We start from the raw sequence: 57671 nt of genomic DNA, 5'->3' as shown, positions 1-57671 counted from the left end.
AGCTTCACGAAGTCCGGCAGCGCGTCCATATACGAACTGGAATAGCGCTTGCTGTATTCGATTTGCTGCCACTGGCGAACCATGCCCAGATAGCGGTTGTTGAGCGACAAGATCTTGATCGGCGTGCGGTATTGCAGGCACGTCGAGAGCTCTTGAATACACATCTGGATCGAGCCTTCGCCAGTAATACAGGCGACTTCGGCATCCGGATGCGCCATCTTCACGCCCATCGCCGCCGGCAGGCCGAAGCCCATCGTGCCCAAACCACCCGAGTTGATCCAGCGGCGCGGCTTGTTGAAGCGGTAATACTGCGCGGCCCACATCTGGTGCTGACCGACGTCCGAGCACACGAAGGCTTCGCCATCGGTGAGCTTCCAGTACGTCTCCACCACATGCTGCGGCTTGATGATTTCGCTCTTGCGATCGAACGCGAGGCAATCGCGCGAACGCCATTCCTCGATCTGCTTCCACCAGTCGGCCAGCGCCGCGGTGTCCGGACCATGCTCGGCCGTTTGCAGGTTTTCGATCATTTCGCGCAACACTTCCTTCACGTCGCCGACGATCGGGATGTCGACCTTCACGCGCTTGGAAATCGACGACGGGTCGATGTCCACGTGAATGATCTTGCGAGCGGTCGAGGAGAAGTGTTCCGGGTTACCGATCACACGGTCGTCGAAGCGCGCACCGATGGCGATGAGCACGTCGCAGTGCTGCATGGCCATGTTGGCTTCGTACGTGCCGTGCATGCCCAGCATGCCGAGGAACTTGGGATCGCTTGCGCGATACCCGCCCAGGCCCATGAGCGTGTTGGTCACCGGATAGCCGAGCAAGTCGCAGAACTGATTCAGTTCCTTCGATGCATCGGCGAGGATGATGCCGCCGCCGGTATAGATATAGGGACGCTTGGCCGAGAGCAGCAGGCTCATCGCCTTGCGGATCTGACCCGAGTGGCCCTTCGTGACCGGGTTGTACGAGCGCAGCGAGACCGACTTCGGATACTCGAAGCGGGCGCGCGCCTTGGACACGTCCTTCGGAATATCGATCAACACCGGGCCGGGACGGCCGGTCTTGGCAATATAGAAGGCTTTCTTGATGGTGGCGGCGAGGTCGCGCACGTCCTTCACGAGGAAGTTGTGTTTGACGCACGGACGGGTAATACCGACCGTGTCGCATTCCTGGAAGGCGTCCAGACCGATGGCGGCCGTGGGCACCTGCCCGGTGATGATCACGAGCGGGATCGAATCCATGTACGCCGTGGCAATACCGGTGACCGCATTGGTCACACCGGGGCCAGACGTCACGAGGCACACGCCGACTTTGTCGGTGGAACGCGAATAAGCGTCGGCCGCATGCACGGCAGCTTGCTCATGGCGAACCAGGATGTGCTGGATCTTGTCCTGCTTGTAGAGTTCGTCGTAGATGTAGAGAACCGAACCGCCGGGATAACCCCACAGATGTTCGACCCCTTCTTCCTGAAGCGAGCGCACGAGAATCTCGGCGCCAATCATGTCTTCGGAAGTGTTTTGATGGCGAGTAGCTTCCGCCTCGGAGAATTCCGCGCTTGGCATGTTCATTGTCGACCTTTCAAAGTTTCGGCAAAAATTTTGATCGGGTGCTCTCCCCGCGAACTTGTGGTTCGGGCTCAAGCTGCGCGTCTGAATGATGGACACACCTTTTAAGCGTGCCGATATTGAGACAATCACAGATATTGCGAACTGGCAACGTTACCGGTTTGCAGCAAAATGGTCAAGCAGGTTTATGCATTTGCAGCATGATTGCGAAGTGCGCTTCGCAAGATTCCCACACCGTGCGCTATAGCGCCCCATGCTGGTGCACAATCTTTACACGATAGGAACCCAAGGCAAACCCGCCTGTGGCAATCGAGCAAACACGGTGAAAAGCGGTTACATGGGCGCGCGTTTTTGGTAGCATCCGCTCCGACTACGCGATCTTTACGTAATCTTTACGCTTACACGGCATTTCAAAGGCGCAGCGGGCAACGCTGCGTGCACCCCACCGGATGGCATCTGACAAGGAACTGGCGGATTTTCTCGCGGGCATCGAACGGCGCGCCTTCAAGCAGGCCGTCTATGCCGTTCGTGACGACGAGGCCGCCCTCGATATCGTTCAGGATGCGATGATCCGTCTCGCCGAGAAATACGGCGACAAGCCGCCGGCCGACCTGCCGCTGCTCTTCACGCGCATTCTCCAAAACACGATTCACGATTATTTCCGGCGTCAAAAGGTGCGTAACACCTGGGTGACGCTATTCTCGAATCTTGGGGGCGCCAGCGACGACGATCGCGACGATTACGATCCGCTCGAAACCTTGCTCTCGCAGGATGGGTCAATCCAGACCGAGAGCAGCGAAGACCAGGTTTCGCGGGCGGAAATCCTTACCATCATTGAGTCAGAGATACAGAAACTACCCGCGCGTCAACGGGAAGCCTTCCTCATGCGTTACTGGGAAGACATGGACGTTGCCGAGACCGCCGCCACGATGGGGTGCTCGGAAGGCAGCGTCAAGACGCACTGCTCACGCGCCACACACGCGCTGGCGGCAGCGTTGAAGGCAAAAGGGATCAGGTTATGAGTCACGATCTGGAAACGAGGGAAATTCGCTTCGCACATCGCGTGCGACTGGCGCTGGACGAAGCAGCGGATACGCCGTCGCCGAATATTGCGGCCCGGCTGGCCGCCGCACGCCAGGAGGCGCTTGCGCGCAAGAAACCGGAACCGGTCGCCGTCGTGCAACCGGCGCTGGTGCTCGCGGGCGTCGGTGCCGTGGGCGGCGCGCCGGACATCGGCGGGTCGCGTCGCGCGTTCGACAAACTGGGGCGTCTGGGGCTGCTCTGGCCGCTCGCTGCCTTGGTGATCGGTCTGGCGGGTATCGCCTACTGGGAACATCAGCAACACATTCAGGACCTTGCGGATATCGACGCCGCAGTGCTCAGCGACGAACTGCCGCTGTCGGCTTATGCCGATCACGGTTTCAACGCCTATCTGAAGCGTGCCCAGTAGTCCCACCCTCCAAGACCGCCCTGTGACGCGACGCAACGTACTTTATCTGGTCGCCGCGCTTATCGTGGCCGCGCTCGCCGGCACGGCAGCGCTGCGCCGCTCGCAAGCCCCCGAGCCCGTCTCCGACGCACCACCGGTGATCGCCGGTGCCAGTGCCGCGGGGGCTTCCGCCACCGCGTCCGGCGCGGCTGCCAGCGCAGCAATCGGCAGCCTCTCGGGCGCCACCGCCAGCGCACCCGCCGCCGCACTGCCGTCGCCCGGCGGTTACTGGGCCAAGCTCACCCCCGCACAACGCGAAGCGCTCTCGCCGCTCGCCCAAGACTGGAATCGCATGAGCGATCGTCAGCGCGAAAAGTGGGTCGAGATCGCCAAGCGCTTCGACACGCTTTCGCCGGAAGGCCGCAAACGCCTGCACGATCGCATGGCCGACTGGGTTCGCCTGACGCCCGAGCAACGCCAACTGGCCCGCGAAAGCTATCAGAACGCCAAGACCCTGCCGCCGGATCGTAAGGCGCAGGTCTGGCAGCAGTACCAGCAACTTACCGACGACCAGAAAAAACGTCTGGCCGCCGACGACAAGAAGCAGTCAAACCGTCCCAACGTGGTAAGCGCGCCGCCCTCGGGCCGCACGGGCGTGAAGAACCCGTACGCGGGGGTCCATCGCAAAGACGCCGCGACGACTGGCAAGAACGGCGCACTGCCAGTGCCGGCGCCCTCGTCGACGCCGGCTGGTGCTTCCACGCCCGCCGCAGCGGCACCTGCCGCAGGTCAGGCCGGTACGGCGCAAGCGGGCGCAGGTAGTGCCGCCGCAGCCAGTGCAGCCGCCGCCAACGGCAGCAATGGCAATGCCGCCAACGACCGTGGCGACGCCGTCTTCAATTCGGACCTGTACCACCACAATTGACGCTTGGCCCTGCCATCGCGTTGCCTGACGGCCGCCTCCGGGCGGCCGTTTTGCATTTGCGCCTGTGACTACGCCAAGCCCTCCTCACGTCAAGCCGCCGCCTCGCCACGCACTTCGGCAGCACCGGCATGCCGTTGCGCCGACTGGCTGGCCCATCGCGGCAATCTTCCGCATAATGGGCGACGCATTGCCAAGTGCAGACGCGCCCCGGCCTCGGCCCAGTGCGTCTGACAATAAGACCTCCGACCACGCTGCGATGACCGACTCCGCCACCACCCGCGATTCCTCGCCTGCCTCCTCCCCCGCTGCCGTAACGCGATCAGGCATGCCCTCGCCCGACGGCAGCTACGCCGTGCCGACATTGCGCCGCCGTCTGCTGTCGATGGTCTACGAATCGCTGCTGCTCTTCGGCGTGCTGTTTCTCGCGGGGTATCTGTTCAGTGCATTGACCCAGCAGCACAGCGGCCTGATGTATCGCCACGCCATGCAAGCCTGGTTGTTCCTCGTACTCGGCGCTTATTTCGTGTGGTTCTGGACGCATGGCGGGCAAACGCTCGCCATGAAGACGTGGAAAATTCGCATCGTCGACGCCCAGGGCCAGCCGCTCGGTGTTGGCCGTGCGATTGCCCGGTACGTGCTTGCGTGGCTGTGGGTACTGCCCGCGATGGCGCTCGACTGGGCACTTGGGCTGACCGGCTGGAACAGCGTTGCGCTTCTCTCCGGATGGATCGTGTTGTGGGCGCTCGCCATGCGCGTCATGCCCGATCATCAATTCGTCCATGACCGGTTAGCTGGCACGCGCCTCGTGAGCGTGCTCGGCAAATGAGCCCGCCGCGCGACGCGCCCCCGTCAGGCCCACTCGGGGCGACCGGGGCCGTGCGTAGCTATCGCGCATCGCGTCCGCATGTCATCTTCGGCGCGGCCGAGGTCCTGCTCTCGCTCGTCGTGGCCGGGGCCACATGGGCGACGTGGCACAGCCCTTGGACGACGCTGCTCTGGACGCTGCTCTGGTTGCCGGTCTCGCATGCCGTCGGCTTAGCGGCAGGTTTCACCATGGCGGCCAACGCCGACCCGACGCCAGAGCGGTGCACGAGCGGCGGCACGAACATCGCGATTTGGGCGTACGAATGTGCCGCGTCGATCCTGCTGCTCGATGTCTATCAACCGTGGCGCAGCACGGCCGCCACCGCGTCACCGACGGGCCCGGCACGACCGGTCGCCGTCCTGCTCCTGCACGGCTACGGCTGCAACCGCGCGTTCTGGCTACGCTTCTCCCGTCATCTGGCTGACGCGGGCTATCACAACGACGCTATCAATCTCGGGCCGATTTTCGGCGACATCGACGATTACGCCGAGACGATCGCCAACGCTGCCCTGGCGCTCGCCGAGCGCACGCGCTTGCCTGTCGTACTCGTGGGGCACAGCATGGGCGGCATCGCCGCGCGTGCGTGCCTGCGCCGGTTCCCGACGTTGCCCGTCATTCACACGATCACGCTCGGCTCGCCGCACTTCGGCACCCTGCACGCGCGCCATGGCATCGGGCAAAACGTGCGGCAGATGGGCCTCGGCAGCGAATGGCTCGTCACGCTTGCGAACGCTGAAAGCGATGCCGAACGCGCGCGCATCACGTCGATCTACACGTATCACGACAACGTCGTGTACCCCGTGCGGACTTCCGTCTTACCGGGCGCGCGCAACATTGCGCTCGACGGGCTCGGACATGTCTCGCTGGGCACCCACCCGCGAGCCCGCGCGCTCGTGTTGGAAACGCTCGAACGCGTCGCGCAAGGCTTGCGTCAGCACACGTGAGTCGTTGCGACTGATTCGGCACGCGAAAGCCTGTCGCATCGCCACCACGGTTCAAGACACATTCAAGACACGTCGATGACTGTCATCGTCCCTTCACGAAGGCACGGCGTAATGCACGCATGTTCAACGCGACGTGCGAGCCGCTATGACGACGACACCCACCTTTGTGCCGCTCTCCCCACCCACGGCTCGCGCCGGTCGCTTCGCCGACGCCCCGCCGGGACGCCCCGCCACCCCGCCCGCTACGCCCCCCGCCGCACCGCCCTCCACGATCGACCTGCCGCCCGATAATCCCGATCCGCTCGATCCGCCGCCTGAAGGCATCACGCGCTACCGCACGATCTGGCTCTCGGATATTCACCTCGGCACGCAAGGCTGTCAGGCGGACTACCTGCTCGACTTCCTGCGTCACCACGAGTCGGACTATCTCTATCTCGTGGGCGACATCATCGACGGGTGGCATCTGCGCAAGGGCTGGCATTGGCCGCAGGCGCACAACGACGTCGTGCAGAAGATGCTGCGCCGAGCGCGCAAGGGCACACAAGTCATCTATGTGCCCGGCAATCACGACGAAGCCGCGCGGCAGTTCTGCGGCCTCGCGTTCGGCGACATCGCGGTGCGCGACGAAGCGTTTCACACCACGCTCACCGGCAAGCGCCTCTGGATCACACACGGCGATTTGTTCGACGGCGTGATTCAGCACGCGAAGTGGCTCGCCTATCTGGGCGACTCGCTCTACACGCTGACGCTGCTCCTCAACCGCTGGTTCAATCGCGTGCGCACGCGCTTCGGCTTCCCGTACTGGTCGCTCTCGCAGTACCTCAAACATCAGGTGAAGAACGCCGTGAATTTCATCTCGGCGTTCGAGAACGTGATGGCGGACGAGGCGCGTCGCCGGGGTTGCGACGGTGTTGTGTGCGGCCACATCCACAAGCCGGAAATCCGTGAGATCGACGGCCTTCTGTACTGCAACGACGGCGACTGGGTCGAGAGTCTCTCGGCGCTGGTCGAGACGACCGAAGGCGAGCTTCGCATCATCTACTGGACGCAAAAGCGCAGTGCCCGTGCCACGGTCAAGAGCACGCCGGTGAGCGCTTGAGTCTGCTTGAGCCTGCTTGAGCCGACATTGCAGGACCCCGTTGTGAAACGCCAGTGCGCGCCCGGCCGAGCATCGCCGGGCGCACGCCCTGACCCCGCGCGCGCCGTCTGCGCGCGTCTTTGACTCGCGCCATGTGCGCGAAGGAGCGCCCGATGAAAATCATGATCGTCACCGACGCCTGGGATCCGCAAATCAACGGTGTGGTCCGCACGCTGAAGAACACGCGCGCTCAACTCGAAGCTGCCGGCCATCGTGTCGAGTTGCTCACGCCGCAGGAATTCCGCACGTTCCCGTGCCCGACCTACCCGGAGATTCGCCTCGCCTTCTTCGTGGGCGGTCAGGTGAAGCGCCGTATCGAGGAATTCGCCCCCGACGCGCTGCATATCGCGACGGAAGGCCCGCTGGGCATGGCCGCACGCAAGTGGGCCACGCGTAACGATTTCCCGTTCACCACGGCGTATCACACGCGCTTTCCTGAGTACGTGCAGGCGCGTTTCGGCCTGCCGCTGAAGACCACCTACCGCTTTTTGCGCTGGTTCCACAAGCCCTCGCGCGCCGTGATGGCACCCACGCCCGTGGTCAAGCGCGACCTCGATGCCAATGGCTTCAACAACGTGGTCTTGTGGACGCGCGGCGTCGATCTCGACATCTTCCGCCCGCAGGAAGCCCATGTGTTAAATTCAGCCCATCCGATCTTTCTCTACGTAGGACGCGTTGCTGTGGAGAAAAATATTGAGGCATTTCTGAAGCTTGACCTGCCGGGCTCGAAATGGGTCGCGGGTGAGGGGCCGCAATTGGCGGAGCTTCGTTCGCGCTATCCGGATGTCAATTATCTCGGCATGCTGTCGCAGCCCGAACTTGCGAAGGTGTACGCGTCGGCCGACGTTTTCGTCTTCCCCAGCCGCACCGACACGTTCGGCCTGGTGCTGCTCGAAGCGATGGCCTGCGGCCTGCCTGTGGCGGCCTACCCGGTGACCGGCCCGATCGATGTGATGCACGGGTGTCCCGAAGGCGATGCTGGCGCGTTGCGTGAAGACCTGCGCGAAGCGTGTCTCGATGCGCTCAAGGTGTCACGCGAAAGTGCCCGAGCATGGGCGGAACGTTTCTCGTGGCAGGCTGCCTCAGAAGAGTTTGTTTCGCACCTGCACCCGCGCTCGCCCGAGTCGTCATCGCTCGCGCCTGCGCTCTGATCCACCTCTTGAGCCCGTTGCGGCGAGGAACCTGACGCTTGTTCATCGACCATCCGCCGCCACGCGACAAACAACCGAATCCGTACAAAGGCAACCGGGGCGTCATGCGCGCATGGCGCGCCCTGAAGTACTCCTTGTCCGGCTTCAAGTTTGCCGTGTTCGAAGAGAGCGCTTTCCGGCAGGAACTGGCGCTCGCCGCCATCTTGCTGCCGGCAGCGATCTTCCTTCCCGTCACCGCCGTCGAGCGCGTCTTGCTCATCGGCTCGATATTGCTCGTGCTGATCATCGAGCTGGTCAATTCGAGCATCGAGGCGGCCATCGATCGTATTTCCCTCGAACGGCACGAGTTGTCCAAACGGGCCAAGGATTTCGGCAGCGCCGCCGTCCTCGTTGCCCTCGGCCTGTGTCTGCTCACGTGGGCGTCGCTGGCCGGCCCTGTCATCGTCGAACTCGTTCGCTCCGCGTTTTTCTGAGATCGCTCACGGCGCACCTTCCCATGCTTGGCAGTGCCCCGCTGCCGGGTATAATCGGCGCCGTACCCAGTGATACTCACTTCATAAACGCAAGCGGAGAACATCCTTCGCCGAGCTTGCCGCTAACCGGGGCCGACAGACATGGAAGCAAAGCAGCCACGCCGAACCCGCGAACGAATTCTTGAGGTGTCGCTTCGACTCTTCAACGAAATCGGCGAACCCAACGTTACGACCACCACGATTGCCGAGGAGATGAAGATCAGCCCCGGCAATTTGTACTACCACTTCCGCAACAAAGACGACATCATCAACAGCATCTTTGCGCAGTTCGAGCAGGAAATCGAACGGCGACTGCGGCTGCCCGAGGATCACAAACCGACGCTCGACGAAGTCTGGACGTATCTGCAATACATGTCCGAGTTCCTCTGGCGTTTCCGCTTCCTGTACCGCGACCTGAACGACCTGCTTGCGCGTAATCGCACGCTCGAGACGCATTTCAAACAGATCGTCGGCCACAAGAAGCGCTTCGCGCGCGAGATGTGCGACATGCTCGTCACTGACGGTGAAATGGAAATCACGTCGGAACAGATTGAAGTGGTCACCACCAACATGGTGGTGCTCTCGACGTACTGGTTGTCGTATCAATTCGTGATGAACCCGCGCAAGTACAACGATCCGGAGGAGATCGGTGCGGGCCTGCATCAGGCGAGCTATCACATCCTCTCGCAAATGGCCCCGTATCTGAAAGGCCGCTCGCGCGAGTTGTACGACAGGATGGCGCATGAATCCTCAGCCAAAGGAGTTCAGTAAGGCATGACCTCGGAAGTGAAATCCATTTGTATTTATTGCGGCGCCGCGACCGGCGTACGCCCGGCCTATGCCGAAGCGGCTCGCGAATTGGGCCGCCGTATGGCTGAAGCCGGTATTCGCCTCGTGTACGGCGGCGGCAAGGTTGGCTTGATGGGCATCATTGCCGATGCCGTGCTCGCGCATGGCGGGCAGGTCGTGGGCATCATTCCGAAAGCGCTGATGGAGAAGGAAGTCGGGCATACCGGCCTGACCGAGCTGCATGTGGTTGAAAACATGCACCAGCGCAAGCAAATGATGGCCGACTTGTCGGACGCCTTCATTGCGATGCCCGGCGGTATCGGCACCTGCGAAGAGCTGTTCGAAGTGTTCACGTGGTTGCAGATCGGCTATCACGCCAAGCCGATTGGCTTGCTCAACGTCGAACAGTATTACGACCCGCTGCTCGTGTTCCTCAAGTCGATGGTCACGGAGCAGTTCCTCAAGGGCGCACAACTCGATCAGTTGCAAGTCGAAGCGTCGCCCGAAACCCTGCTCGACACGATGCGCCGCTTCAAGCCATCGCAAGTCGATCGCTGGGCGAATCAGCGCACACAGATCTAAGGGTGTCACGCCCTGCCGCGCGGCGAAGGTCGCGCGGCTCTCCTATCCGCCTCCACGTCCCCCTGTTTGGCATTGCCCGTCACCGTTGAACTCTTAAGGCCTACGCAACTCAGACATCGGTTGCCCCGCGCCCGCCTGGGTTGGCCCCTTCCTCGACGAGCAACCTGCCCATGATGTTAAAGATGCTTCGCCCAATGCGACTCCTGCGCTCTCGCTGGCTGCGCCCGCATGCCGGCTTGTTGTTGCGTCGCAGTTTGTGGATGGCGACACCGCGCGGTGTGGCGATCGGACTCGCGTGCGGGGTGTTCTTCGGCATCTTGTTCCCGGTTGGGCAGATTCTCGTGGCGTTGCTCGCCGCGGCCTTCTTGCGCGGCAACTTGTTCATCGCCGCACTCGGCACCTTCATTACCAACCCGTTGACGGTGCCGTTCGTGTATTTGGGGGCGCACCGGCTTGGGCGCTGGATGTTGGAGTGGTCGCCCGCGCAAGAGATCGAAGCGACGGTGGCCGCCGCGACGCGCGCCAGCGAGGGGATGTGGGCACAGGTGATGAACTTCGACTTCGGTGCGGCAACGCTGCATCTAATCACCGGGCTTGCGACCAGCGCCTGCGTCAGTGCCGTGCTGGCCTATGGCATCGGTTTCTTTGCCATCCGGTGGCATTTGCAGCGCAAGGCACGCGCGGGCATCCCTGGCTCAAAATGACGAGCCGGGTTCCTTCAGAAACGCAATTTCCTCAGGCGTAGACACACGCCCCAGCGCCGCATTCCGATGCGGATAGCGCCCGAAACGCTCGATGATCACGGCGTGGCGGCGCGCGTAATCCAGGTTGTCGACCATGCCATGCGATTTGGCGAGTTGTTCGTAAAGTTCTAGCGAAGTGTGCTGGCTCTCAAGCGACTCGTCATGTTCGAACGGTAGATAAACGAACACACGATGCTGAGGGGTTGGCAGTCGTTGATCCTCGCCCGCCTCGACCAACCGGCGCGCTGCCGCCAATGCGCGCGCGTCCCCCGCAAACGCGCCTGCCGTCCCTCGGTACATATTGCGAGAGAACTGGTCGAGCATCACGATCAATGCGCATGCGCCGAGCGGCGTGCGCGTCCAGTCGTCGAGTTCGCCCGCGAGTGCCTGCGCGTGCGCCGCGCCGAAGCGCGTGCGAATCTCGTCGTCAAACACATCCGACTTACGAAACCACTCCGGCCGGGCCAGCCCGTAGACCTCGCTATCGGGCGTACCGAACCAAAAATCGAGTACCGCCTGCCATGGCGTGTTATCTGTCGAGTGCGTCGAAAGCGTGGCTGCCGGGGGGGTGATCGACATGCTGCCTCACATCATGGGATTGGAAATCCGCATGATGCCAGACTCAAGCAAACGCGAGCACCACGCGACGCGTGCGTGACGTCTTCTTCTCGATCTTGCTCACCCGCAGTGCACCGATTTCGGCCGTATTCGCCACGTGCGTTCCGCCGCAGGGTTGGAGATCGATGCCCTCGATGCGTACCAGACGCACGCGCCCGAGGCCCATCGGCGGCTTCACGCTCATCGTGCGCACCAGTTCCGGACGCGCCGCCATTTCCTCATCGCTGATGCTGTCGATATTCACCGGTCGTGCTGCCGCCACCAGCGCCGCCAATCCGGCCTCGACGGCTTCGCGCTCGATCGGGTCATTGGTCACGAAATCGAGCCGCGCATATTCCGGCGTGATGCTGCAACCGTCGACCGGATGCGGCAGCACGGCGCACATCAGATGCGAGGCCGTGTGAAAGCGCATATGGCGAAAACGCCGTTCCCAATCGATTTCTGCATGCACGAGATCGCCGACCGATAACCCGGCCAGCGCTTCGGCCTGGCCTTCTGCGGGCACATGCACCGCGTCGTCTGGCGTCGCGCCTTCGAGTTTCGATTTGCGCGTGTCGGCAATGCTCAGGCGCGTACCGTCGGCGAGCAAGAAGGCACCTGCGTCGCCAGCCTGCCCGCCACCGAGCGGGTAGAACACGGTGCGATCGAGCATGATGCCGTTCTCGTCGATATGGGTGATACGCGCCTCGCATTGGCGCAGATAGGCGTCTTGTCGGAACAGCGCTTCGGTTGTCATGGTGTCTCCTTCTGGAATTGGACATGGTCGCGCGGTTTCGGCCGCCATGACAAGGGCCAATCCGACGCTTTCAGACCAGTACGGTACGCGGGGCATTCGCGAGCGCGAGTTCCCGACTTCCGGCCAAAGTCGCGACGAACGAGTCGCGACGCATAAGGAACCGCGCAACGATTCCCAATCGATCTGAAATTCGACGCACAAACCAAAGCATTGTCTTACGGCGACAGCCGCCGAGAGACGTGACTCTTAGGATGATTCCGAGTGCCGCAGCACGTGTGGCACGTCATTGGAAAGGAATCGAGATGAAACCTGAAGCTACCTCCCTCGCAGAAGAACTGAAGGGCAATGCGCATGAGCAGAACGCATTCCGGCACGCCTGCGCGAGATACGACGACGGCGACCACGAAGGCGGGATCAAGCTGCTGAGCGCGATATTGCGTGAGCGTCCCTTGCATTTAGGTGCGCTCAAGCGGTTGGGCTACGCCTTGTACAGCAGGAAAGCCTATGCCCTTGCTGCGAGTCCGCTGGTGAGTGCCGCGATGCTGGATGCGTCAGATCCCGAGCCAGCCTATTTCGCCGCGTGCTGCATGATCCAGTCGGATACCCCTGAGCTGGCGCGCAGTCTGCTTAAAGCTTCCGAGGAAATTGCCGGCCGCTCCCCATTGCAGTCGGCACTCGGTCACCGTGCCCGGCAACTCCTTGCCACCCTTCCCTCATCCCCCTGAGTCACCAAAATGAATCCCACCACTTCCCAGATTCCCCATAGCGCGTCGTTGACCCAGTTAGACAGCATAGAGATCAGCGTGCCCACGCCGCCACAAGTCGGCACGCAGCCGCGGTTGCTGCGCTTGCCCGACGACATTGGTCGGAGCGTCGTGATGCAATTGCAGGAAGGGGCAGCCCCGGCAGGCGCGGCCCCGTCCTCGCAGCGGCTCGCCTGCTTGCATGAGATTGCAAAGAGCCTGCTGAACACGGCCGCTCGAAGCGCGATCCTCGTGTTGCCGATGACCGCCTTCGCGCACGTCGGCGACGAGACCACAGACACCCACGACGCAAGCCGCGAGACCGTCGACTTCGGTATTTCTCTAACGCTCGCGATGTCCGGCGTGGGAAACACATTGGCGAAAGCGATCCATCTGTTCGGGGATTCGCCTGAGCGCATTCAGGAGGCTCGTGCCTTGACTTGGCCGGGGGCGGTGATGCGATGCCTCGACGCGACACCGGACGTGCAAGCCGGGGCCAATCGGCTCGAAAACTCGCTGGTCGCCTGGGTCAGTTTGACGGTGGCTGCCGAAGGCATTCTCCACGCGTCTCAAAAAGAGACCGGGGACATCAATGCTCACGTGATGGGATTGGTGGGCGTGCTAATGGGGGCTGGCTCGACCCTCTACGACGATACCGTGGATGCGGTGTCCGGGGCCGCAAGCAAGATCAAGGCAGCCGCAAACTGTCTGCGAAGCGTGGTGTGCCAGGCGGCCGACGGTGCCGGTCAGGCCGTCAAGGCGTTTAAGGCAACGGCGGATGGCCCACGCACCGCGACGGAGAACGTTTTCAACCTGGTCTGAGTCCCGCCCTGAGTATTACCCTGCCTTGTTGCGCATCCAGTCCGCCGTCCCGTAGAACGCTTGCATCAAGCGTTCCTGAAGCGACGTTTCAACGCCAATGTCTTGCATAGCCAGTGCCATGCAACGCAGCCATTGATCGCGCTCATTTGTGGCAATCGGGAACGGCAGATGGCGAGCGCGCAACATCGGATGGCCGAATCGCTCGATGTAGTGATTCGGCCCGCCGAGCCAGCCGCACAGGAACCAGAAAAACTTATTGCGCGAGTCATCGAGCGACTCGGGATGCAAAGTGCGGATACCGGCGAATTCCGGCTCGAGGTCCATCAAGTCGTAGAAACGGTCGACGAGTTCGCGCACGCGCGCTTCGCCACCGAGCAACGAGAACGCGGTCGGCTGCGCAGGGGTGTCCTGCGCATCGGCGTCCGCGGCTTGGGAAGTGGGGGAAGTTTGGGAGGAGTTTTCGGTCGTCATGGCCGCTATTGTGCCCGAGGCCCGAGTCACTCGCACGCTCGCACGTTCGACCTACACCTCTCGCAGCGTGCGCAGCGCCGACTGGCGTAGCACCGCCCGCAGGCCGCTCCATCCGCCAACCAGCGCACACAGCACGCCCGCCACAACGCCCAGCACCGGCAACCACGGATTGAACGTCAGCGCAAATTCGAACACGTAACGCGCGAGCGCCCAGCCGAGTGCCCCGGCACCGAACGCCGCCAATAGCCCGGCCAACGCCCCGACAGTCACCAATTCCGCCAGATGCACGTCGCGCAACTGTCGCGACGACGCACCCAGCGCACGCAAGATGCCGCTCTCGCGCATACGCTCGTCACGCGTGCCCGCAAGCGCCGCATAAAGCACCAGTACACCCGCGGCGAGCGTGAACAGGAACAGCGCCTGCACCGCGTCGATGACCTGCGACAGAATGAGCTGAATTTGCGCCAGCAATGCGCCCGTATCGATCACCGTCACGTTCGGGAACTGCCGTACGAGCGCGTCGGCGACGCCTTGCTGCGGCGCGTCGAGATGGAACGATGTGATCCACGTCATCGGGAAATCGCGCAGCGCCGCTGGCGGCATCACGACAAAGAAGTTCACCCGCATCGATCCCCAGTCGAGCTTGCGCAAGCTGGTAATCGGGGCATCGATCGTCTGCCCGGTCACTTCGAAGCGCAGCGTGTCGCCGAGCTTCAGGCCCAGCGTCTTCGCGATGCCCTCTTCCATCGAAATCTGCGGCGTGGTCGTATCGCCGTACCACTGACCGGCGGTCACGCGATTGCCGTCGGGCAGCGCGGACGTGTACGACAGATTGAATTCGCGCTCTGCAAGCCGTCGCGCGCGCTCTTCGGTGTAACGCTCGCCCGTCACCGGCTGATCGTTGATCGCTGTGAGCCGCGCGCGAATCATCGGCGAGAGTTGCACGTCGGGCAAACCGGCGGCGCGCAATTGCGCCAGCACCGGCGCATCTTGCCCTGGCTGAATATCGATCACGAAGCGGTTCGGCGCGTCGGCGGGACTCGATTGCCGCCAACCGGCGACCAGATCGTTACGCGTGACCGCGAGCAGCAGCAGCGCCATCAGTCCAAGGCCCAACGCCACAATTTGCAACGCACTCCCCAGACCACGGCGACGCAGACCGGCCAACGCATACCGCCAGCCGATGCCGCCCATCGCGCCACCGACCGGCCCGCTGCGACGCGCCCATGCGGCGAGTCCGCGAATCGCCAGCCATGCCAGCGCAGCAAACACGACCGCGCCAACGACGAAGCCACCGGCCACCATCGCCCCCAAACGGAGGTCACGCGCCGCGAAGAGCAACAGCGCGGCGAACGCCAGCGCACTCGCGCCATATGCCAACCAGCCCTGACGGCGCGCACCGCCCACGACATCGCGGCGCAGCACATGCAGCGGTGCCACTTCCGAGAGCGGCAACAGCGGCGGCAATGCAAACCCCAGCAGCATGACCAGCGCACTGGCGAAACCGAACGCGGCCGGACGCCACGTCGGTGCAGGCAATCCCGCCGGAATCACATTCCCCAGTTGTGCCAACAACGCCCAATGGGCCGCATAGCCGAGCGCCACACCAAGCGCCCCGCCAATCAAGCCGAGGCCGATAAATTCAAGTGTCACCATGCCGCGCAACGAGCCACGCGACACGCCAAGGCACCGCATCACGGCACACGCATCGAGATGTCGTTCGCTATACCGGCGTGCTGCAATCCCCACGGCCACTGCCGCCAGCACGGCGGCCAGCAACGCCACCAGCGAGAGGAAGCGCTCCGCGCGGTCGAGCGTTTGTCGCACCTGAGGCTGACCCTCTTCGAGGGATTCGAGATGCACGCCGCGCGCCTGCTCGGCGGCCGGACGTGCCCACGTGGTGAATTGCCTGACCTGCGCGTCGGTGCCTGCGACGAGCAAGCGATACGTGATGCGGCTGCCGAACTGCACCAGCCCGGTGGACTGAAGTTCGTCGAACCGCATCATGACGCGCGGTGCGAGCGAGCCGAAACCGTAGCCGCGATCCATTTCACGCGTGATGACGGCGGCGATGCGCAACGACCGGTTGCCGACGCGAACGTTGTCGCCGGGTTTGACGTGCAAGGCGTCGAGCAGCGCCGCATCGACCCAGACGGTGCCCGGGGCGGGGATATCGGCGGCAGGTGCATCCGGGGTGTTAGCCGCAGCGTCGGCTGCGGTTCTTACGCGCCCGCGCAACGGGTACCCGTCGCTGACAGCCTTGAGCGACGACAAGCGACTCGCCCCGGGTTGACCGTTCTCGCCGATGGCGCTGGCCATGCTCGGGAAGTTAGCAACGACAGCGGTCGCGAGCCCGTCGGCGTGGGCTTGACGGGAGAAGTCGGGAGATAAGGGGGCGTCGCTGCGCACAACGAGATCGGCGGCGAGCATTTGGCGCGCATCGCGCTCAAGCCCGCCCTGCATGCGATCAGAGAGAAAACCGACACTGGAAAGTGCGCCGACGGCCAGCAACAGCGCCACGAGCAGCAGATGCAGCTCGCCTGCACGCCAGTCGCGCATGAACATCCGCCACGACTGGCGGGCAACTTCAGTGAACCCCATCGTTCCTCAATCCTTTGACCCGGGCCAGCAGTGAGCGCCAGCCGCGCCAGACACGCGGCAGCCACCACCACGCCAATACGACGAAAACCAGCAACATCACGAGAAAGACGGCCGGCAGGAAGAACGCGAGCGCGAGACCGCCCACCGTGGAGACATCTTCGCCGGCTGAGGCCGCCACATTGGAGAAAGGTTCCGGCGAGGTATTAATGAGCGCCCGGCTCCCCGCCTTGGCCAAGTGCGCAGTGCCTGCCAGCGCACCACCGGCAAGCCCGGCCAGCGCAGTGACGGTAGGGTCCATCTGGCCGAGTGCCGCCGCGCCCAATACGATGCCTGCCGGAATGCGGATGAACGTATGCACCGCATCCCAGGCGCTATCGACAAAGGGAATCTTGTCGGCAAAGAACTCGATGGCCGCGAGCACGCCAGCCGCAGCGATGACCCACGTAGACGCCAGCACCGCCAGCGTCGGCGGCAGATGCAACCACCCGAGACGCGCTGCCAGTCCTGCGCAGAACACGGTCAGGTATAACCGCAGGCCGCTGCCCCAGGACAGCCCTGCGCCAAGCGCAATCGATTCCAGCATGGTGACCCTCGCTGCCGCCGAGATGGCGGCGTCGCACGATCACGCGCCTCACACTGCTGACGCGGTAACGAAACGGAAAGCGGAGCTCAAAACCCAACCCGAAACGGCACGCAAATCAGCCAACGTGCCAACCCTCACCGTCGCACCGTTACGGCGTCATTATGCCGCGCGTTGCGGCAACGCACCACCGGTGACATTTTGGGGGGCGTTGGCGCACGTTTTACGTCGATTCAGTGCCCGTTCAGGCCGTGGTGAGCTTCAGCCCCACAAGCCCGGCCAGAATCAGTGTGACGCTGGCAATGCGTGCCGCCGAGGCCGACTCACCGAACAGAATGATCCCGAGAATAAACGCGCCTACCGCACCGATGCCGGTCCAGATGGCGTAAGCCGTGCCCAACGGCAGCGTACGCACTGCGAGCGCCAGCAGCCAAACGCTGCCGACCATCGAAGCAATGGTGAAAACCGACGGCACAAGCCGCGAAAAGCCTTGCGTGTACTTCAGACCGACGGCCCAAGCCACTTCGAGTAATCCCGCGAAGACGAGAAGGATCCAGGCCATGAAAGACTCCGATGCATGGATGTATCGGGGTCGTCCCCGGAAAAAGTGAATCCGTGCACCGGGTCGTCCCGGCGGCTACGGGTTCCATCGGAAACCGAATGAAATTCGGCGCGTTGCCGCAATCAGCAGCCACGGGAACGAAGGAACCCGGCGATTTTATCAAAGCGCGCGTCGCATCGAAGGACGCCCTATCGGTGACATGGAATTAGCGGGCGGGATACAGAATCACGCCGCAGCCTCCACCTCCAGCCGATACCCGACACCGGTTTCGGTCAGGATGTGCTTCGGCTGCGCGGGGTCGGCTTCAAGCTTCTGGCGCAGGTGGCCCATGTAGATGCGCAAGTAGTGATTGCTCTCGACGTGCGACGGCCCCCACACCTCCTTGAGCAATTGCCGGTGCGTGAGCACGCGCCCGGCGTGGCGCACGAGGGTCACGAGCAAGCGGTACTCGATCGGCGTCAAATGCACGGCTTCACCGCCACGTGTCACTTTTCGGCGCGCGAGATCGATGCTGATGTCGCCAAACGCGAACGCTTCGCCCAACGTCTCGGAATTGCCACCGCGATGATGGCGGCGCAGTTGTGCACGAATACGCGCCAGCAACTCCGATACCCCAAAGGGCTTGGTCAGGTAATCGTCGGCGCCCACGTCGAGCGCCACGACCTTCTCCGATTCTTCGTTGCGTGCCGACAGCACGATGATCGGCATGTCCGTCCAGCCGCGCACTTCGCGAATGACTTCGACGCCGTCGATATCGGGCAATCCGAGATCGACGATCAGCAAATCGGGTTTGCGCGTCGCCGCTTCGACCATGCCCTGACGCCCCGCTTCCGCTTCGTGCACGACCATGCCTTCGGCTTCCAGCGATGTGCGCAGAAAGCGGCGGATCTGGCGTTCGTCTTCAATCACCACGATGGTGATAGTCGGTTCACTCATGACTTTGTGTGGCTTTGGTGTCAGGCATTTCAGTGGGTGATGGTGCAGGCGAGTCCGCCCCCTCCTCCAACTCCCCCGACGACTCATTCATATCGGGCACTTCGGGTTCAGCGGGTGGCGTCTCGACGGGCAGCGTGAAACTGAAGCGTGCGCCGTGACCGCCGGGCACGTTGGCGGCCTCGATTCTACCGCCGTGCGCTTCCACGATGGCTCGGCAAATCGCGAGCCCCAAGCCGATGCCCGGCTTGGCCGACTCCTTCTCCCCACGCATAAATTTCTCGAAGATTCGCCCCTCCATCCCAACCGGCAACCCCGGGCCGTCGTCGCTCACGCTCACTTCGACTTCATCACCAAGCGTGCGTGCGGCAATCTCGATGTGCGAACCGGACGGCGAGTACTTCGCCGCGTTCTCCAGCAAGTTGGTAAAGAGACGCTCCAGCAAGACAGCGTCGAAGCGCAGCAGCGGTAGGTCGGCGGGTATTCGCGTGCTGACCTCATGCCCGGCCAACACGCGCCGAGATGCGCGTAACGACGTACCGACCACTTCTTCGAGCATCTGCCACTGTCGATTGAGCTGTACACCGCCCGCTTGCAACTTGGCCATATCGAGCAAGTTGGTCACGAGCCCCGTCATGCGTTGCGCTTCCTCGTGAATCGCATCGACCAGTTCCGTGCGCAGCGGCCCCGGCGTCTCCGCATTGCGGCTAAGCATGCTCGCAAAGCCAACGATGGACGTGAGCGGCGTTCGCAAGTCATGCGAAATGGCGGATAGCAATGAGTTGCGCAGACGCTCGGATTCCATCGTCACCAGCGCATCCTGCGCAATCTCGACGTAATGCACGCGCTCGAGTGCCAGCGCAATTTGTGCGGCGAAGGTATCGAGCAGACGCAGTTGCTCCGGCGTGGCAATGGCCCCAGTCGCAGGATTGTCTGGCGCCACCACCAGCACACCCCGCGTGCGCATCGGCGCACGCAACGGCAGGTAGTAAGCGTCCGATGCGGGCAAGGTATCGGTGCCCTGCCCGGCGGCCTGCTGGCGGTCATAGACCCACTGCGCAACATCGGTATCGATATGCGCAGGCATCGTCTCGGCTTGCACGTTCTCGACCGGCTGCCGCACGCCGCCCTGACTGTCGGGCAACAACAAGGCCACGCGCGCCTGAAACACTTCGCGCACGTGACGCGATCCGATTTCGATGATCTGCGGCGTCGTGAGCGCCGCCGCCAACTCACGCGCCATCGCATACACCGCACCGGTACGCCGTTCCCGCCATGTCGCCAGCCGTGCCTGAAAACGCAGGCTCGTCGTTAAATGGCTGATGACCAGTGCCACCGTCAGCATCACGGCGAAGGTGAGCAGGTACTGCGTATCGGAGACAGACAACGACATCTTCGGCGGCACGAAGAAGAAGTCGAACGCCACCACCGACAGAAACGATGCCAGCACGCCCGGCCCACGGCCCAACCGCATCGCGGCGATGATGACGCCCAGCAGATAAAGCATGGCGATATTGGCGAGATCGAGGAACGTCGTGAGTTCCGCCGCCGCGAGCGAGATGACGCCGCAAATCCCCACCGCCCATGCGTAGCCGCGCCACGGCCCGCCCACCAGTCCCAGTTCCGGCGCGGAGGTATCGAACCAATCGCGCCAGTCGCCGCGCACCACGCGCTTGTCCGCCGAGGTGTCGCCTGCCGCCGGGCCGATCAACACGACATCGACGCCTCGCGCAAGCCGAATCAGCGCCTCGTGCAGCGGCGTGCGCGCCGTCCACCATCGCCTTGCCCCGCTCGCGCCCACGACGATCTTCGACACATTGCGCATCTGCGCATAGGCGAGCAATGTCGGCGCGGCATCGGCACCATCGAGCGTGAGCGTTTCCGCCCCCAACTCTTGCGCCAGCTTGAGCGTCGCGTACGTGCCCTCACGCCGCACTTGCGACTGCCGCAGAATCGCGGGCGTCTCCACATGCACCGCCAGCCAGTCGGCCCGCAGACTCGCCGCCAGCCGCGCCGCCGCACGCACGAGTGCGACACCTTCCGGCCCCGGCCCAATCGCGACGAGCAAGCGCTCTCGTGCCTGCCAGACATGGCTAATCGACTGATCCGCGCGGTACTCGCGCATCTGCGCGTCCACCCGGTCGGCGGTGCGGCGCAACGCGAGTTCACGCAACGCAATCAAATTGCCCTTGCGGAAAAAATTGCGCACCGCCCGTTCGGCCTGCGCAGGCATGTACACCTTGCCTTCGCGCATGCGTTCGAGCAGTTCATCGGGTGGCAAGTCGACGAGTTTGACTTCGTCCGCCAGATCGAACACCCGGTCGGGCAACGTTTCCCAGACGCGAATGCCCGTGATCTGCCCCACCACATCGTTCAGCCGCTCCAGATGCTGCACATTGAGCGTGGTGTACACGTCGATACCCGCAGCCAGCAACTCTTCCACGTCCTGCCAGCGCTTCAGATGGCGCTCGCCCGGCACGTTCGCATGCGCCAGTTCATCGACCAGTGCCACCGCCGGTTTGCGTGCAAGCATGCCGTCGAGGTCGAATTCACGCAGCACACGTCCGCGATACTCCACCGACTTCTGCGGCAGCACTTCCAGCCCTTCGAGCATCTTCGCCGTCTCTTCGCGGCCGTGCGTCTCCAGCACGCCGACGACAACGTCGGTGCCTTCCTCGCGCAGCTTGCGCGCGGCTTGCAGCATCGCGAAGGTCTTACCGACGCCTGCCGACGCGCCGAAGAAAATCTTCAGCCGGCCGCGCTGCTCGCGCGCTTCGTCGCGTTGCAGTTTGTCGAGCAATTCGTCGGGGTCGGGGCGTTCCATGCCAGCCATCGGATCAGTCCACTAAGGAGACGCGCGCCCTCTCGCCGGTCGGCAAGAGATGCGCCAAATTCGGAGCACGTGCGGGGCACATGCGGTGCATTCGGCAAAGCAAAAACGGCACGCGTCAAGGGCGTGCCGCCAATCTACCGCACGCTGCCGGACAAGACCAGCGAAACGCCCGTCCGTCCGGCCGCTATGCCGCGTTTTCAGACGCTGCCGGGTGCCATCCCATCCAACGCCAGGTTGAGCTTCAGAACATTCACCCGGGGCTCTCCGAAAATGCCCCATTGGCGCCCTTGGGTGTTCTGCGCAACCAGCGCTTGCACGGCCTCCGGCGTCAGCCCACGGGCCTTAGCCACGCGCGTGACCTGATAGGCCGCTGCTGCCGGGCTGATCTCGGGATCAAGGCCACTGGCGGATGCCGTCACCAAGTCGGCAGGTACCGGCAGTGCGGCCGTCGGGTCGGCCTCGCGCAGCGCCGCGATACGTGCCTTCACGGCGTCGGCGAGTGCGGGGTTGAGTGGGCCGTAGTTCGAGCCGCCCGATGCCAGGCCGTTATCCGGCATCGGTGCCGTGGCCGACAGACGGCCCCAGAAGTACTTCGGTTCGTCGAAGTTCTGTCCGATCAGCGACGAGCCGACCGCTTTGCCGTCTTTGTAGATCAGGCTGCCCGAGGCTTCGCGTGCAAACGCGACCCGGCCAACGCCGGTCACAACCAGCGGATACACCAGACCCGTAATCACCGAGAGCACGACAAACAGGCTCAGCATCGGGCGTAACAGGGTTTTCATGACGTCTATTCCTTTAAGTTCTGCAATGTGGGCGAGCGTGCTAACCGATCAGGCCCAGCCCATCGCGGCGATGATCATGTCGATCGCCTTGATGCCCACGAACGGCACCAGAATGCCGCCCAGCCCGTAAATCACGAGGTTACGGCGCAACAGCGTGGCCGCACCGAGCGGGCGATACTTCACGCCCTTGAGGGCCAGCGGAATCAGCACCACGATAATCAGCGCGTTGAAGATCACCGCCGACAAAATGGCCGACGACGGGCTGGCGAGGCGCATCACGTTCAATTGGTCGAGCTGCGGATACGTGGTGGCGAATGCCGCCGGAATGATCGCGAAGTACTTCGCCACGTCGTTCGCAATCGAGAACGTGGTGAGGCTGCCCCGCGTCATCAGCATCTGCTTGCCGATTTCGACAATTTCGATGAGCTTGGTCGGGTTCGAATCCAGATCGACCATGTTGCCGGCTTCTTTCGCGGCCTGCGTGCCCGAGTTCATCGCCACGGCCACGTCGGCCTGAGCGAGCGCCGGGGCGTCGTTGGTGCCGTCGCCCGTCATGGCCACCAGCTTGCCTTCGGCCTGATACTTGCGAATCGTCGCGAGCTTGGCTTCCGGCGTGGCTTCCGCGAGGAAGTCGTCGACACCGGCTTCGGCCGCAATGGCCGCCGCCGTCAGACGGTTGTCGCCGGTGACCATCAGCGTCGTAATGCCCATCTGACGAAGTTCGGCAAAACGTTCTTTTATGCCGCCCTTGACCACGTCCTTCAACTCGATCACGCCCAACGCGCGGGTGCCTTGTGCGTCTTGCTCAGCCACCACCAGCGGCGTACTGCCGCGACGTGAAATCTCGTCGACCGACGTCGCCAACGCCGCGGGCCACACACCGCCCGCCGATTCCACGTAGCGTTTGACGGCTTCCGCAGCGCCCTTGCGAATCTGCTTGTCCGCCAGATCCACGCCGCTCATGCGCGTCTGCGCCGAGAACGGGAGGAACACCGCGTGCAGACCGGCCATCTCGCGTTCGCGCAAGTTGAAGCGTTGCTTCGCGAGCACGGTAATGCTGCGACCTTCCGGCGTTTCGTCGGCCAGCGACGAGAGTTGTGCTGCGTCGGCCAATGCACGTTCGTCCACGCCCGGGGCGGGCACGAACTGCGAGGCCTGACGGTTGCCGAGCGTGATCGTGCCGGTCTTGTCGAGCAGCAGCACGTCGACGTCGCCCGCCGCTTCCACCGCGCGGCCCGACGTAGCAATCACATTGGCCTGCATCATGCGGCTCATGCCAGCCACACCGATGGCCGAGAGCAAGCCACCGATGGTCGTCGGAATCAGACACACCAGCAGTGCCACGAGCACGGTGATCGTGACCGGATGACCGGCCTGCGTCACCAGCACGCTGTAGATCGAATACGGCAGCAGCGTGGCCGTGGCGAGCAGCAGCACCAGCGTGAGCGCGACGAGCAGAATCGTCAGCGCGATCTCGTTCGGGGTCTTCTGACGCTTGGCGCCTTCCACCATCGCGATCATGCGATCGAGAAACGCCTCGCCCGGATTAACCGTCACTTTCATGACGATCCAGTCGGACAACACACGCGTGCCGCCCGTGACTGCCGAGAAGTCACCGCCCGACTCGCGGATCACCGGCGCCGATTCCCCCGTGATGGCCGATTCATCGACCGACGCCACGCCTTCGACCACTTCGCCGTCGGCGGGCACCACATCGCCCGCCTCCACCAGCACGAAGTCGCCACGGCGCAAGCTGGCGCTGTCGATCACCAGACACTCGGCGTCGCGAGCCGCTGCGCGCAGTTGCTTGGCCGGCACGTTCTTCTTGGCCTGACGCAGCGAGGCAGCCTGCGCCTTGCTACGCCCTTCGGCCAGTGCTTCGGCGAAGTTCGCGAACAACACCGTGAACCACAGCCACAGCGTGATCGCGAGGATGAACGGTGCGCTGGCTTCGGCATGACCCGCGAGGGCCATGCCGAAAAGCACCGTGGTGAGAATGCTGCCGACGTACACCACGAACATCACCGGGTTCTTCGCTTGCGTGAGCGGGTGAAGTTTGCGGAACGAGTCGACGATGGCCGGCTTCACGATCGTGGGGTCGAACATCGACTTCACTGCCGATGTATGCCCCTCGGCGACCGGCCGGGTGACGGTATTACCTGCGGATTGATTCATGAGTGCCTCGAATGCCTCATTTCGTTATTCATTGCGCGCCGATCATCGCGAGATGTTCGGCAATCGGTCCGAGCGCCAGCGCCGGCACGTAGGTGAGCGCACCCACCAACAGCACGGTGCCGAGCAGCAGCACGACGAAGAGCGGTCCGTGCGTGGGCAACGTGCCCGACGTGGCGGAGATGCGCTTCTTCGCGGCCAGACCACCAGCAATCGCCAGCACCGGCACAATCACCCAGAAGCGGCCGAACCACATCGCAATCGCCAGCGCGTTGTTGTAGAACGGCGTGTTGGCCGAGAGCCCCGCGAAGGCGCTGCCGTTGTTGTTCGCGGCCGAGCTAAAGGCGTAGAGAATTTCGGAGAACCCGTGTGTCGCTGGATTCGCCACCCCCGCCTGCCCCGCCGGAATCAGCACCGCGAAGGCGGTACCGAGCAGCACCAGCATCGGCGTCATCAGCACGGCGACGGCGACCATCTTCATCTCGAACGCTTCGATCTTCTTGCCCAGGTATTCCGGCGTGCGGCCGATCATCAGCCCCGCGACGAACACCGCGAGCATGGCGAAGACGAGCATGCCGTACAGGCCCGAACCCACCCCACCGAAGACCACTTCGCCCAATTGCATCAGCAACATCGGCACCATGCCGCCTAGCGGTGTGAGCGAGTCGTGCATGGCGTTGACCGCACCGCACGACGCGGCTGTCGTCACCGTCGCGAAGATGCCCGACGCCACAATGCCGAAGCGCGTTTCCTTGCCTTCCATGTTGCCGCCGGACTGCGTAGCACTCACCTGCTGATCGACGCCAATCGGCGTGAGCACCGGGTTACCCGCTTGTTCCGCCGAGACGGTGGCGATGCTCGCAATCGAGAACGCAATCGTCATGGCGGCGAGAATCGCGATGCCCTGACGGCGGTCGCCGACCATGCGTCCGAACGTGTGGCACAGCGCCGCCGGGATCAGGAAGATCGCCAGAATTTGCAGGAAGTTCGACAGCGGCGTCGGGTTCTCGTACGGGTGCGCCGAGTTGGCGTTGAAGAAGCCGCCCCCGTTGGTGCCGAGCATCTTGATCGCTTCTTGCGAGGCGACCGGGCCCATCGGCAACGTCTGCGTGGACGTCACGGCCGGTTGCGTCACGGGCTTGCCTGCCGCATCCATCTTCGGCTGACCGTCCGGGCCGAGCACCGGGTTGTCGTAGTGCGTGGCCTGCACCGTCGCGACGTCCTTGTAGGCGTCAAAGTTCTGAATCACGCCTTGGCTCATGAACGCGGCGGCAAACAGCACCGACAGCGGCACAAGGATGTAGAGCGTGATGCGGGTCATATCGACCCAAAAGTTACCGATCGTCTTGGCCGTATGACGGGCGAAGCCGCGAATGAGCGCCACCACCACCGCGATACCGGTCGCAGCAGACAGGAAGTTCTGCACCGCGAGGCCGAGCATCTGGGTGAGATAGCTCATGGTCGACTCGCCCGAGTAGCCCTGCCAGTTCGTGTTGGCCACGAAGCTCACGGCAGTGTTCATCGACGAATCGGGCGTGACCGCGCCGAACGCCTGCGGGTTGAGCGGCAGCCAGACTTGCCAGCGTTGCAGCGCATAGACGGCGAACGCGCCCAGGGCGTTGAAGCCGATCAGCGCAATCGCATAAGCACGCCAGTGCATTTCCTTTTCAGGATCGATGCCGCACAGGCGATAAAGACCGCGCTCGACCGGGGCAAACCACCGGTTCACACGCGACTCGCCGGCAAGCACGTCGGCCATGAAACGGCCGAGCGGGCGCGCCAGCACCAGTAGCACGACGAGATAGACGCCGAGCTGAATCCAGGCGTTGAGTGTCATGCGAGATTCTCCGGCTTGAAGAGCGCGTAGACGAGATAAGCGAGCAGCGCGAGCGTGAGTCCGCCGCTCAGCCAGTACATGGCTGTCATTGCTGCCCCCCTACCGACGCGCAAAACGCGACAAAGCCGACGGTCGCAGCGGTGAACACCGCCATCACGCCGAGATATAACCAATCCATGACAACTCCCTATCGTGTGGCGGCCAGCACACCACGGGCGCGACGCGCCCTCGCATGCCCTTCGCATGCGTATGCCAGCCGTGTTCTGAACGATACGGATCGGCGCGTAAAGACGGGGACAAAAGGGGTAAAGCCGGTGTAAACAACGCGTAAACGACAACGCCCGCCGATATCGCTATCGGCGGGCGTTGGTACGGGTTTTAAGGGCTGCGGGCGGGTGCAACGAGGAGCGCTGCCCGCGCCCGATGACGCGTTACTCGGTCACTTTCGAGCCTTCGCGCCAGACCTCGATCACTTCCTTGCTCGGCTCGAGGTTCAAATTCACGTTACGCGGCGGAATCGGTTGTTGGAACCACTTGCGCTGAATGTTGCGAATCTCGCCCGAGCTGAACACATGGGCCAGCGTGGTATCGACGAATTTCTTGAATTGCGGGTCGTCGCGACGCAGCATCAGCGCGTTCAGTTCAGTTTCGAGCGGTGCGCCGACGATGTCGAAGTCGCCCGGTTCGCGCGCCGTGGCACGCAGGCCCGCGAGCAGCACGTCGTCGAGCGCGAACGCCTTGGCACGGCCAGTCTCTAGCGTCATCATCGATTCGCCGTGGTCACGTGCCGGAATCACGCGGAACCCACCCTTATCGGCTTGAATACGTGCCAGACGCTCGCCGGTCGAACCCGCCGAGGCCACCAGATTCTGGCCCTTCAGATCGTCCAGACCGCGAATGTTGTCCTTCTTGTTCACCAGCAAACGCACTTCCGACACGTAGTACGGGTTGCTGAAGCCCACTTGTTCCGCACGTTCCGGCGTGATGGTGTTCGGCGCGCAATCGAGATCGACCGTGCCGTTCTTCACCAGCGGAATACGGTTCTGCGGCGTGATCGACATCTCGCGCACTTTCAGGTTCGGCATATTGAGCGCCGACTTGACCGCATCGACCACGGCGTAGCACAGGTCCATGGTGTAGCCGACGGGCTTGCCCTTGTCGTTCACGTACGCGAACGGGATCGCGGCTTCGCGGTAACCCAGTGTGATGAGGCCCGTGTCGTGGATCTTTTTGAGCGTGCCGGTCAGATCGCCATGGATCTTCGGCAAGGCGACGACGGCCGCGTCTGCTTTAGCGGCCTTGGCCGGCGCGGCGAGCGCCGACGGCGTAGCCGAGATGGCGCCCAAAACGGCAACGCCCACCGACAGGCTCAGGGCCACACGGCGGGCGGCAATTTTCCAATTCAATTCAGTGAAACGGTTCACAGCAAATTCCTATCGCATTAACAGCACGATAGGAATTTACAGAGTTACGCCCGCTGGAGCAAAGCCAGTTTTGTCATTAGCTTATGCCGGGCATCATTCCTGCCGACCGGCTTCCCATAGCGCCTGAACCTCTGGCGACGGCAGCATATGCAGGTTCACCCCGTGCGGCGGCGTCGGATTCTGGAACCAGCGGCCTTGCAGGCGCGCCATCTCGCCGCTGCGGAAGACTTCCATCAACGCGGCATCGACGAGCGCTTTGAAGGCGGGATCGTCGTGGCGCAACACGAGTGCGTAGTACTCAGGGTCGTCCGACAGCGGCGGGCCGACGACACGGAAAGCGTCCGGGGTCTTGGTCGTCGTGCGTAAGCCCTGAAGCAGCACATCGTCTAACGCCATGGCCTGCACGCGCCGTTCTCGCAGCAGATGGAATGCCTCGTCGTAATCGCGGGCCATCAGTAACTGAAACCCAATTTGCGCCTGACGCGCCCGCACCAGCCGCTCCGCCGTCGTGCCCTGCACCACCACGAGCCTCAGCCCACGCATGGCGTCGATCGACCCGATGCCACTGCCACGGCGGACCATCAACCGCACATGGGCCGCGTAGTACGGCAAGCTGAAGGCCACTTGTTCCGCACGCACGTCGGTCACCGTCGAGGGCGCACAGTCGATATCGATAGCCTCCCCTTTGACGAGCGGTGCGCGCATTTGCTCGATCACCCGCACCGGCACGCTCTCCAGTTGCGGCATCGCGAGTTCTCGCTGAATCACCGGCACGATTTTTTGGCAAAGGGCCCACGCCAGGCCGGTCGGCTGTTCCTGGTGGTTCACAAAGGAGAAAGGCACGGCAGACTGCCGATAGCCGAGTTCGATGCGCCCGCGTTGACGAATGCGTTCAAGCGTGGGGGAAGCGGCCGTCAGGGCGGGTTCTGCATCGGGATTGCCCGACGCGTACGCATTGGAGAATGCAAAGCTGGCTAGCCCCAGCCCGGCGGCAAGCACAAAACGAAAGAAGAGAGTCATGGCGGCGCGCCCGCGAAGGGGAGAAAGGGGAAAGTCGCACCTTAGCAATGCGCCGGGCCACCGCCTATGGCCCGTCCGGCCTTTTCGGACTATTCCCCTCGCGCCGTTGTCGCCAGCGACATTAGCGTGTCTGCGCCAACAACGTCTGCAATAACCGCTCGTCGTCTTCCGCCGTCGGTGCCGTATTGTCGAAGCGCACCAGCCCCGGGAAAGCCGCCGCGGGTGGCAAAAACCGGCGCAGACGATATTCCTCCCAGTGCGCGAGCTTGTACGCGTCGTTTGGGTTAGCGCGGCTCACGATGCGCGCTTTGGCACTGTCTTCATCGAGGTCGACCCAGACGACATGCACACCGACGTCGTCATCCACTTCCAGCCAGCCACGATCGAACAGCAGCCCTTCGCGCAACTCACGCGAAAGCGGACCGACCACCAGCACGTTCACGCCGAGCCGCAGGTTCTCGCGCGCCGTCTCCAGCAGGCCGCCGTACTCCGGCTCGCGCAGCGTTTGCAGATACAACGGACTGTCGCGGTCGTTCGGGTTGCCGGTCAGTGCCCCCATCACCGAGGCACTGAATGCGCCATACAGCGTGTCTTTGTCCAGCAGACAGAACGCCTCGCCGCTGCGCTCGATAAGTGGGCGGATCAGACGCTTGGCCAGTGTGGTCTTGCCAGCGCCTGCGTGGCCGCAGAAGAAGATGAGTCGCGTCATACCGTGACCTTGCGATCGAGCATCACGAAGTGCTTACGCACCGGCTCGATGACTTCGAACACGCCCTCGAAGCCCGCCGGAATCACACAGGCGTCGCCGGGACCGAACTCCGAGCCGTTGCCTTGATCGTCGCTGATCCGAATCCGCCCTTCGATCACCGAGAAAAACTCCTGCCGATGCGGGCCAAACACGATACGCCAAGCCCCTGGCTCGCAGGTCCACTCGCCGCAGTCGAATTCACCCAGCGCGTCGGTATAGAACGGGCGCGTGACGCGCTGCGGATTGCCGCTCACCCGGCGGGCCTCGGCGGGGTGATCGAACACGGCTTCGCCCGCTTGATCGGGCGCGAAGGTAATCAGTTCAGGTGCAGTCATCGGTCTAGTGATGGGAATGAAGATGAACTTGGGAAATCAATTCAGCGCGGCACTCAACTTGCGACGCCAGGCGGCGACCGTGGCGGGATCGGAGCCACCGAGTGCGTCGAACACGGCAAGCATCGACTTGCGGCCGACGTCGTCGCCAAACGTGCGGTCGCGCTGCACGATGCCCAACAGCGTTTCAAGCGCCTGCTCGTAGGCATGATCGGCCAGATAGCGATTCGCCAGATCCAAGTGCGCTTGCAGATTGTCCGGCTCGGCGTGCACGCGTTGCAGCAACTGTGCGGCGGGCGGGAGGTGGCTGGCCTGTTCTGCGGCCGCCAGACGCGTCTCTAACGCCGCAATGCGCGCATTTCCGCCCGCTGCCGTGCGCGGCGAGATCAGCGAGAGTTCAGTGCGTGCGCCTGCGAGATCGTCCATTTCGATCAGCACATCGACCAGATCGAGGCGAATCTCGTCATGCGCCGGGTCGAGTGCCAATGCCGCTTGCAGTGCATCGCGCGCCACTTGCGGCTTGCCTTCGGCTAGGGCCTGACGGGCCACGTTGCGCGCCATCTCCGCCGGATTCGGCACGATGCGCTCGATGAACGCGCGCAACTGGCCTTCGGGCAAGGCGCCGACAAACTGATCGACCGGCTCGCCGTCGACGAATGCGACGACCGTGGGCAAGCTGCGCACGCCGTAATCGGCGCAAAGCTGGGGATTCTCGTCGGCGTTGATTTTGACCAGTCGCAGGCGCCCTTGCGCCTCGGCTTCGAGCTTTTCGAGCAGCGGCCCGAGCACATTGCAGGGGCCGCACCACGGGGCCCAGAAATCGGCGAGCACGGGCACTTGATGCGAGACGGCCAGCACGTCGTCGTCGAAACTGGCGAGGTTGGTGTCGATCATATGACCTATAGAGCGTGGTAAATTGCGTGAATGGTAGCCGTTAGTTCGTGCGATTTTCTATCACTTACGGCTGCTTCGCTTGATGCAGAAATGGCATGACTTGCTTGATGCAGGCATAGCGCATGGTAATCGCAAAACTGGGCATATCGATACGGACGCGCGCGAGCGCGCCGGGTTCCCATCCCGGCCGTCATCGCCGCCGAGCGCCATATTGAGCGCTGCGCGCCGTCGCATGACACGCTGGGAGGCACATGCACGCAGGCCACGGCACGGCGATCTTCTTCACGCAACTCCTCTTGTTGGTGCTCGTCGGCAGATTGCTCGGCGAGGTGATGCAGCGGCTGCGACAGCCCGCTGTGATGGGCCAACTGCTCGCGGGCGTGCTTCTCGGCCCGTCGGTCTTCGGCGCCTTGCTGCCCGCTTGGCAGCACGCCATCTTTCCAGATAACGAAGCGCAGAAAAAGATGCTCGATGCGGTGTCTGAGCTCGGCGTGCTGCTGCTTCTGCTATCGACCGGACTGGAGACCGACCTCGGACTCGTGCGGCGAATGAAGCGTATGGCCATCTTCGCGTCGGCGGGCGGCATGATCATCCCGTTCGCCTGCGGCTTCGCTCTTGGCTGGCATCTACCCGACAACCTTCTCCCTCACCCTGAAGCAAGGCTGGTGACGTCGCTGTTCATCGGCACGGCGCTCTCGATCTCGTCGGTGAAAGTGGTGGCGATGGTCATCCGCGAAGTCGATTATCTGCGCCGCAATATCGGGCAGATCATCCTGGCGGCGGCCATTCTCGACGACACCACCGGGTGGATCATCATCGCGGCCATTGCGGGGCTGGGCGCGAGCGGCTCGGTCGATCTCGGGCATCTCTCGTTTAGCCTTGGCGGCACCCTGCTCTTCATCGTGCTGTGCTTTACCGTCGGCAAGCGAGCGGTGGCCGTGGCCATTCGCTGGACCAACGATAGATTCACTAGCGAGATGCCGGTGCTCAGCGCGATTCTCGTCATCACCTTCGTGCTGGCGCTCGCGACCGACAAGCTCGGCGTGCATACCGCGCTGGGGGCGTTCATGGCAGGCGTGATGATCGGCCAATCGCCCATCCTCACCGAGCAGATCGAAGCACAACTGCGCGGCCTGATCGTCGCCCTCTTCGCGCCGGTGTTCTTCGGCGTGGCGGGGTTGTCCGTCGATCTGACCATTCTGTTCGACTGGCGCATGCTCGGGCTCGTGGCGGGGCTGATTCTGATCGCGAGTATCGGTAAGTTCAGCGGATGTTTTCTCGGTGGACGGCTGGGCGGTATGTCGTCCGCCGAGGCGCTCGCACTTGCCACAGGCATGAACGCGCGCGGGTCGACCGAGATCATTGTGGCGAGCATCGGGTTGTCGCTCGGCGTGCTGAGCAAGGACCTGTTCACGATGGTGGTCATCATGGCGCTGATTACCACGCTGATCATGCCGCCGGTGCTACGACGCGCGCTTGTGCGCATTCCTTTGTCTGCGGAAGAGAAAGCCCGACTAGAAAAAGAAGCTGCCGAGGAGAAGGATTTCCTGCCGAACGTCGAACGCATTCTCGCTGCGGTGGACGGCAGCGCCAATGGCCGCTTCGCCGCTCGGATCGCCGGGCTGACGGCGGGTGTGCGTGGCACATTGACCACGGTGCTGGCGCCTGCGCCAGCTAAGCGTGACGGCGGTAAGTCGGATGCCTCGGCGGAAGCCTCCGATTCAGGCGATAGCGAGGAAGCAACGGGGCAAGATGCCTACGCAATCGCACTGAACGCCGCCATGCTCGCCGTCCCGCGCGCCCCAGGAACACCGGGCGTCGATGACGGTAGCGACGCACAGGCTGATGACGATAAGGCACGCGCGGCATTGCGACGCGAAGCCGAACGACTCGTGCTTCGCGAACGGACGCGCGACGCCCCGCAAAAGACGCCGGAATTGCCCCATGGGCCAGTCGACGACGGCGCGGATGACACCGCCCCCAAACACGAACCCGTCGGCGAAGCGCACGACGACAAGCGCGTGAGCGAAGCCACCCAAGAAGGCGAGTTCGTCGCGAGCGATCCGTCCGACGCGGCGCGAGATCAGCAGGCTGCGCAATCCGATACCAGTCACGAAGCCACACGTATCTCGGACGAAATCGGTAAGGGCTACGGCTTCGTGATCGCGGGCTTCGACGCAGATGGCGAAGAATCCGACTCCGACGTGCCGCCGTTGCCCTTGCCAACGGGCGTGCTGCCGCTCACGAAGGCGTTCGATGGCGCCATCGCCATCGTGTTGGCCCATGGAGATCACGCCCGTACGCCCGACGCACCGCTCGATATCCTCGTGCCGGTCTCGGGCACGGACTATTCGCGCCACGCGGCAGAGTTGGCCATCACACTTGCCCGCGCCGCCAATGCTCATGTCACGGCGCTGCACGTTTCGGCACGCGTCGCGCCGGGGATGATGCACAAGCGGTGGCGGCCAAGGTCGCTGCGTCCCGATGCCGCTGAAGCCGCCATGCTCGAGAACCTGCACGCGCTGGCCGAGCGCAACGGCGTGAAGCTACGCACGCGCTTGCTCGCCGGTGGCAAGGTCGACGACGCAGTGCTGCATCAAATTCATCACGGCAAACACAACCTGCTCGTGCTAGGCGTGCAGCCGCGTTTCGGCGATCGCCTGAATTTCGGCGCGATCTCACATCGACTGCTGGAAGATCGCCGCTGCTCTGTGATTGTGTTGAGCGCGTAGACGGTTGGATCGCCGCTAGCCAAATGAAAAAGCCCGCTACCGGCGCATCCGGCAGCGGGCTTTTCAACAGAAAACCGACTTATTTCGCCGCGGGCTTACGCTCGGGAATCGGAATCCATTCCGTCTCGCCGAGCACGTGGCCCATCTCCTGCGCCATCCATGCGGTCTTGGCCTGCTCGATGCGCTCGCGGCTCGACGACACGAAATTCCAGAAGATGAAGCGGTCGCCGTCAAGCGGCGCACCGCCCAGCAGCATCAAGCGTGCAGGCTTGTCCCCTGCCACGACATTCACGTCGCCACCGGGCGCGAGGACGCCCATGCGTTGCTCCGGCAGCAGATTACCGTTCACCGTGACCTCGCCTTGCACCGTGTAGATGGCGCGTTGCTCGTATTCCGGCGGCAGCACGAACGCCGCGCAAGGCTCCATATCGACGGCAAGGTAGAAGATCGGCGAAAACACCTTCACCGGCGACGTCTCGCCGAACGCTTTCCCGAGAATCAGCCGCATGTGCACGCCCGGCGCAAAGATATCGGGCAACGATGCCGCCTCGTGATGCGAGAACGACGGCTCGGTCTCCTCGTCAGCCTGCGGCAGGGCCACCCAAGTCTGGATGCCATGCACGTCGCCGCCACGCTCGCGCACGTCCGGCGGCGTGCGCTCCGAGTGCACGATGCCGCGCCCGGCGGTCATCCAGTTCACGGCACCCGGCGTGATGCGCTGGTCGCTGCCAAGGCTATCGCGGTGGTGAATCTCGCCATCGAACAGATAGGTCACCGTCGCCAGCCCGATATGCGGGTGCGGGCGCACGTCCATGCCCTGCCCCGGGGCGAGCGTCGCGGGCCCCATGTGATCGAAGAAGATGAACGGCCCGACCGTTTTAAACGGCAGGCTCGGCAGACTGCGCTGCACGGTGAAAGCGCCGATATCGCTCGTGTGCGGCTTGAGCACGTCGAGGAAAGGACTGGAGGACTCGGTCATGACGCGATGCTCCTGCGGGTGTGTTGGGGGGAGGGATGACCGATTGTAGAGGACATTGCGGGCCAGGTCATGACGCATCGGTGGCAATGGCGCGTCGCAAGGCTCCTATAATGCAGGCATCCCGAAACGCTTTTTATTGCGCGCCACTACGGTGCGCTCAGGCTCATGAACAAAGCATTCGTCAAAGAAGACACCGGCGACGACGATGACGATCTCGACGCTGGCGCTCCCGCCATCCCGGCGGGCGCGAAGAATTACATCACGCCGGCCGGCTATCAGCGCCTCAAGGACGAGTTGCTCGACCTGATCGACAATCAACGTCCCGAAGTGGTGAAAATCGTGTCGTGGGCGGCCTCGAACGGCGACCGCTCGGAGAACGGCGACTACATCTACGGTAAGCGCCGCCTGCGCGAGATCGACCGTCGCATTCGCTTTCTCACCAAACGTCTGGACAACGCCGAAGTCGTCGACACGCGTCGGCAGGAGAACGTCGACCAGGTGTTCTTCGGTGCAGAAGTCACCTATGCCGACGGCAAGGGCGACGAACACACCATCATGATCGTCGGCATCGACGAGGTTGATCTCGACCGCGGTCGCGTCAGCTGGATTTCACCGATGGCACGCGCCATCACCAAGGCGAAGGTCGGCGATACGGTGCCGTTGCGCACGCCAGCGGGCCTCGAACAGATCGAAATTCTGGACGTGCGCTATCCGCCGTCGGAATGACCGCAGAAACGCTTTAAGGGGAATTCAACGAAAAACCGACGCAGTGCCATCCGGCATGCGTCGGTTTTTTCGTCAGTAGGGACCGCGCTCGCGTGTAATACGCATCGCGTGATTGGCGTGCAACTCTTCCTGATGACGCTCGCTCGGCCGTTCGCGGGCCACCCGCATCACATCCGGATTCACGCGAATACGGCGCATCACGTTGGCCAGATGCACGCGGTCGCTCACTTGAATCAGGAAGCGCAGCGTGGCCGATTCGTCCGGCACCACCTCATCCATCCCGATGTGCACGATATTCGCGTCCGACGCCGTGATATCGGCCGCCACACGCGAGAACACACCCCGGTTGTGATGCACCAGCACCTTAATGCCGACGTCGAACAGACGGCCCGGCAGCGGTGCCCATGCCACGTCGATCCAGCGCGTCGGGTCTTTGCGGTGGATACGGCGCGCGACCGGGCAATCGGTCGTGTGAATCGCCATGCCCAGCCCAATGCCGATATAACCCATGATCGCGTCGCCCGGAATCGGACGGCAGCACGCCGAGAACTGCACCGACATGCCTTCGGTGCCGGTAATCAGCACCGGCGGGCCGACGTTCTCCTCGCCTGAGCGCGGTGCGTCCGGATCATCCGGGCTGTCGTCGTTCTCGCCTTCCTTGCCCGAGGTGAGCACCGCGAGGCGCTTGGCCATCACCGCCGCGACACGACGGCCGAGACCGATGTCGGCAAAGATGTCCTGACGATCCTTGTTGCCGGTCCACTGTGCGAGCTTCTCCCAGATTTCCGGAGAAATTTCGCTCATCGTGAGGCCGTAGCCCTTCAGGGCCTGCTCGACCAGACGCTCGCCAAGCTGCACCGACTCGGCAAAGCGCATCGTCTTGAGATAGTGGCGAATCGCTGAGCGCGCCTTGCCAGTCCGCACAAAGCCCAGCCACGCGGGGTTGGGCTTCGAATAAGGTGCGGTAATGACTTCGACGATGTCGCCGTTCTTCAACTCGGTGCGCAGCGGCAGCAACTCGTTGTTGATCTTGACGGCCACACACTGGTTGCCCAGATCGCTGTGCACTGTGTAGGCGAAGTCGAGCGCCGTCGCACCGCGCGGCAGCGCCATGATGCGTGCCTTGGGCGTGAAGACGTAGACCGCATCGGGGAACAAGTCGATCTTGACGTGTTCGAGGAATTCGGTGGAATCGCCGGTTTCGCTCTGGATGTCGAGCAGCGATTGCAGCCATTGATGCGCGTACTTCTGCACATCGTTCATGTCGGCGCCGCCGTTCTTGTACAGCCAGTGCGCCGCCACGCCCGCCTCGGCAATCTCATGCATGTGGCGGGTACGAATCTGGAATTCGATGGGTGTGCCGAACGGCCCCACGAGCGTCGTGTGCAACGACTGATAGCCGTTGACCTTCGGAATCGCGATGTAATCCTTGAACTTGCCCGGCACCGGCTTGTACAGCGCGTGCAGCACGCCAAGCGAGAGATAGCACTGCGGATTCGATTCCACGACGATACGGAAGCCGTACACGTCGAGCACTTGCGAGAACGACAGCTGTTTTTCCTGCATCTTGTTGTAGATGCTGAAAAGCGTCTTCTCGCGACCAAAGACGTCGGCACTGACGCCGCCTTCCTTGAGGGCCTTCTCGACCGCGTCGAGAATCTTGCCCACCACCTCGCGCCGGTTGCCGCGCGCGGCCTTCACGGCCTTATCGAGCACGGCGTAACGACGCGGATGGTAATTCGCGAAGCTCAGATCCTGAAGTTCGCGATAGGTATTGTTCAGGCCCAGCCGGTGGGCGATGGGCGCATAGATGTCGAGCGTTTCGCGCGCCACGCGTCGACGCTTCTCGGTCGAGGTGACGCCCAGCGTGCGCATGTTGTGCAGCCGGTCGGCGAGCTTGACGAGGATGACGCGGACGTCGCGCGCCATGGCGAGGAGCATCTTGCGAAAGCTCTCGGCCTGGGCTTCCTCGCGGCTGCGAAACTCCATCTTGTCGAGTTTCGACAGACCGTCGACCAGTTCTGCGACTTTCGGCCCGAACCGCTCGGCGAGTTCGGCCTTGGTCACGCCCTGGTCTTCCATCACGTCATGCAGCAGCGCAGCCATGATCGACTGTGCGTCGAGCTTCCACTCGGCACAGATTTCGGCAACGGCGACGGGATGGGTGATGTAAGGCTGTCCGCTTTGGCGATATTGGCCCAGGTGGGCTTCGTCGCTGAACTGGAAGGCTTCTTTGATTTGCGCGAGTTCGCTTTCCTTGAGGTATTCCCCCAGCATGCCCTTCAGACGGGCAATGGAAACGACTTCGTGCTTACGCGGCTGCTCGGGCGTCGCGGTCGGCCCGAAGAGGTGCCGATACGACTGCTCGAGCAGTGCGTCGATGTACTGCCGCGTGGCGCTTTCGCCCTTTTTCTTCTTGCGCTCGGGCTTGGGCTCCCCCGCTTTGGGTTCATCCGCAGCGATGGACGTGGCCGGTGATTTCGCGTGACTCATACGTGTACCTGCATCGTCGAGCGGCCCGGAACGTCACATCGCATCAGTGCTGTCTCCTGAGAATCAGAGCGGCACTTTCTTGAGCATCTCGATGCCCACCTGACCCGCCGCGATTTCGCGCAGCGCGACGACGGTCGGCTTGTCCTTGTTGTTCTCGAGCTTCGGCGTGTGACCTTGCGCCAGTTGGCGAGCGCGGTAGGTCGCAGCGAGTGCGAGCTCGAAGCGATTCGGGATTTGTTTCAGGCAATCTTCAACGGTAATTCGGGCCATAAGGAGGTTCCTTCTCAATATAGGGCGTATTCTATCGCAGCCAGCGAACGCTCGCGTAAAACGCGAAGGCGCACTGGCGCGCAGCGATACAGTAGCCGGGTTATTCGTCGTCTTGCGGCGAGTGAATGCCGAGTTCGATGAACAGTGATTCGTGACGCGCACGCTGCGATGTGAAGCCCAAACGCGTGGCCGTGACCACCGATTGCAACTCCGCCAGCGCGCGTTGGAAGTCTTCATTGATGATGATGAAGTCCGCTTCCGGCGCATGGGCCATCTCGCCACCCGCCGCCAACAGGCGACGCGTGATGACATTCGGTTCGTCCTGACCGCGCTTCTTCAGACGCTCTTCGAGCGCAGCGATCGACGGCGGCAAGATGAAGATGCCGACCGCATTCGTGAAGCGCTTGCGCACCTGCTGCGCGCCCTGCCAGTCGATTTCCAGCAACACATCGTGACCGTCGCGCATTTGCGCTTCGATCCACACGCGCGACGTGCCGTAGTAGTTGCCGTGCACTTCCGCGCTCTCGAGGAATTCCCCTTGCTTGCGGCGTGCGACGAAATCTTCCGCCGTCAGAAAGTGGTACTGCACGCCATCTTCTTCACCGGGACGCGGCGGGCGAGTCGTGCTCGAGATCGACAGGCGAATCTCGTCGTCTTGCGCGAGCAGCGCGTTGACGAGCGTGGATTTACCCGCGCCCGAGGGGGCGACCACCATGAACAAGTTGCCGGGATACTCGGCATGCAAGACGGTTTGCGGGTTGGGCGATTGCGGGGACATGCGACTTACTCCAGATTCTGCACTTGCTCGCGCATCTGCTCGATGTAGAGCTTGAGCTCCATCGATGCATCGGCAAGTTCTTTCGAGGCGGCCTTCGAGCCGAGCGTATTCGCTTCGCGATTGAGCTCTTGCATCATGAAGTCCAGCCGTTTGCCCACCAGGCCTCCCTTGTCGAGAATGTGGCGGGTTTCCTTCAGGTGAGCATCGAGGCGCGTGAGTTCTTCCGCCACGTCGATGCGCACACCGTACATCGTGACTTCCTGACGAATACGCTCGGAAATTTCTTCCTTGCTCGGTGCCGTGGCCCCTTCGGGAACCACGATGCCCAGCGCTTCGTGCAGGCGGTCGATGATCTTTTGTTGATGACGCGCGATCAGGTCCGGCACCAGCGGTTGCAGGCCCGTGAGGATCGTCTCCATGCGCTCGATACGCTCGATCAGGCTTTGCTTGAGTTGGGCGCCTTCGCGCTTACGCACTTCGACGAGATCGCCGATGGCAGCACGTCCGGCATCGATGACTGCGTCACGCAGCGCTTCGGCCGTGACCGACTCTTCGCCGAGCACGCCCGGCCAGCGCAGAATTTCGCCGGTGCGCATACGTTCTGCATCGGGGAAAAGCGCGAGCACTTGTTGTTCGAGGTCGGCGAGTTGGCGCACGGCGTCGATATTGAGCGCGCCGTTCACACCGCTTTCGGGACGTTGCACGTTAATGCGGATGTCGACCTTGCCGCGCGAGAGTTTGGCGGTCAGGCCTTCGCGCAATGTCGGTTCGCACGCGCGCGCCTCTTCCGGCATACGGAAAGCCAGATCGAGGAAGCGCGAATTGACCGTGCGCAATTCGACCGACACGCTAGCGCCTGCGGCTCCATCGGCATGCGCAATGTCGCGCGTGACGCTGGCGTAGCCGGTCATACTGTAGATATTGTTGTCTTTCATCGGGGTGACCAGTACCACATGCCCATGACACTTTGTCAGCGGGTCGGATGCAGTAACCAGTTTTGCATGCATGGATGAAACGCGATTATCGCATTTTCCGGCCGAGGGGCTGGGGAATCGCCGCGCCGAGCAACGCCCGATGCCTCGCCGCATCGTCCTTAGTGCCTGCCCGTGGACTCGGGCAGCGTGAGCCGCTCGCGCCAAGCGCAACACATTTAGCGATACCATTCGGGTATTGCTGCATCAATCCACCCTCGCAGGACACTCATCCATGACGCAAATCACCCGCCCGGACGGCCGTGCGCACAACGCACTGCGCCCCGTGCGCATCACCCGCCAGTACACCCGTTACGCCGAAGGTTCCGTGCTCGTCGAGTGCGGCGAAACCAAGGTCATCTGCACCGCCAGCGTCGAAGAGAAGGTGCCGGGCTTCCTGCGCGATTCGGGCCAAGGCTGGCTCACCGCCGAGTACGGCATGCTGCCGCGCGCCACGCACACCCGCAGCGACCGCGAAGCCGCACGCGGTAAGCAAAGCGGGCGCACGCAAGAGATTCAACGCCTGATCGGCCGCTCGCTGCGCGCCGTGTTCGATCTCGAGAAATTCGGTCCGCGCACCATCCAGATCGATTGCGACGTGATTCAGGCCGATGGCGGCACGCGTTGCGCGTCGATCACCGGCGCGTTCGTTGCTGCGCACGACGCCGTATCCAAGCTCATCGCCGACGGCAAGCTCGAAGCTTCGCCCATCCGCGCCCATGTGGCCGCCGTGTCGGTCGGCTTGTATCAAGGCCAGCCGGTGCTCGATCTGAACTACGCCGAAGATTCCGCCTGCGACACCGATATGAACGTCATCATGACGAGCGAAGGCGGTTTCGTGGAAATTCAGGGGACAGCCGAAGGTGCCCCGTTCACGCGCGAACAAAGCAATGTGCTGCTCGATCTGGCCGACGCCGGCATTCGCCAACTGATCGAAGCGCAGAAGCGCGCGCTGGGAGTGTAACGATGGCGATGCAGAAGATCGTCCTCGCGTCGAATAACCCGGGCAAGCTGCGCGAGTTCGCGTCGTTGTTCGAGCCGCTCGGCATTGAGCTGGTGCCGCAGGGCATGCTCGGTGTGTCAGAGGCGGAAGAGCCGCATGTGACCTTCATCGAGAACGCGCTAACCAAGGCGCGTCACGCGGCGGCCGCCACTGGCCTGCCCGCGCTTGCGGACGACTCCGGTCTGTGCGTGCCGATCCTCGGCGGTGCCCCGGGCGTGTATTCGGCGCGTTACGCCGCACGCGCGGGCCGCGAGAAGTCGGATGCTGCGAACAACAAGCATCTGATCGAACAACTCGCGCCGCACGCCGACAAGCCGGGCTATCGCGATGCGTATTATTTCGCCGCGCTGGTGCTCGTGCGTCACGCCGAAGATCCGCAACCGATCATTGCCGAAGGCCGCTGGGATGGCGAGATTGTCGACACGCCGCGCGGCGCGCACGGTTTCGGCTACGACCCGCATTTCCTGATTCGCTCGCTGAATCAGACTGCCTCGGAGCTGGATCCCGCCGTCAAGAATGCCCACAGCCACCGAGCCCGTGCGCTGCGCGTGCTGCTTGAAAAGCTGGGCCGGGAGGCGTGAGCGGTATGAGTGATTCCACGCTGCCCGTGCAGAACTTTCTGCGGCCCGGCAAGATCAGCTTGCCGGCGTTGCCGCCGATGTCGCTGTATGTGCATTTCCCGTGGTGTGTGCGCAAGTGCCCCTACTGCGACTTCAACTCGCACGAGTGGCGTGGCGCGGGCGGCGCGCAAGCGTTTCCCGAGCAGGCTTATCTCGACGCGTTGCGTCAGGATCTGGAACAGGCGCTTCCGCTCGTGTGGGGCCGTCCGGTGCATACCGTCTTCATCGGCGGCGGCACGCCTAGCCTGCTGTCCGCTGAGGGTCTCGACCGGTTGCTCTCCGACTTGCGCGCGTTGCTGCCGCTGGACGCCGACGCCGAGATCACGATGGAGGCAAACCCGGGCACGTTCGAAGCCGACAAGTTCCGCAGCTTCCGGGCGAGCGGTATCAACCGGCTGTCGATCGGTATTCAGAGTTTCAATAGCGAACATCTCAAGGCGCTCGGACGTATTCACGATGGCGACGAAGCACGTCACGCCATCGAGATTGCGCAGGCGAACTTCGAGAACTTCAACCTCGATCTGATGTACGCGCTGCCGAACCAGACGCTTGCGCAATGTCAGCAGGACGTGGAGACGGCGCTGTCGTTCTCGCCGCCGCATTTGTCGCTGTATCACCTGACGCTCGAGCCGAACACGCAATTCCACAAGTATCCGCCGACCGTGCCGGACGACGACACGGCCGCCGACATGCAGGATTGGATTGCCGAGCGCACGACAGCGGCCGGGTTCGATCATTACGAAGTGTCGGCGTATGCGCAGCCGCATCGTCGCGCCAAGCACAACCAGAATTACTGGGAGTTTGGTGACTATCTGGGCATCGGCGCGGGGGCGCACAGCAAGATTTCGTTCCCGCACCGTGTCTTGCGTCAGATCCGACACAAACACCCGCAACGCTTTATGGAAGCGGCTGCCGCAGGCAACGCAGTGCAGGAAGAGAACGAAGTCGACGCGCGCGATTTGCCGTTCGAATTCATGCTCAACGCGCTGCGACTCACGGGCGGTGTGAAAAGCGAGTTGTTTGCCGACCGCACCGGCTTGCCGATGTCGCGCATTGCGAAGGCATTGACGGCGGGTGTCGAGAAGGGGCTGCTGGTCGATGATCCGCAACGTATTGCCCCGACCGAGATGGGACAACGGTTCCTGAACGACCTGCAAGGGATGTTTTTGGACCGTTCGGGTAGCTGAAAACGCTAAACGAGAAAGTGAAATGCCGGGCACATTTGAACTGATGTGCCCGGCATTTTCATTTTGACGATCTATCTTTAGCGCGCCTCCGCGCCCTGCCCTCACCCCAGCGCAGAACCCACTTCCCGAAGCGCCTTGCGAATGATCTTGCCGGTGACGGTCATCGGCAATTCCGGCAGGAAAACGACCTTGCGCGGATATTCATGCGCGGCGAGACGCGTCTTCACGAAGTTCTGAATCTCTCGCGCCAGTTCCTCCGACGGTGCGAACCCTTCCCGAAGCACGACAAACGCCTTCACGATTTCCGTTCGAAGCTCATCCGGCTCACCAATCACGGCGGCGATCTGCACCGACGGATGGCGGATCAGACAGTCTTCAATCGGCCCCGGGCCGATGCGATAGCCTGCACTCGTGATCACGTCGTCCGACCGCCCAGTGAACGTGATGTAGCCCTGCTCGTCGACAAATCCCGCATCGCCAGTGAGCAGAAAGTCGCCGCGATACTTGTCCATCGTGGCGTCGGGGTTATGCCAATAGCCGAGGAACATGACCGGATTGGGCCGGGCGATGGCGATGTTGCCGATCGTGCCGACGGGCAGCGGCACGCCTTCGTCATCGACAATCGTCACTGCATGACCACGCACGGCACGTCCAATGGCGCCGGGTAGCGCCGGAAATTCCGTGGCGCACGATGACACGACCATATTGCATTCCGTCTGCCCGTAGAACTCGTTGATATCGACGCCCAGGTGTTCCCTCCCCCACGCGAGCAACTCCGGCCCGAGCGACTCGCCGCCACTGGCGACCGAGCGCAATTGCAGCGGCCAGTGTTCGCGTGGCGAGGTGACGGTGCGCAGCATCTTGAGCGCGGTAGGCGGCAGGAAGGTGTTACGCACGCCGTGGCGAGCCATCAAATCAAAGGCCGCGACCGGATCGAACTTCTCGAAGCGCCGCGAGAGGACAGGCACGCCGTGATGCAGCGCGGGCAGCAGCACGTCGAGCAGGCCACCAATCCACGCCCAGTCGGCGGGCGTCCAGATCAGATCGCCTTCGTGGGGGAATCCGTTGTGCGACGTCTCTACACCTGGCAGGTGCCCTAACAACACGCGGTGTGCATGCAGCGCGCCCTTGGGCTTCCCGGTAGTGCCGGAGGTGTAAATGATCAGCGCGGGCGTGTCAGCGCGCGTCTGGACGGGCTCGAATTCGGTTTCCCGCCGCACGATGGCGGGCCAAAGCGCGAGCAGGCCGTCTTCGGCGACACCCCAGTCTTCGTCGTCCGAGACATGGTGATGGACTTCGGGCAGGTCGTCGTGAACGACATAAACGAGCCGTAGGTCGGGCAACTCGCCGCGGATGTCGTCAATCTTGCCGATGCTGGCGAGGTCTGTGACGAGTACGGCGGCGCCTGAATTCTGCAATCGATAGGCGAGCGCTTCAGGACCGAACAGCGTGAAGAGCGGCACGGCGATGGCGCCGAGCTTATAGGCAGCAACGTGGGCGACGAGCGTGGCGGGCGACTGGGGCAGAAAGATGCCGATGCGATCGCCTGCCTTGACGCCGTTGGCGCGCCATTCGTTGGCGAGTTGGTTGGAGAGTTGTTTCAGGACATCGAACGTTAGCCGAACGTGCACGCCGTCGCTGCTCTCGTGGATCAGGGCGAGGCGATTGGAGCCATCGGCCCATTTATCGCAGACATCGACGCCGATGTTGTAGAGCGTGGGAATCTGCCAGGCGAAGGGGGCGGAGGCGTGGGTTGGGGTGTCGTTCGGGATGGGAGTCGCGCGCTCGCCACTGGCGTCATTCGACGTCTCGCGGGCGTGGTCGCGGGAGGTATCGGCATCCATGCGGTGTCTCCGGGTCATGTCTGGCCTCGCACGGTACGCCGGGAGCGGTCACCGCACGTCTTGAAGCATGATGCATGCCGGAGGCGGACAAAACAAGGGGGAGACGGGAGAACTCTTGTATTTAAGCGGGGTGTGAGGCGATTTTGCTGCGTCGTGGGCTTCACATCGTGAGCCGAGCGGGTATAATGCGCGCTGCCGTGCGGTACCGGTCTGCGTGGGAATACCGACGCCGATTCCTCCGGACCGCACGCATCTCAAAAGCCGTCATCCCAGACGGCATCTCGTGCCACGACATTCGGTCGTGCGCAACGCCTCGGAGGCGTGCCAGAGTGGTTTAATGGACTGGTCTTGAAAACCAGCGAAGGGGTAACCCTTCCGTGAGTTCGAATCTCACCGCCTCCGCCAAATGATTTGATTAAAAAAGAAATCGCATTGAGCCCGCGGTTTCCATCGATTTGCTCGATAGCAAACTGCCCCATCCCGTCCGACGCAATCCAAATAAATCGTGATTACTTTGGCAGGTTGAATAGTCGGTTTGGTACACGTTCACCTGAACACACGGATTTCCCCTCGCAAAAGCATGTTCTTTAGCATTGCTCCGAACGGGACACTTCCAAGAGTGGCGAAACCCTGCCTCGCTTTCGGATGAGCAATAACCGTCGGTGGGGCTGCCATCAAAGCCCGCATACGTCAAAGTCCAAAACTGGCCAGGTGACAGACAGTCCCTATGCCAACTCAATCACTGCGCGTCCACGAGGCAGTAGCACCGTGGCTTCGCGGCGTTTCGCAAGTATCTAAACAGCCTGCTCTCGCTCCGAATATAATCTCCGACGTAGTACTAAACCATCTTAAATCGTCCGGGGAATCGCAATGGCGACAACGAGTTATGCCGTTTGGAACAACAAAGGTGGCGTTGGGAAAAGCACAATTACATTTCACATCGCCTGTCGATATGCGGAATTGAATCCAAATAAAAATGTTCTTGTGATCGACCTCTGCCCACAAGCCAACTCCAGCATGATGCTTCTGGGAGGTGGCGTTGTTGGGGAGGAGCATGTACTCAACCTTTGTACACAAGCGGTTCCGCGCACTGTGGTGGGCTACCTAAGCACAGTGCTGACGAATGGGCATGGCGCCCCGCTACCGAACCCACTGCAGTACATTCTGCCTGTGCATCAAGCCAACCCTGCGATTCCCCATAACCTCGGATTACTGTCAGGCGATGGCAATCTCGAACCTATGGCGCCAGCGATCTCCCAGCAAGCAAACAATATCCCGCTAGTACCGGCATTTCATCCTTGGGTCTGGGTGCACTTGATCTTCAAAAGGTTTATCGACTCCGTAGCTCAAGCCACGCCCCAGCGGGATTTGACTGTCTTCATTGACACAAACCCGAGCTTCTCGATCTATACCGAACTTGCCGTGTCAGCAGCTGAACGCCTGATCGTACCGGTTAACGCAGATGATTCGTCACGAGTAGCGACGAACGCACTGTTCGCGCTTCTTCATGGGCAAGTCCCACCGCATCCCGTATATGGTCGCTGGACGTTTGCCAGTAACGCGCAACTGCATGGGGTTCCAGTCCCGCAAATTCATACGATTGTTGGCAATCGTCTGACCCAGTATGCAGGTGCAGCCGGTGCATTTAGCGCTCTTTCGGATGCAACCGCGGATACACTCTTCAATGAGTACCGTATTAATCCGCACTATTTCACACCACGACAAATCGCGGCCGGAAATGTTGGCATGTTCCGCACGCTTTATTCAGTCGCCCTTCGGGATTTTAATACCGCAGGGGTGGTCGCCGCTCACTTGGGGCGCCCTTTGTCCAACTTGCCCGGCGGACATTACCCTGTCTACAACACCCAAATTCAGGTAAATGCAGATCGTGTAGCGGAGTGCGAGCGAGCGGTCGATCAAGTGGTTGCGATGCTCTGACATAAACGGCATGCTGAATGGTGCACTAAACTAAAAGACAGTTGAAGATCGCCGAAAAATAAAGAGAATTGGCGGACACTGTGTCTGCCAATTCTCTTTGCTCATTGGTGTACGGTGGCACTGTATCCGCTCCCTGTGCGAATACTACCTCGCCAGCCCTTTCACTCACACCTACGTCGCATTCACTGACAGGCGCGATGATCTGGCTCCTATCATCCGAACCAAGTCCCCATCACATCGAAAGTAGAAACACCTCTCAGAGAACAAGAAAACTCCTCGGCAATAGCAAAGTGAACTCAATTGGATGCGGGTGGGGAACTGATCGCAAAACAAAGATCATCGTCCAACCGTTGCGTCACATCGAGAACCTCATCCGCAAGGTCTCCCATCTGCTCGAAGTAAGCATTTGCGAATTCTGGAGGAATAGACTCAGCGTGCTCTTGATTCGCCGCCACCATGCAAAGTGCGACGAGTCGTTCCGACAGGCAATGCAGCCTGTCAAGGGAATCACGAACTGTGGGGGAATTGGATGCGTGGAAGGTCATGCGGTGTCCTTTTGCTAACCGTTTGAACCCCGCTCACCTGTCTGACTTGTAGAGGGTGGGCGGGCATTGGATTAGGTTTGCAGACCGCAATGAACATGGCTCAACGGCACACCTGACGGTGTCCCAATCCAAGCCCACCCATAAGGAAGACGTACAGGGTCATGCACACGAAAGCCGCAAACTGCGCGGCTGTGTGCCCGTGAACTCATTGTCGGGCTGCAAAACCCGGTCACGTTTGGGACGTGACGGTTCAAGAATATTGGGCTGGAAGCAGCATGACAACGTCAGAGAAGCGCAACTTTACAGCACGCCAAGTTATTCGGACGCGTCCTTAGAAAACACTTGGGAAAGCTCTGACGAATCGCATTTTTCGCGGCGGCGGACGGTCTCTTTCGCGACAGTTTTCGGCATGCTGACCAAACCAAATGTGGCGCTCTACGTAGAGTAAGGCACGCATCTGTGCAGACGCTAGCGCAGCACAGACACCTGTCGTCACACTGGCTGCGGGTGTTCCGCGATGAACTGCCGTAACGCGGCGTCTATCCTCGTTTGCCAACCGCTCCCAGACGCCCTGAAGTAGTCAACGACCTCCGGCGACAGACGAATGTTGATTCGCTCCTTCGTAACGTCAGCCTTGGGTCGACCCCGCCGCCTCAGCAGTTTCTGCGCCGCATCCTCGCCAACGACCTCCGGCAACACCTCGCTCGCAGGCCGAGCCTTAGCAAAGTCCTTTTTCGTCCACTCCGGATTTTGTGAATCTTGACGAATCTGCTTCGTAAGCTTGGCGTCCCCGACCGCCGTAGGGAGGACAGTTCCCGGCTTAAGTTTCGGCATAGCGTTTTCCATGGGCGTTTAACGCACACACGATAATTCCCGCCCGCCGCCAGTTTCTTGTGGCGACGATAAATCGAGAGATTGCCCGACCTTTCGCCGCCGAGTGCCGCCAAACCTCAAGCCAACGCCCCCACCCCTGCCGGCGTCTCCCTCCGACGCATCCGCAACCAGATCAGCACCGCTACAAACGCTTCGAGCGCCGCCACGATCCACAGGCCAGCATTGAAGTTGCCCGTCGCGTCCTTGACGATACCCAGCAAGTACGGCGAGCCGAAACCTGCCAGATTCGCCACCGAGTTGATGAACGCCACCCCCATGGCGGCGGCACCACCCGCAAGGTAGGCATTCGGCAATTGCCAGAACACCGGAATCGCGCCCATCGTTCCCGACACAGCCACAACAAGGCACAAGAACGCAGCAACACCGTTGCTCCCAGCAAACACCCCCACCCCTGCCAATCCACAAGCACCAATAAACACCGGAATCGCGCAATGCATCCGTGCCTCGCGACGTTTATCCGCGCTGTATCCGATCGCAATTTGGAAGATCGCCCCGAACACGTACATCACGCCAACTAGCAACCCGATATGCAACGGGTTGGTCGGCCCCAACGCGCGAACGATGGTTGGTGCGAAGAACGAGAGCGTCGCGTTCGCCGCCACGATCCCAAAGTAGATCCCCGTGAGCAGCCACAGCTTCGGGCTGCGCACCGCCAGCATGAAGCTGTGCTCCCGTTTGCCAGCACTCGCACGATCAATATCCAAATCCGTTTGCAGCAGTCGCTTCTCGTGCTCCGACAGCCAGCTAGCCTGCTCCGGCTTATCCACCAGGAACCACACGGCAAGAACACCCGCGAGCACCGTCGGCACGCCTTCAAGCAGGAACAGCCACTGCCACCCTGCCCAACCGTTCACGCCATGCATTCCGTTGAGGATCGCCCCCGCCAGCGGCGCGCCCACGACCGATGACACAGCCGACGCAGAAATGAACCACGCGAACGCTTTTGCACGCCGATGCGCCGGAAACCAGAACGTCAGATAAAGCAACACGCCCGGCTGAAAACCAGCTTCAAATGCGCCAAGCAAAAACCGCATCACATAAAAATAAGCTGGCGAATGCGTGAACATCATCAGCACGCAAATCGTCCCCCAGCCCAATGTGATGCGCGCCAGCGTGCGGCGCGCGCCGATGCGCAGCAACAACCAGTTGCTCGGAATCTCCAGAAAGAAGTACCCGAGGAAGAAGATGCCCGCCCCGATGCCGTACACCGTTTCGCTAAAGCCCAAATCCTGTTGCATTTGCAGCTTCGCAAAGCCGACGTTCACGCGGTCGATCCACGCCAGCATCCACAGCACGAAGATGAACGGGATGATCCGCCACATGATCTTCTTGTAGATGGGGTCGAGCATTTGCTGGCTCGGATTCGCGAACGCATTGTTCGCATCGCGTGTCGGCGACATGGGTTGTTGGTTCATGGCATCTCCTGCCGGATTCGGCATGCGCTAGTACGCGCCATTGACGGCGCAATTGTTGAGTTGTTATGTCGCATTAATGGCGTTGGGCGGTGCCAGTTGGTTTCTGGCGCGATCGTTCAAGCCGCTTCATCCAGACGCATCGCCTGAAGCAACGCACGGCACGCCGCAGGCACCGGCCCGATCACGGGAATCGAAAAGCGTTCGCACAACGCCTGCGCCGCCTCGCCCAACGGGCCGCCGCCGATGACCACGGCTTGCGCACTGTCTTGCGCAATGCACGCCTGCACTGCGCTCGCGAGGCTGTTTTCCAACTGGGCTGGCACATCCCCAAGCGCCAGCGGGTCGCCCGTCGTAAAGCGCGATCCGGTGAAGCTCGCACCAAGCCCGAGCTTGCGAACATTCGCCGCAATCGAATCAGCTAACAACGGCGTCGTGGTGGCGATACCGAAACGTCGCCCGCTCTCTCCCGCCTCACGCACCGAGGCCGAGCCGATCCCAACGACCGGCACCTCCAAACGCGCACGCAAAGCCTCCATACCCGGGTCACCAAACGCACCGACGATCACACCATCGGCCTGTGACGCCAGCGCCACGATCTGCGGATCATTCATCGCCTCCGCCGCCACAGCAAGATCGTGTTCGTTGACGATCATCGGGGCACCACGCGCCACCGTCGCGCCGATCACGGTCGGCGGCGATGTCATCACGTTGGCGAAATACGATCGAGCGATGTCGACCATCATTTGCGTCGTCGCCGTCGACGTATTTGGATTGATAAGCAGGATTTGAGTCATGAAAATCTCGGCGAGTCAGAACCATTGGGAACATCAAAAACATCAGGCTGCGGGCGACGTACCGGCAGCGGCACGCGTGGCTGCGGGCGTATTCGCATCGCTCGATGCATCGCCCGGCGCATCAGGACCATCAATCGGTTTCCCAAACGTTTCCGGTGCAAACGTCAGCGCAATAGCGAACACCGCGTACATCCCAGCCATCATTCCGAACATGCCGCCAATACCGTATTGATCGAACACGCGTCCGGCGATCAGCGGCATAGCAGCACCTGCCAACGTGCCCAGCGCGAGGATGAACGCCGTACCAAACGCACGCACTCGCGTCGGGTAAAGCTCGGGGGCATAAATCCAAATGGACGTATTCAGCAGCAGCACACAAAACTGAAACGCTGCCCCGAACGCAAGAATCAACGGCTGCGATTTCGACAGAAAGCCGAAACACAACCCAATCACGCACGCCGCAATCGCACCGATCGTCAGCACACGTTTGCGCGGAAACCGGAAGCCGAAATACGACGCTGTGATCGCCCCGAGCAAGCTGCCCGACTGCATCACGATGGTGAACACGAAGCTCTTGGAGAGCGTGTAGCCCTGCGCCATGAGAATCGTCGGCATGAGCGTGAGCACCGAAATCTGCGCGCCGTACGTCATGCAAACGGCGATACCGACAGCCACTGTGCGTCGAGCCAGCGGCCCGACAAAGACTTCACGCAACCGCACTTTCTCCGCGCGATGCGCTCCCTCCGGCGCTTCGCTCAGATAGCGCTTCTCCCCACCAGCACGCTTACCAAGCTTCCCCGAGGCAAGAATATTGAGCACACGATTCGCTTCCTCCACCCGGCCTTTGGAGAACAAGAAGCGAGGCGTCTCGGGAATGAACCGTCGATACAGCAGCACGAAGAACGCGGGCAGCACCAGACAACCGAACAACCAGCGCCAGCTATCCGGCCCGGGGAAGAACGCAAACACCGCCAGCCCGAACGCCGGTGCCAGCATGTTGCCCAGCCCGCCACCCGCAACGTTGATGGCCCCCACCGCCACACCACGGAAGCGCGAAGAACAGAACTCCGCGAGCATCGTGACGGCGATCGAAATCTCGCCGCCCAAACCGAAGCCGACGATGAAGCGCCCTGCGGCAAGCATGGTGTAGTTCGTCGCCAGTGCGCAGATCAAAGCGCCCAGCGTGAAGAGCATCAGGTTGATACTCAGCATGGTGCGGCGTCCGTAGCGGTCGGCGATGTATCCCGAGCCCAACCGCCCAATCGCGGCAGCACCGAACGTCAGCGTATTGAGAAACCCGATCTGCGCGCCGGAAAGGCCCCAGTACTCGCGCAGCAACGGCCCGACGAGGCCGACGGCGTTTTGCTCGAAAACGTCGAACAACACCCCGAACAGAATCAGCGCGAGGATTTTCTTGTGTGACGGCGTCACGCCAATGTCGTCGAGCGCTTTCTCAAGCTGCTGCAACCTCGGTTCCGACGAAGATACGACCACTTCTGCGCCCATCGTAAAACTCCCTGCGCCTCAATTGGCGCCTAGCGACCGATTGCCTCGCCCTCTGATGAATCCGATTCGGTTAATATTTTTTCAGATTATTTGTTTTTGAAAATTATTTTTCATATTCGGGTTTCACCGGACGTGCGAAGTCCTTGGCGAGAGACGCCAATCGCGAAAAACCGATCAGGAAAAGTAGGACTTAGATCTCGTCCAGCGCGTCGTGAAACGCTTCCACCAGCCCAAGCTGACGACGCCCCGGATTGCCCGCCAGCGTCATGACCTGCGTCACGATCAGGTGACACAGACCGATCACGGCCGTGTGATTGTCGAGCACGCCCGGCCCTTGCACTTCGCATTGCAGCGACCACTTCGCAGGCGTCTTTGCCGAAGCGTTGCGCTCCGTGATGTAGACGAGATTCGGGCAAGCCTTGGCGAGCTGCGTAACGATCGCTGGCATCGGACGGATACGGCGACGCAGCGCAAACACGATCACGACATCGTCCGCGCTGATACCCGCGAGGTGCTCGCCCAGCGTCTCCCCTGCCCCGGGGATCACTTGCGCGCTTGGCACGATTTGCAGCAATTGCCAGCGGAAATACATCGCGAGCGGATGGCTCGACCGGAAGCCCACCACCCACACTTTGCGCGCCGCGAGAATCGCCTCGGCGATTTGCTCAATCTCATTGGACGACAAGCGTCGATACGTCGCGTCGATGTTGGCAAGGCTTTGCTGTCGATGCGCACCAACGACGTCATCAGCAACAGCTTCCGTCGCCGGTGCCGTCGCGGCCATCGCCAACGGCGAGCCAGCGCGTTGCTCGGAACGAACATGCTTGCGCGCATCGTCGAACGACGCATAGCCCAGACGCCGCACGAATCGCGTGACGGTGGCATTGGACACCTGCGCCAGCGTCGCGAGCTCCGATGCCGTGTACCCCGCCAGATCGCCCGGAAGATCCAAGGCGAACTCCGCCAGACGACGCTCCGATGGCGAGAGTTGATCCAACTGTTCTCGAATCCTGCCGACGAAAGACTTCTTCACGTGCGATGCCATAAACGTATGCGTGGTTGGGGCGGGCTATTGTCGCGCGAATCCACGGGAATTCGGGCGAGTCGCGGAATATCGCGAATTCATCCAAGGGTAAACATCTAGATCGATTTCATTTTGACGCTCGATTTTGCGGCATAGACTGGATCTTATTAAATGGAACTCGGTTCCATTTTATGGAACCAATAGCCTAACCAATCACGTATCCGCTAACGCAAATGAGCATCTTGGAAACCGCAACGGCCGTGCTGCGCCTGATGGCGACACGACAAGCCGAAGTGACGATGACCGATCTGGTCGATCACCTCGCCATGCCAAAGAGCACCGCTTCACGTGTGCTTAAACAAATGGCCGACGAGGGCCTGCTGGTTCGCAACGCGACAACGCTGGCTTATCGCCCTTCGCTGCTGTTGCTCGAACTCTCGCATCTGGTTCGTGCGTCGACACCGCTCATCGAAATGTGCGCACAGGCGCTCGACGATCTGGGCCAGGTCTATGGCCACACGGGCTACGTCTCGGTGCTCGACGGTGACGACGTCGTTGTCCTGCGCGTGCGGCCCGGCTCGCAGGCACTGCGCGCCATGACCAACCCGGGGCATCGACTGGCCTCATGGGCAACCTCCACCGGCCGCTCGCTTCTCGCGCGCGAATCCGACGACCAGATCCGCGCCCGCTTCCCTGATGGCTTGCCGACATTGCGCGAAAACGGCCACCCCATCGGCGGCCCCGCCACGCTTGATGCCCTCCTGACGAAACTTCAAACCGTGCGCGAGCGTCGCTACGCGGTGGCAGAGAACGAAGCCCTCTCCGGTGTCTGCTCAGTGGGATGCGCGGTCGCCGATCCCAACAGCGGCGAGTGTTTGTCGTTCTGTATGACTTTTCCCGCCGCGATGCTCCCCGCGGCGGAAATTCAGGCGATTGCGCAGCGCGTGGCCTCCCACGCAGAGCTGATCGGTCGCTCCGTTGGCGATCCGTTCTGGAACTCGCCCCGTTAATCCGCACGCCCCGTCGATCTCCCACCATGAATCCGTCGTCCTCTGCCATGCCGACACCTCCCGATGCAACAAGCACCGAGGTTCCGCCGCCGCAACATCCGTCGACTTTCTCGCCCGCCAATCTGCTGTTACTCAGCGTTCTGAGCGTATTTGGCGCAATCATCGGTATCGAACTGCTGGTCAAGCTGGGCGTCACGCCCAACACGGCAATCATCGGCGCGCTAGTCGCCATGATTTGTGCACGCGTGCCGTTACGGGCCTTCGCCCAATACCGCTCGATTCACGTGCAGAACCTTGCGCAAAGCGCCATCTCCGCCGCCACGTTCGGTGCCGCCAACAGCCTGTTGCTGCCCATCGGCATTCCGTTCTTGATGGGCCGCGCCGATCTAGTGATGCCGATGTTCATCGGCGTTTCGCTGGCGATGCTGCTCGACGGCTACATGCTCTACCGCATGTTCGACACCAAGATTTTCCCGGCGACCGGTACGTGGCCGCAGGGCGTCGCGGCGGCGGAAGCCATTAAGGCGGGCGACGTCGGCGGACGTCAGGCACGCGTGCTCGGTGCGGGTCTCGGCATCGGCATGCTCGGCTCATGGTTCGGCATTCCGATGTCGGCATTCGGCACGGCTTTTATCGGCAACATCTGGGCGCTGACCATGCTCGGTCTCGGCTTCCTGCTCCGCGGCTACTCGATGCCGCTGTTCGGCTTCGCCGTCGAGAAGGCTTACATCCCCCACGGCATGATGATCGGCGCGGGCATCGTCGCGCTGCTCCAGATCGTAAGAATGGTCTGGCGCGACCGGCCTGTGCGCGGCGCTGCCGACAACGCGGCTGAACAGCGCGGAACCAATCCGGCAGGCACCCGCAGCATCCGCCGCTCGTTGCGTTTCGGTGGCGTGGCTTACATCGGGCTGGCGACGCTCGTGGCACTTGGCGCGGGTCTCTATGCGGATATGTCGCCGGGCATGTTGATCCTGTTCATCGTGTATGCCGCGTTCGCCGCGTTCGTGCATGAGCTGATCGTCGGGATTGCCGCGATGCACTCGGGTTGGTTCCCGGCATTTGCGGTCGCGCTCATCACGCTGCTGATCGGTATGCTGATCGGCTTCCCACCAGCGGCACTTGTCGTGCTTTGCGGTTTTTCCGCCGCCACCGGCCCCGCCTTCGCCGACATGGGCTACGACTTGCGCGCCGGGTTCATCCTGCGCGGCCACGGCAGCGATCCGGCCTTCGAACTCGCGGGCCGCCGTCAGCAACTCATGGCCGCGATGCTCGCCTTCGTCATCGCGATTCCGGTCGTGTACTTCGCCCATTCGAGCTTCTTCGCCAACGGGCAAGTCCCGCCGGTGGCTGCGGTCTATGTATCCACGATCAAAGCCGGTGTTGCCCCGGGTGTCCTGCATTCCCTGATGCTCTGGGCCATTGCTGGCGCCGCGTTGCAATTCATCGGCGGCCCCAAACGCCAGCTCGGCGTGCTGTTCTCCACCGGACTGCTCATCGCTAACCCGGCCGCCGGATGGGCCGTTCTCGTCGGGATCGCCCTGCGCTTTGTCATCGAGCGCACCACCGGCGAGCGCACACGCAACACGATGGAAGTCTTCGCCGCGGGGATCATCGCAGGCGACGCCATCTTCAGTTTCGGCAGTTCGTTAATCCGCTCGCGCACGCATTGAGATTGAAACCGCGCGACACCCGTTCACCCATTTCCCTAGATCGTCATCATGAGCTTTAGCCAAACTCTCCAAGTCTTCGAAGCCTTCGACAGCGCCCATGCGTCGGGCCAAACCGTGGTCGACCTGCTCGCGCCCTATGCATCGCAGGGTGTCACTGTCGATGTCCTGAAAATCGAAGGCAAGAAAGGCGCGACCGATTTCGTCAAGATTTGCATCCCCGGTGCTGTCGGCAAGCGAGCCGGTGGTGCAGCGCCCAGCCTCGGCATCGTCGGCCGTCTGGGCGGCATTGGCGCTCGGCCGTCGCGCATCGGCTTGGTGTCTGACGCCGACGGTGCCATCGCCGCTGTCGCCGCTGCGCTGAAGCTCGCGCATATGCGCACGCAGGGCGACACCCTTGCCGGTGACGTTTTCATCACGACGCACATCTGTCCTGACGCCCCGACGCGCCCGCACGAACCCGTCGATTTCATGGACTCCCCGATCGACACCGAGGACGTGAACGCCCACGAAGTGTGGGACGAGATGGATGCGGTGCTCTCTCTCGACACCACCAAGGGCAACCGCATCATCAACCACAAGGGCTATGCAATCTCGCCGACGGTCAAAGAGGGCTACATCCTGCGTGTCTCGGAAGACCTGCTGCGCATCATGGAAATGACGAGCGGCCAGCCCGCCGTCACATTCCCGGTGACCACGCAAGACATCACGCCTTACGGTAACGGCGTCTATCACCTGAACAGCATCATGCAGCCGTCCATTGCGACCCGTGCCCCGGTAGTTGGCGTCGCGATCACCACCGAGAGCGTGGTACCCGGCTGCGGCACGGGAGCCAGCCACGAAGCGGATATCGCACTTGCGGTGAAGTTTGCGGTCGAGGTCGCCAAGGAATTTGGCCGGGGAACGTGTCAGTTCTACGACACCGAGGACTATGCGCGCCTGATCGCGTTGTACGGCTCGCTGGCCCACCTCTCGAAGCGCCAACCCAAATGAGGCATTGCCGATGAGCCAGCAAAAACTCGGGACGCTGACGATCGGCCAAGCGCCCCGCGCCGACATCACACCCATTCTCGATGCCCATCTACCGGCTCAAGTGCCGGTCGTCCACATGGGTGTGCTCGACGGGCTGGACCGTGATGCCATCGAGGCGGACTTTGCGCCGCAGGCAGGCAATGGTGTGCTGATCTCGCGTCTGCTCAGCGGCGACTCGGTGGAACTCGACAAGCCCGCGATTCAGCGGGCATTGCAGGCAAAACTCGAGGCGCTTGAAGCCCAGGGCTGCACGGTCATCCTGATCCTGTGCACGGGGGAATTCGAAGGCCTCGCGTGCCGCCATGCTTGGCTTGTCGAACCGGACCGCATCGTCCCGCCCGCTGCCGCCGCGCTTGCGGGTGAACGTCAGGTCGGCATCGTGGTGCCGCTCGCGGGTCAGATCGAGAGCGAGTTTCACAAGTGGGGGGCGTTACAACGTCCACCAATCTGCGCTGCGGCGTCGCCGTACGCCACAGGTGCCGAGGGCGATGAAGTACTCGCCAACGCCGCTCGCGTCTTGCGCGAACAGGGTGCCCAGATGCTGGTGCTCGATTGCATGGGCTTCGTTGAGCGCCATCGCGAGATTGCGCATGCGGCGTCCAACCTGCCGGTGGTGTTGTCCAACACGCTCGTCGCCCGATTGACCGCGACGTTGATGTAAGGAGACAACACCGCCCCCGAGGGAAATATTCGTCCTTTATCATCTGATCGCATCAAATCGCATCCGATCGAATTGACACCCTCGAGGGGGCAACCATGCGTCTGCCTAACGCCAAACTCGCGATACTTTGGATCATCGCGCTCGCCCTGCCTGTCTTTGCGCGCGCTGCCGACGGCTTTATCCACATCGATGCGGGACGCGCCGACGCCTACGTTCCGGTGTACGCGATGGAGAAGCCCAACGCCATCGCAACGGTCATCCTGCTGCCCGGCGGTGACTCGGGTACGGGCCGCCTCAGTAACGGTCAGCCCGGCAGCATGAACTTCCTCGTGCGTTCCCGGCAGTTGTTTGCCGACGAGGGCTTCAACGTGCTGGTGATGTTCCGGGCGAGCGACCTGCGAACGCTCGATTTCCCCGAGCGCATCAGCAGCGAGCACGTGAAGGAAATCAGCAACGTGATCGACTATGCGACACAGACGTTCGGCAAACCGGTCTGGCTGGTAGGCACCAGTCGCGGCACGGTTTCAGCCACCGCAGCGGCCATCGCGCTAGGCAAAGCCCATATCGCCGGATTGGTGTTGACCTCAAGCGTCACCAATCGCAAAGCTGGCGCGATTGGCGCACAAGACATTGAAAAGATCGACATGCCCACGCTGGTGCTTCATCACAAGTTCGATGCTTGCCCCATCTGTGTGCCGAGTCAGGCGGAAGCCCTCATCGGCGAGCTAAAGAACGCCCCCGCGAAGAAGTTCATCCTTGTTGACGGCGGCGGCCCGCCGAAAGGCGACCCGTGCGAAGCCCAGCATTGGCACGGCTACCCCA

The 57671-nt window shown here is 62.2% G+C and carries 53 protein-coding genes, 1 tRNA gene and 1 pseudogene (2 of these 55 only partly in view); 25 read left to right on the top strand and 30 right to left on the bottom strand.

What is annotated here, in order from left to right; all coding sequences use genetic code 11:
• Positions 1–1574 carry the 5' portion of an acetolactate synthase 3 catalytic subunit gene (locus ACPWR9_RS07840; RefSeq protein ID WP_150681175.1) on the bottom strand. The gene continues 196 nt to the left of window position 1, outside the view, so 1574 of the gene's 1770 nt are visible here — the first part of the coding sequence; it begins with the start codon at positions 1572–1574; its stop codon lies off the left edge, out of view.
• Positions 1575–2020: 446 nt separating this feature from the next.
• On the opposite strand from ACPWR9_RS07840, the gene ACPWR9_RS07835 reads away from it, so the two are divergent.
• The 11 genes and pseudogenes from ACPWR9_RS07835 (at position 2021) to ACPWR9_RS07785 (ending at position 10610) form a co-directional block, all read left to right on the top strand.
• Positions 2021–2593, top strand: coding sequence for an RNA polymerase sigma factor (locus ACPWR9_RS07835; RefSeq protein WP_150681176.1), 573 nt, complete (start codon positions 2021–2023; stop codon positions 2591–2593).
• Entirely contained in the window at positions 2590–3021 is a 432-nt protein-coding gene (locus ACPWR9_RS07830) for a DUF3619 family protein (protein WP_426297518.1), read from the top strand. The genes ACPWR9_RS07835 and ACPWR9_RS07830 overlap by 4 nt, the downstream gene beginning before the upstream one ends.
• A gap of 22 nt (positions 3022–3043) precedes the next feature.
• Complete coding sequence (locus tag ACPWR9_RS07825; RefSeq protein ID WP_426297520.1) at positions 3044–3925, top strand: DUF3106 domain-containing protein; 882 nt, start codon at positions 3044–3046, stop codon at positions 3923–3925.
• Positions 3926–4250: 325 nt separating this feature from the next.
• Positions 4251–4751 (top strand): RDD family protein, encoded by a 501-nt coding sequence (locus ACPWR9_RS07820; RefSeq protein WP_426297522.1) that lies wholly within the window; start codon positions 4251–4253, stop codon positions 4749–4751.
• 50 nt (positions 4752–4801) lie between these two features.
• Positions 4802–5734 (top strand): esterase/lipase family protein, encoded by a 933-nt coding sequence (locus ACPWR9_RS07815; protein WP_426297524.1) that lies wholly within the window; start codon positions 4802–4804, stop codon positions 5732–5734.
• A gap of 238 nt (positions 5735–5972) precedes the next feature.
• A pseudogene (locus ACPWR9_RS07810) lies at positions 5973–6833 on the top strand (UDP-2,3-diacylglucosamine diphosphatase); the annotation flags it as partial.
• A 152-nt stretch (positions 6834–6985) separates the two neighbouring features.
• Positions 6986–8023: a glycosyltransferase family 4 protein gene (locus tag ACPWR9_RS07805; RefSeq protein WP_426297526.1), complete on the top strand. Its 1038-nt coding sequence runs from the start codon at positions 6986–6988 to the stop codon at positions 8021–8023.
• A 38-nt stretch (positions 8024–8061) separates the two neighbouring features.
• Positions 8062–8496, top strand: coding sequence for a diacylglycerol kinase (locus ACPWR9_RS07800; RefSeq protein ID WP_150681182.1), 435 nt, complete (start codon positions 8062–8064; stop codon positions 8494–8496).
• 141 nt (positions 8497–8637) lie between these two features.
• Positions 8638–9306, top strand: a complete 669-nt coding sequence (locus ACPWR9_RS07795) for a TetR/AcrR family transcriptional regulator (protein ID WP_150681183.1) — start codon at positions 8638–8640, stop codon at positions 9304–9306.
• Between the two features lie 15 nt (positions 9307–9321).
• Entirely contained in the window at positions 9322–9906 is a 585-nt protein-coding gene (locus ACPWR9_RS07790) for a TIGR00730 family Rossman fold protein (RefSeq protein WP_426298007.1), read from the top strand.
• Positions 9907–10076: 170 nt separating this feature from the next.
• A complete protein-coding gene (locus ACPWR9_RS07785) occupies positions 10077–10610 on the top strand; it encodes a DUF2062 domain-containing protein (RefSeq protein ID WP_426335075.1) in 534 nt (177 codons plus the stop codon).
• On the opposite strand, the gene ACPWR9_RS07780 is transcribed toward ACPWR9_RS07785, so the two are convergent.
• The gene (locus ACPWR9_RS07780; RefSeq protein WP_426297528.1) at positions 10602–11228 is read right to left on the bottom strand and encodes a DUF924 family protein; all 627 of its coding nucleotides are present in this window, start codon (positions 11226–11228) and stop codon (positions 10602–10604) included. The two genes, ACPWR9_RS07785 and ACPWR9_RS07780, sit on opposite strands and share 9 nt — an antisense overlap.
• Before the next feature lie 43 nt (positions 11229–11271).
• Positions 11272–12003: an alanyl-tRNA editing protein gene (locus tag ACPWR9_RS07775; protein WP_426297530.1), complete on the bottom strand. Its 732-nt coding sequence runs from the start codon at positions 12001–12003 to the stop codon at positions 11272–11274.
• A gap of 302 nt (positions 12004–12305) precedes the next feature.
• On the opposite strand from ACPWR9_RS07775, the gene ACPWR9_RS07770 reads away from it, so the two are divergent.
• Positions 12306–12728: a hypothetical protein gene (locus ACPWR9_RS07770; protein ID WP_426297532.1), complete on the top strand. Its 423-nt coding sequence runs from the start codon at positions 12306–12308 to the stop codon at positions 12726–12728.
• A 123-nt stretch (positions 12729–12851) separates the two neighbouring features.
• A complete protein-coding gene (locus ACPWR9_RS07765; protein WP_426332229.1) occupies positions 12852–13568 on the top strand; it encodes a hypothetical protein in 717 nt (238 codons plus the stop codon).
• Between the two features lie 15 nt (positions 13569–13583).
• Here ACPWR9_RS07765 and ACPWR9_RS07760 read toward each other — a convergent pair whose 3' ends face one another.
• The 15 genes from ACPWR9_RS07760 to trxA all read right to left on the bottom strand — a co-directional run bounded on the left by ACPWR9_RS07760 (position 13584) and on the right by trxA (position 30754).
• A complete protein-coding gene (locus ACPWR9_RS07760; RefSeq protein ID WP_426297536.1) occupies positions 13584–14039 on the bottom strand; it encodes a group II truncated hemoglobin in 456 nt (151 codons plus the stop codon).
• A 51-nt stretch (positions 14040–14090) separates the two neighbouring features.
• The gene (locus tag ACPWR9_RS07755) at positions 14091–16640 is read right to left on the bottom strand and encodes an ABC transporter permease (RefSeq protein WP_426297538.1); all 2550 of its coding nucleotides are present in this window, start codon (positions 16638–16640) and stop codon (positions 14091–14093) included.
• Positions 16627–17223, bottom strand: coding sequence for a DUF4126 domain-containing protein (locus ACPWR9_RS07750; protein ID WP_426297539.1), 597 nt, complete (start codon positions 17221–17223; stop codon positions 16627–16629). The genes ACPWR9_RS07755 and ACPWR9_RS07750 overlap by 14 nt, the downstream gene beginning before the upstream one ends.
• Positions 17224–17464: 241 nt before the next feature.
• A complete protein-coding gene (sugE, locus tag ACPWR9_RS07745; RefSeq protein WP_426297541.1) occupies positions 17465–17782 on the bottom strand; it encodes a quaternary ammonium compound efflux SMR transporter SugE in 318 nt (105 codons plus the stop codon).
• Between the two features lie 225 nt (positions 17783–18007).
• Complete coding sequence (gene kdpE, locus ACPWR9_RS07740; RefSeq protein WP_426297543.1) at positions 18008–18718, bottom strand: two-component system response regulator KdpE; 711 nt, start codon at positions 18716–18718, stop codon at positions 18008–18010.
• On the bottom strand, positions 18711–21539 hold the full coding sequence (locus ACPWR9_RS07735) for a DUF4118 domain-containing protein (RefSeq protein WP_426298011.1): 2829 nt from the start codon (positions 21537–21539) through the stop codon (positions 18711–18713). The genes kdpE and ACPWR9_RS07735 overlap by 8 nt, the downstream gene beginning before the upstream one ends.
• A 206-nt stretch (positions 21540–21745) precedes the next feature.
• Complete coding sequence (gene kdpC / locus ACPWR9_RS07730) at positions 21746–22330, bottom strand: potassium-transporting ATPase subunit KdpC (RefSeq protein WP_426297545.1); 585 nt, start codon at positions 22328–22330, stop codon at positions 21746–21748.
• 48 nt (positions 22331–22378) lie between these two features.
• Complete coding sequence (gene kdpB / locus ACPWR9_RS07725; protein ID WP_426297547.1) at positions 22379–24505, bottom strand: potassium-transporting ATPase subunit KdpB; 2127 nt, start codon at positions 24503–24505, stop codon at positions 22379–22381.
• A 28-nt stretch (positions 24506–24533) separates the two neighbouring features.
• Positions 24534–26339 (bottom strand): potassium-transporting ATPase subunit KdpA, encoded by a 1806-nt coding sequence (gene kdpA, locus ACPWR9_RS07720; protein WP_426297549.1) that lies wholly within the window; start codon positions 26337–26339, stop codon positions 24534–24536.
• Entirely contained in the window at positions 26336–26428 is a 93-nt protein-coding gene (gene kdpF / locus ACPWR9_RS07715) for a K(+)-transporting ATPase subunit F (RefSeq protein WP_150681195.1), read from the bottom strand. Before kdpF ends, kdpA begins: the two co-directional genes overlap by 4 nt.
• Before the next feature lie 342 nt (positions 26429–26770).
• Positions 26771–27763 (bottom strand): transporter substrate-binding domain-containing protein, encoded by a 993-nt coding sequence (locus ACPWR9_RS07710; protein WP_426297551.1) that lies wholly within the window; start codon positions 27761–27763, stop codon positions 26771–26773.
• Between the two features lie 93 nt (positions 27764–27856).
• Positions 27857–28783 carry an amino acid ABC transporter substrate-binding protein gene (locus ACPWR9_RS07705; protein WP_426297553.1) on the bottom strand — a complete coding sequence of 309 codons (927 nt, stop codon included), beginning with the start codon at positions 28781–28783 and terminating at the stop codon, positions 27857–27859.
• A 121-nt stretch (positions 28784–28904) separates the two neighbouring features.
• On the bottom strand, positions 28905–29492 hold the full coding sequence (locus ACPWR9_RS07700) for an AAA family ATPase (protein ID WP_426297555.1): 588 nt from the start codon (positions 29490–29492) through the stop codon (positions 28905–28907).
• On the bottom strand, positions 29489–29866 hold the full coding sequence (locus ACPWR9_RS07695) for a cupin domain-containing protein (protein WP_426297557.1): 378 nt from the start codon (positions 29864–29866) through the stop codon (positions 29489–29491). The genes ACPWR9_RS07700 and ACPWR9_RS07695 overlap by 4 nt, the downstream gene beginning before the upstream one ends.
• 36 nt (positions 29867–29902) lie before the next feature.
• Positions 29903–30754, bottom strand: a complete 852-nt coding sequence (gene trxA / locus ACPWR9_RS07690; protein ID WP_426298013.1) for a thioredoxin — start codon at positions 30752–30754, stop codon at positions 29903–29905.
• Between the two features lie 254 nt (positions 30755–31008).
• Here trxA and ACPWR9_RS07685 point away from each other — a divergent pair, with 254 nt between their 5' ends.
• Positions 31009–33489, top strand: a complete 2481-nt coding sequence (locus ACPWR9_RS07685) for a cation:proton antiporter (protein ID WP_426297559.1) — start codon at positions 31009–31011, stop codon at positions 33487–33489.
• A 79-nt stretch (positions 33490–33568) separates the two neighbouring features.
• Here ACPWR9_RS07685 and ACPWR9_RS07680 read toward each other — a convergent pair whose 3' ends face one another.
• Entirely contained in the window at positions 33569–34468 is a 900-nt protein-coding gene (locus ACPWR9_RS07680; RefSeq protein WP_426297561.1) for a pirin family protein, read from the bottom strand.
• A gap of 165 nt (positions 34469–34633) precedes the next feature.
• On the opposite strand from ACPWR9_RS07680, the gene greB reads away from it, so the two are divergent.
• The gene (gene greB / locus ACPWR9_RS07675; RefSeq protein ID WP_426297563.1) at positions 34634–35194 is read left to right on the top strand and encodes a transcription elongation factor GreB; all 561 of its coding nucleotides are present in this window, start codon (positions 34634–34636) and stop codon (positions 35192–35194) included.
• A 72-nt stretch (positions 35195–35266) separates the two neighbouring features.
• On the opposite strand, the gene ACPWR9_RS07670 is transcribed toward greB, so the two are convergent.
• From ACPWR9_RS07670 to ACPWR9_RS07655, 4 genes are all read right to left on the bottom strand, one after another.
• On the bottom strand, positions 35267–37687 hold the full coding sequence (locus ACPWR9_RS07670) for a RelA/SpoT family protein (protein ID WP_426297565.1): 2421 nt from the start codon (positions 37685–37687) through the stop codon (positions 35267–35269).
• A 63-nt stretch (positions 37688–37750) separates the two neighbouring features.
• Positions 37751–37957 carry a DNA-directed RNA polymerase subunit omega gene (gene rpoZ, locus ACPWR9_RS07665; protein ID WP_039397582.1) on the bottom strand — a complete coding sequence of 69 codons (207 nt, stop codon included), beginning with the start codon at positions 37955–37957 and terminating at the stop codon, positions 37751–37753.
• Between the two features lie 100 nt (positions 37958–38057).
• Positions 38058–38735 carry a guanylate kinase gene (gene gmk, locus ACPWR9_RS07660; RefSeq protein ID WP_426297567.1) on the bottom strand — a complete coding sequence of 226 codons (678 nt, stop codon included), beginning with the start codon at positions 38733–38735 and terminating at the stop codon, positions 38058–38060.
• Positions 38736–38740: 5 nt separating this feature from the next.
• Positions 38741–39670: a YicC/YloC family endoribonuclease gene (locus ACPWR9_RS07655; RefSeq protein ID WP_426297569.1), complete on the bottom strand. Its 930-nt coding sequence runs from the start codon at positions 39668–39670 to the stop codon at positions 38741–38743.
• Positions 39671–39941: 271 nt separating this feature from the next.
• Here ACPWR9_RS07655 and rph point away from each other — a divergent pair, with 271 nt between their 5' ends.
• The 3 genes from rph to hemW are packed head-to-tail and all read left to right on the top strand — an operon-like array spanning position 39942 to position 42516.
• Positions 39942–40670 (top strand): ribonuclease PH, encoded by a 729-nt coding sequence (gene rph / locus ACPWR9_RS07650; RefSeq protein WP_426297571.1) that lies wholly within the window; start codon positions 39942–39944, stop codon positions 40668–40670.
• 2 nt (positions 40671–40672) lie between these two features.
• Entirely contained in the window at positions 40673–41290 is a 618-nt protein-coding gene (gene rdgB / locus ACPWR9_RS07645; RefSeq protein ID WP_058378102.1) for an RdgB/HAM1 family non-canonical purine NTP pyrophosphatase, read from the top strand.
• Between the two features lie 5 nt (positions 41291–41295).
• Complete coding sequence (hemW, locus tag ACPWR9_RS07640; protein WP_426297573.1) at positions 41296–42516, top strand: radical SAM family heme chaperone HemW; 1221 nt, start codon at positions 41296–41298, stop codon at positions 42514–42516.
• A gap of 101 nt (positions 42517–42617) precedes the next feature.
• Here hemW and ACPWR9_RS07635 read toward each other — a convergent pair whose 3' ends face one another.
• Entirely contained in the window at positions 42618–44360 is a 1743-nt protein-coding gene (locus tag ACPWR9_RS07635) for an acyl-CoA synthetase (protein ID WP_426297575.1), read from the bottom strand.
• Between the two features lie 315 nt (positions 44361–44675).
• Between ACPWR9_RS07635 and ACPWR9_RS07630 the strand changes: the two genes are divergently transcribed.
• Both ACPWR9_RS07630 and ACPWR9_RS07625 read left to right on the top strand, forming a co-directional pair.
• A tRNA-Ser gene (locus ACPWR9_RS07630) sits at positions 44676–44765 on the top strand.
• Between the two features lie 465 nt (positions 44766–45230).
• Positions 45231–46298: a ParA family protein gene (locus tag ACPWR9_RS07625; protein WP_426297577.1), complete on the top strand. Its 1068-nt coding sequence runs from the start codon at positions 45231–45233 to the stop codon at positions 46296–46298.
• 296 nt (positions 46299–46594) lie between these two features.
• Here the strand turns inward: ACPWR9_RS07625 and ACPWR9_RS07620 are convergent, their stop codons facing one another.
• The 6 genes from ACPWR9_RS07620 to ACPWR9_RS07595 all read right to left on the bottom strand — a co-directional run bounded on the left by ACPWR9_RS07620 (position 46595) and on the right by ACPWR9_RS07595 (position 52485).
• Positions 46595–46843: a hypothetical protein gene (locus ACPWR9_RS07620; RefSeq protein ID WP_426297579.1), complete on the bottom strand. Its 249-nt coding sequence runs from the start codon at positions 46841–46843 to the stop codon at positions 46595–46597.
• A 492-nt stretch (positions 46844–47335) separates the two neighbouring features.
• Positions 47336–47611 carry a BrnA antitoxin family protein gene (locus ACPWR9_RS07615; protein ID WP_426298015.1) on the bottom strand — a complete coding sequence of 92 codons (276 nt, stop codon included), beginning with the start codon at positions 47609–47611 and terminating at the stop codon, positions 47336–47338.
• A 182-nt stretch (positions 47612–47793) separates the two neighbouring features.
• Entirely contained in the window at positions 47794–49152 is a 1359-nt protein-coding gene (locus ACPWR9_RS07610) for an MFS transporter (RefSeq protein WP_426297581.1), read from the bottom strand.
• A 116-nt stretch (positions 49153–49268) separates the two neighbouring features.
• The gene (locus tag ACPWR9_RS07605) at positions 49269–49946 is read right to left on the bottom strand and encodes an aspartate/glutamate racemase family protein (protein ID WP_426297583.1); all 678 of its coding nucleotides are present in this window, start codon (positions 49944–49946) and stop codon (positions 49269–49271) included.
• Positions 49947–49988: 42 nt separating this feature from the next.
• Entirely contained in the window at positions 49989–51452 is a 1464-nt protein-coding gene (locus tag ACPWR9_RS07600) for an MFS transporter (RefSeq protein ID WP_426297585.1), read from the bottom strand.
• A gap of 190 nt (positions 51453–51642) precedes the next feature.
• Positions 51643–52485 (bottom strand): MurR/RpiR family transcriptional regulator, encoded by an 843-nt coding sequence (locus tag ACPWR9_RS07595; protein ID WP_426297587.1) that lies wholly within the window; start codon positions 52483–52485, stop codon positions 51643–51645.
• A 224-nt stretch (positions 52486–52709) separates the two neighbouring features.
• Between ACPWR9_RS07595 and ACPWR9_RS07590 the strand changes: the two genes are divergently transcribed.
• The 5 genes from ACPWR9_RS07590 to ACPWR9_RS07570 all read left to right on the top strand — a co-directional run.
• The gene (locus ACPWR9_RS07590; protein WP_426297589.1) at positions 52710–53486 is read left to right on the top strand and encodes an IclR family transcriptional regulator; all 777 of its coding nucleotides are present in this window, start codon (positions 52710–52712) and stop codon (positions 53484–53486) included.
• 26 nt (positions 53487–53512) lie between these two features.
• A complete protein-coding gene (locus tag ACPWR9_RS07585) occupies positions 53513–55159 on the top strand; it encodes an OPT/YSL family transporter (RefSeq protein WP_426297591.1) in 1647 nt (548 codons plus the stop codon).
• Between the two features lie 48 nt (positions 55160–55207).
• The gene (locus tag ACPWR9_RS07580) at positions 55208–56149 is read left to right on the top strand and encodes a DUF1177 domain-containing protein (protein ID WP_426297593.1); all 942 of its coding nucleotides are present in this window, start codon (positions 55208–55210) and stop codon (positions 56147–56149) included.
• A 10-nt stretch (positions 56150–56159) separates the two neighbouring features.
• Complete coding sequence (locus ACPWR9_RS07575) at positions 56160–56849, top strand: AroM family protein (protein WP_426297595.1); 690 nt, start codon at positions 56160–56162, stop codon at positions 56847–56849.
• Positions 56850–56944: 95 nt separating this feature from the next.
• On the top strand, positions 56945–57671 hold the 5' portion of the coding sequence (locus ACPWR9_RS07570) for an alpha/beta hydrolase (protein WP_426297597.1). The gene runs 59 nt beyond the window's last position; the window shows 727 of its 786 coding nt (coding positions 1–727); the start codon lies at positions 56945–56947; the stop codon falls past the right edge of the window.

It is taken from the genome of Pandoraea pneumonica (genome assembly GCF_049918595.1).
Lineage (GTDB): Bacteria > Pseudomonadota > Gammaproteobacteria > Burkholderiales > Burkholderiaceae > Pandoraea > Pandoraea pneumonica_A.
This window is presented reverse-complemented; position numbering and strand designations above follow the sequence as displayed.

What these genes read in the sequence shown, in the direction of transcription:
- kdpE (WP_426297543.1), bottom strand. Translation starts at nt 18,718, where the DNA reads ATGAGTGAACCGACTATCACCATCGTGGTGATTGAAGACGAACGCCAG.
- kdpB (WP_426297547.1), bottom strand. Translation starts at nt 24,505, where the DNA reads ATGAATCAATCCGCAGGTAATACCGTCACCCGGCCGGTCGCCGAGGGG.
- ACPWR9_RS07830 (WP_426297518.1), top strand. Translation starts at nt 2,590, where the DNA reads ATGAGTCACGATCTGGAAACGAGGGAAATTCGCTTCGCACATCGCGTG.
- ACPWR9_RS07655 (WP_426297569.1), bottom strand. Translation starts at nt 39,670, where the DNA reads ATGAAAGACAACAATATCTACAGTATGACCGGCTACGCCAGCGTCACG.
- ACPWR9_RS07625 (WP_426297577.1), top strand. Translation starts at nt 45,231, where the DNA reads ATGGCGACAACGAGTTATGCCGTTTGGAACAACAAAGGTGGCGTTGGG.
- ACPWR9_RS07755 (WP_426297538.1), bottom strand. Translation starts at nt 16,640, where the DNA reads ATGGGGTTCACTGAAGTTGCCCGCCAGTCGTGGCGGATGTTCATGCGC.
- ACPWR9_RS07760 (WP_426297536.1), bottom strand. Translation starts at nt 14,039, where the DNA reads ATGACGACCGAAAACTCCTCCCAAACTTCCCCCACTTCCCAAGCCGCG.
- ACPWR9_RS07600 (WP_426297585.1), bottom strand. Translation starts at nt 51,452, where the DNA reads ATGGGCGCAGAAGTGGTCGTATCTTCGTCGGAACCGAGGTTGCAGCAG.
- kdpA (WP_426297549.1), bottom strand. Translation starts at nt 26,339, where the DNA reads ATGACACTCAACGCCTGGATTCAGCTCGGCGTCTATCTCGTCGTGCTA.
- ACPWR9_RS07705 (WP_426297553.1), bottom strand. Translation starts at nt 28,783, where the DNA reads ATGACTCTCTTCTTTCGTTTTGTGCTTGCCGCCGGGCTGGGGCTAGCC.
- ACPWR9_RS07780 (WP_426297528.1), bottom strand. Translation starts at nt 11,228, where the DNA reads ATGTCGATCACCCCCCCGGCAGCCACGCTTTCGACGCACTCGACAGAT.
- kdpF (WP_150681195.1), bottom strand. Translation starts at nt 26,428, where the DNA reads ATGACAGCCATGTACTGGCTGAGCGGCGGACTCACGCTCGCGCTGCTC.
- ACPWR9_RS07575 (WP_426297595.1), top strand. Translation starts at nt 56,160, where the DNA reads ATGAGCCAGCAAAAACTCGGGACGCTGACGATCGGCCAAGCGCCCCGC.
- greB (WP_426297563.1), top strand. Translation starts at nt 34,634, where the DNA reads ATGAACAAAGCATTCGTCAAAGAAGACACCGGCGACGACGATGACGAT.
- ACPWR9_RS07770 (WP_426297532.1), top strand. Translation starts at nt 12,306, where the DNA reads ATGAAACCTGAAGCTACCTCCCTCGCAGAAGAACTGAAGGGCAATGCG.
- ACPWR9_RS07785 (WP_426335075.1), top strand. Translation starts at nt 10,077, where the DNA reads ATGATGTTAAAGATGCTTCGCCCAATGCGACTCCTGCGCTCTCGCTGG.
- ACPWR9_RS07700 (WP_426297555.1), bottom strand. Translation starts at nt 29,492, where the DNA reads ATGACGCGACTCATCTTCTTCTGCGGCCACGCAGGCGCTGGCAAGACC.
- rpoZ (WP_039397582.1), bottom strand. Translation starts at nt 37,957, where the DNA reads ATGGCCCGAATTACCGTTGAAGATTGCCTGAAACAAATCCCGAATCGC.
- ACPWR9_RS07585 (WP_426297591.1), top strand. Translation starts at nt 53,513, where the DNA reads ATGAATCCGTCGTCCTCTGCCATGCCGACACCTCCCGATGCAACAAGC.
- ACPWR9_RS07670 (WP_426297565.1), bottom strand. Translation starts at nt 37,687, where the DNA reads ATGAGTCACGCGAAATCACCGGCCACGTCCATCGCTGCGGATGAACCC.
- ACPWR9_RS07735 (WP_426298011.1), bottom strand. Translation starts at nt 21,539, where the DNA reads ATGGAACGCCCCGACCCCGACGAATTGCTCGACAAACTGCAACGCGAC.
- ACPWR9_RS07775 (WP_426297530.1), bottom strand. Translation starts at nt 12,003, where the DNA reads ATGACAACCGAAGCGCTGTTCCGACAAGACGCCTATCTGCGCCAATGC.
- ACPWR9_RS07680 (WP_426297561.1), bottom strand. Translation starts at nt 34,468, where the DNA reads ATGACCGAGTCCTCCAGTCCTTTCCTCGACGTGCTCAAGCCGCACACG.
- ACPWR9_RS07750 (WP_426297539.1), bottom strand. Translation starts at nt 17,223, where the DNA reads ATGCTGGAATCGATTGCGCTTGGCGCAGGGCTGTCCTGGGGCAGCGGC.
- sugE (WP_426297541.1), bottom strand. Translation starts at nt 17,782, where the DNA reads ATGGCCTGGATCCTTCTCGTCTTCGCGGGATTACTCGAAGTGGCTTGG.
- ACPWR9_RS07590 (WP_426297589.1), top strand. Translation starts at nt 52,710, where the DNA reads ATGAGCATCTTGGAAACCGCAACGGCCGTGCTGCGCCTGATGGCGACA.
- ACPWR9_RS07620 (WP_426297579.1), bottom strand. Translation starts at nt 46,843, where the DNA reads ATGACCTTCCACGCATCCAATTCCCCCACAGTTCGTGATTCCCTTGAC.
- ACPWR9_RS07580 (WP_426297593.1), top strand. Translation starts at nt 55,208, where the DNA reads ATGAGCTTTAGCCAAACTCTCCAAGTCTTCGAAGCCTTCGACAGCGCC.
- ACPWR9_RS07835 (WP_150681176.1), top strand. Translation starts at nt 2,021, where the DNA reads ATGGCATCTGACAAGGAACTGGCGGATTTTCTCGCGGGCATCGAACGG.
- gmk (WP_426297567.1), bottom strand. Translation starts at nt 38,735, where the DNA reads ATGTCCCCGCAATCGCCCAACCCGCAAACCGTCTTGCATGCCGAGTAT.
- ACPWR9_RS07795 (WP_150681183.1), top strand. Translation starts at nt 8,638, where the DNA reads ATGGAAGCAAAGCAGCCACGCCGAACCCGCGAACGAATTCTTGAGGTG.
- ACPWR9_RS07820 (WP_426297522.1), top strand. Translation starts at nt 4,251, where the DNA reads ATGCCCTCGCCCGACGGCAGCTACGCCGTGCCGACATTGCGCCGCCGT.
- hemW (WP_426297573.1), top strand. Translation starts at nt 41,296, where the DNA reads ATGAGTGATTCCACGCTGCCCGTGCAGAACTTTCTGCGGCCCGGCAAG.
- rph (WP_426297571.1), top strand. Translation starts at nt 39,942, where the DNA reads ATGACGCAAATCACCCGCCCGGACGGCCGTGCGCACAACGCACTGCGC.
- ACPWR9_RS07695 (WP_426297557.1), bottom strand. Translation starts at nt 29,866, where the DNA reads ATGACTGCACCTGAACTGATTACCTTCGCGCCCGATCAAGCGGGCGAA.
- ACPWR9_RS07605 (WP_426297583.1), bottom strand. Translation starts at nt 49,946, where the DNA reads ATGACTCAAATCCTGCTTATCAATCCAAATACGTCGACGGCGACGACG.
- ACPWR9_RS07685 (WP_426297559.1), top strand. Translation starts at nt 31,009, where the DNA reads ATGCACGCAGGCCACGGCACGGCGATCTTCTTCACGCAACTCCTCTTG.
- ACPWR9_RS07610 (WP_426297581.1), bottom strand. Translation starts at nt 49,152, where the DNA reads ATGAACCAACAACCCATGTCGCCGACACGCGATGCGAACAATGCGTTC.
- ACPWR9_RS07635 (WP_426297575.1), bottom strand. Translation starts at nt 44,360, where the DNA reads ATGGATGCCGATACCTCCCGCGACCACGCCCGCGAGACGTCGAATGAC.
- kdpC (WP_426297545.1), bottom strand. Translation starts at nt 22,330, where the DNA reads ATGAAAACCCTGTTACGCCCGATGCTGAGCCTGTTTGTCGTGCTCTCG.
- ACPWR9_RS07805 (WP_426297526.1), top strand. Translation starts at nt 6,986, where the DNA reads ATGAAAATCATGATCGTCACCGACGCCTGGGATCCGCAAATCAACGGT.
- rdgB (WP_058378102.1), top strand. Translation starts at nt 40,673, where the DNA reads ATGGCGATGCAGAAGATCGTCCTCGCGTCGAATAACCCGGGCAAGCTG.